This window comes from Bradyrhizobium sp. CCGB01, from assembly GCF_024199795.1.
In the GTDB taxonomy this organism is placed as follows: domain Bacteria; phylum Pseudomonadota; class Alphaproteobacteria; order Rhizobiales; family Xanthobacteraceae; genus Bradyrhizobium.
This window is the reverse complement of sequence record NZ_JANADK010000001.1, coordinates 9,235,388-9,292,434: the sequence shown is the minus strand read 5'-3', so window position 1 is coordinate 9,292,434 and position 57,047 is coordinate 9,235,388. Positions and strand designations below refer to the sequence as shown.

Here is a 57,047-nt window from a genome sequence, read left to right as displayed (position 1 = left end):
ATCAAGAACCCCGACGCCATGGCGGCTTACGCAAAACTGTCACGCCCGGCGATCGAGGCGGCCGGCGGCCGCGTGCTCGCGCGCGGAATGCCGGCTGCGGCGTTCGAGCTTGGCCAGATGGAACGCGTCGTCCTCATCGAGTTCGACAGCGTCGCGAGCGCCAGGGCGGCGTATGAAAGCCCGGCCTACAAGGTTGCGCACGACGCGCTGGGTGACGGCGCGGACCGCGATATCAGGATCGTCGAAGCCGCCGAGTAACGCCGCCGGATCGTGGACATCGTGTGGCAATCCCGTGCCGCGAGCGCGGCGGATGCAGCCTGCGATCACGAAATACATTTTTCCGGAACATTTGTGCGCAGCACCCGTTCGGGAGTTTGAGCCAGGCGAAACAGCGGCGCAGGGAACGCCCGTTCTGGCTCAACTCAATGCAACCCGACACGACAGAAACGGAGCAGCCCATGAAGCTCACATCCGAACAGGTGAAGCAGACCGTCAACCAACTCGGCGCTCAGGTGCTGCCCGACGAGCATCCCGCCATGCCGCAACTCAACAGCATGTTCGGCGAGCACACCTTCTTCGTCGATGAGACGGGCCTGAAGGTGCTCGAGCCGACCCCGTCGCTCAATGCAGAGCGTGAGACTGGCGAGGTCGTCAGCCTCGCCGACTGGAGCGACGCGGATCTGACACGCCTGATGGCCCACGAACCCGAGCCGACCGGCGTGATCGTCGTGTTCGAGCACGTGAGGCATTGATTGGTCCGGGCGGATCGATTTTCATCGGTGGCGGGCGTGAAAATCCCGCCACCGTCTACGACGGGTCTGGAGCTGCGCCGCGGAGCGAGAGGCCGCGTTCGAAGGCCTCCGGTCCGGTTCAAATGCCGAACGTCAACTGCGGCTCCGCATCGTCGCCGATCTGGAGGGCGGCCAACGATACCCCGAGCAGTCTGACGCGCTTGGGCAGCGGCATCTCGACTTCGAGCAGCCCGCAGGCCAAACGCTCCAGTTCGTCCCGGCCTGCAACCGGCGCTGTGACGGACCTGCTGCGTGTGATGATCTCGAAGTCGGCAAACTTGATCTTGAGGGTGACGGTGCGCCCCCGGTTGCCGGTCGCCTCGCAATGGCGCCAGACCTTGTCGACGAGAGGTTTTAGCTCGGCGACCAGCACGTCGAATTCACTGAGATCGGTCGAGAACGTGGTCTCCGCGCCGATCGATTTGCGGATCCGGTTGGCCCGGACCGGCCGTTCGTCGACACCTCGCGAGATCCAGTAGTAATAGGCGCCCGACTTGCCGAAGTTCGCATTCATGAATTCAAGCGTCTGGTTACGGATGTCGAGCCCGGTAAACAGGCCGAGCGCGTTCATCTTCGCACTCGTTGCCGGGCCGATCCCGTGGAACTTGCCGACGGGCAGCGTCTCGACGAAGGCGGGTCCCATCTCCGGCGAGATCACGAACTGGCCGTTCGGCTTGCGATGATCGGAGGCGAGTTTGGCCAGAAACTTGTTGTAGGAAATGCCCGCCGAGGCGTTGAGACCCGTCTCGGCCTTGATCTTCTCGCGGATCCGAAGTGCGACGTCCCGCGCCAGCGGAATGCCTTGCAGGTTTTCGGTCACGTCGAGATAGGCCTCGTCGAGCGACAGCGGCTCGATGATGGGCGTGTGCTCGGCAAAGATGTCGCGGATCTGCCGGGAGATCGCCTTGTAGACCTCGAAGCGCGGCTTGACGAAGATGAGATCGGGACATTGCCGCTTCGCGGTCACCGATGGCATGGCGGAGCGAACGCCGAACTTGCGGGCCTCGTAACTGGCGGCCGCGACAACGCCGCGCTCCGCGGAGCCTCCGACGGCGACCGGCTTGCCGCGCAGGTCCGGATTGTCGCGCTGTTCCACGGACGCATAGAAGGCATCCATGTCGATATGGATGATCTTGCGGACGGGCGAGGCGTCGCCCGTCACCGTGTCGGATTCGCTCATGGAAGGATGATACAATCGGGCAGGGGGAAGCGCGAGGAGATGGATGCTTCAGTTGTCGTTCTTCGTCGTCGCCGTGGTCGGCATCGGCTGGCTGATCGGTGCGACCAATCTTCCCGGAGACTGGTATGCGGGCCTTGCCAAACCGGGTTTCGTGCCGCCGAACTGGGCGTTTCCGGTGGCCTGGACGATCCTTTATATCCTGATCGCTGTCGCCGGCTGGCGGACCTTTCGCCGTGAGCCATCGGGTAAAGCGATGCAGGTCTGGGTCGCGCAGCTGGCTCTCAATTTCATCTGGTCTCCGGTGATGTTCACGATGCATCAGATCGGAGCCGCGCTCGTCATCCTCATTGGCCTGTTCGTCGCGATCGTGACTTACATCAGTCTCGAGACATCACGGGACAGGTTGGCAGCCGCATTGTTCGTACCTTACGCAGCCTGGGTCGCGTTTGCCGGCGTACTCAATGCGGCCATCTGGCGATTGAATTGAGGCGTTCAGTCGAAGGTTCATCAAAGAGCAGTCTCAGGCTTGTGAGTGGCAGGCCTAGGCACGCGATCCTATATGGGCGTGGAGAGGACAGCCCATGCAATACAGCTCCGAGCTCATTCAGACCATGCGTCAGGCACTCGAGACCGTGATGGCGAGCGTGCCGGCCCATCAGTCGGTGTTCGGTCTGAAAGCCGCCGTTGCCGAATGCATTTTGAAGGCTGCCGCGCAGGGGCACACGTCGTATGACGGACTGGTGACGTCGGCGTCCGATCAGGTCCAGGCGATCATCTCGATGCTGACGTGAGCGGGTGCTCTGGGCAGAGCAGACGCTGCGCATTGGAGCCGTGAAGCATTGACCGCTAGCGGTCGGGCGACGAGAAGAAAGCCGATTGGGAAAACCGCGCCACGAAGTGGCGCACCCGACACGATTCGAACGTGTGACCTTTGCCTTCGGAGGGCAACGCTCTATCCAGCTGAGCTACGGGTGCAACGAGGCCTCATTTAGCCGATTGGCGGGGGGCGGGCAACCGCTTCTCGCCGGGAGATTTTAGGCCGATTTGCGGGCGGCGCGGCCAGGAACCGGCTCCCGGCCGTGACAGGCGAATTCGGCAAGCACGCGTTCGGCGCAGATGACGCGGTTGCGGCCGAGCCGTTTGGCCGCATAGAGCGCCTCGTCGGCCGCACCCAACAGCCGGTCGGGGCCGCCATCGGCTTCGCCGGGAATATGGCTGGCGACGCCGACGCTGAGGGTGAGGTGGTCGCCGGCTCCAATGGCGCCATGGGCGATCCGCAAGGCCATGACGGCACGGCGGATCTCCTCGGCGATGACGCAGGCGGGATCGCAATCCATGTCCGGCAGGATCAACGCGAACTCCTCCCCGCCATAACGGCTGGCGAGGTCGAGCGGACGGGTGGCATGCCGGCTGACGACATCCGCGACCGCGCGCAGACATTCGTCGCCGCTCTGGTGGCCGTGGCGGTCGTTGAACAGCTTGAAATGATCGACGTCGACGAACAGCAGCGCCATCGGCTTCTGCGTCCGCTGCGCGCGGGCCCATTCCGTCATCAGCATCTGGTCGAAGGCGCGGCGGTTCGACAGGCCGGTCAGCCCGTCCTTGGTCGCGAGCTCCTTGAGCGCGGTCTCGGCGCGCTTCTGGTCGGTGAGGTCGCGCAGCGTCTCCACCACGGCGATCAGATGGCCGGCCTCGTCGTGGATCGGGCCGGCGTCGATCGCGAGATAGAGCTGGCTGCCGAGCTTGGGCATCACGCACCAGTTCTCCGCGGAAAAGCCGAGCCCGTTGTGGCCGCGCGCGGCATATTCCGAATAAAATTCCGGCAGCTGCTCGGGACGGTCGAGCGCGACCAGGTCGGCGAGGCACGGGCGCCTGGTCTCGTAGAAGGCCTGCCAGTGTTTCGTCGTGCCGATCACCTCCGAGGCGGCGAGGCCGGTCAGCCGCTCGCAGGCCCTGTTCCAGATCACGACGCGGCGCTTCGGGTCGATCACGAAGGTCGGCACCACCAGATGCTGCATCAGCCGCACGGCATAGGAATCCGCGACGTCGACGGCTTTAGTGGACGCTTTCCTCGGCCTGGCCATTTCAGGCGACCGCCGCCACCGGCACGGCATTGTTCGGACCGAACAGCTTTCGCACTTCGGCGGCCGGCTTCGGCTTGCTGAAAAGATAACCCTGCATCTCCGTGCAGCCGAGCGCGCGCAGCATCTCGCGCTGCGCCTCGGTCTCGACGCCCTCGGCGACCGTGGTCATGTTGCTGGCAGCGGCAATGTTCACCACCGCCTGCACGATCACCGGCGCGCCGCTGGTCTCCGCGATGTCGGCGACGAAGCAGCGGTCGATCTTGATCTTGTCGAACGGGAAGCGCTTCAGATAGCTCAGCGAGGAATAGCCGGTGCCGAAATCGTCGAGCGCGATGCGCACGCCGATGGAACGGAGCTGGTGCAGGATCGAGAGCGCGGCCTCGTCGTCGCGGATCAGCACGGCCTCGGTGATTTCGAGCTCGAGCCGGCGCGGGTCGAGTCCGGAAGCGGCGAGCGCGCCCGCAATCCGCAGCGCCAGCGTGTCGCATTTGAGCTGCACCGGCGAGACGTTGACCGCGATCCGCACATGCGTCGGCCAGGTCGCGGCCTCGTTGCAGGCCATGCGCAGCACCCAGTCGCCGAGCTCGTTGATCAGGCCGGTATCCTCGGCGACCGGGATGAACTCCGCCGGCGACACCCAGCCGCGTTCGGGATGCCGCCAGCGCAGCAGCGCCTCGCAGCCCGACACGCCGTTGGTGCGCAGGTCGACCAGCGGCTGGTAGTGGATCTCGAAGCCGCCATTCACCAGCGCCTGGCGCAAATCCTGCTCCATGGTCAGGCGCGCCTTGGCGCTCGCGTCCATCTCCGGCTCGAAGAAGCGGTGGGTGCGGCGCCCCTCGGCCTTGGCGCCGTACATCGCAAGGTCGGCGTGCTTGATGAGCTGGTCGAGGTCGGTGCCGTCCTGCGGCGCCAGCGCGATGCCGATGCTGGCGTCGGTGGAGAGCTGGTGGCCGAGGCAATGATAGGGCTGGCGGATCGCTTCGTAGATCCGCGTCACGAATGACAGCACGTCCGCAGAAGACTGGATCCCGGTCTGGATCACCGCGAATTCGTCGCCGCCGAGCCGTGCGATCAGGTCACCGCGCTTGAGGCAGCCGCGGAGGCGGGTCGCGATCGCCTTCAGCAGCTCGTCGCCGACGTGATGGCCGAGCGAATCGTTGATGCCCTTGAATTCGTCGACATCGATATAGAGCAGCGCGAACTGGCAGCCATCGGCGACCTTCGCCAGCTCGCGTTCGATCTGTTCGCGGAACAGCGTACGGTTCGGCAGGTCGGTCAGCGCATCGTAATGCGCCATATGCGCGATCTTCTCATGGGCGCGCCGCCGCTCGGTGACATCCTCGACGACACTGATGAGGTAGCGCGGCTCGCCGGACTTGTCGCGAATGCCGATCCGGGTCGAAGTGATATGGCGCAGTCCCTTGGTCTGGCTTGGCCAGGGATGCTCGTCCTTGAACATCCCCGTTGGGGCCTGGAGCGCCGCGGTGTCGTCCTCGGTGACGAGCCTGGCTACGTCATGCGGGTAGATGTCGAAGGGGGCCTTGCCGACGATGTCTTCACCCGATTTGCCGAATTGCTCCTCGGCGCTCCGGTTGACCAGCAGATATTGCCGCGTCTGTGCGTCCTTCACCGTGATCTGCGAGGGGATGTGATCGATGATCTCGCGCAGGAACATGTAGTTGCGGTCGCGTTCCTGCTCCAGATCGCGCCGCTCGGTGATCTCCTCGATCGTGGCGACCCATCCGCCCTGCACGAGCGGGGTGTTGATGACCTGGAAGGCGCGGCCGTTGGGCAGCTCGTGGATCCTGGTGGAAACCGTGCCTTCGGCGACGACCCTCATCACATTGGCGCAAAACGCATCGACGTCGCCGCTGAACGAGCCACGCTCCTTGCGGTGGTTCATGGCATCGCGAATGTGACAGCCGGGCTTGATGACATCAGTGGAAAGGCCGAACATGTCGGCGTAGCGGCGGTTGCAGGTGACGATGTATCCGGCGGCGTCGTACAGGATCAGCCCTTGCGACATGTTGTTCAGAGCGGTGTCGAGCCGCCGCCGCTCCGCTTCCAGCCGCTCCTGCGACTCGCGGTTCTGACGATTGATCTGGCGAACGATCAGGAAGAGGATCAGCGCGATCACGGTGGCCGAAAGCGTCGCCGTGGTGACCATGAAGCCGGTCTGCTGCCGCCAGTCCGCCAACGCGGCGCTCGTGGTGTTGGTCGCGACGATGACCAGGGGGAAATGCGAAAGCGAGGCCGCCGACCCGAGGCGATCCTCGCCGTCGATCGGACCCTTGACCCGCAGCGTGTGCCGGCCACCTTCGGCCAGCATCTTGCGCATCAGCGGGGCGTCCTTGAAATTCCTGCCGATCAGCTCTTCGACATGCGGGTACCGGGCCAGCATCTTGCCTTCGCGATCGAACAGCGAGATGGCCGCGCCTTCGCCGAGCGCGACGGAAGCGAAATAGTGATGATAGTTGTCGGGATCGATCCGGCGCACCATGACGCCGAGGAACGTGCCGTCCGGCATGTTCAACCGCCGCGCGACGACCGTGGTCCATTTGTCGATGAGGTAGCTGCGCACGGATTCCAGCAGCACCGGCTCGGATCGCGGGTTCGACTTGAAGGTCTGGAAATAGGCGCGCGAGGCGACGTTGATCTTGGGTAGCGGCTGGGCGCGGGACCAATTGACGATTTCGCCCTCCGCGTCGTAGATCACGATGTCGCCGAGGTAGGATACCGCGCTGATCTTGCCGCGCAGCATCTGGTTTGCGGCAGGCCCGGACATCCGCTCGCGGAACATTGCGGGTGAGGTGATCTCCGGCAGATTCATCTGGCCGATCAGGTCGGCAGCGACGACGTCCGAATCTTCAAACTGCTGGTCAAAGTGCCGCGCGATCAGCTGCACCGTGTTTTCCAGCTCGCGCTCGCGGTTGGCCAGGGTCCGTTCGCGGAATTCGCCGACGGCCATGGCGGTCACGGCGAAGATGCCCGCGACCAGCAGCACACCGCACAGGGTCAGCCACAGCACCGGTCCGCGCCGCATCGTTGCCTCCCAGCCGTTCTTCACGGCTAAGGACATTCCGGCTGCGACCCCTGACAAGACTTGGCCCATTCCCCCTCCCTGGAGGAACAGGATTACACCGCACAAATGGCGCAAACCTTAGGAAAGCCAGTTACCTAAGCATTAATCCGGTTGCGCAGCTGCGCCAGCGTGCATCCAGGCGTGAATCACTTCGCGGTTGCATGACGGGCGCAGCAATCGCTGCGCTGCATCATTAACCGCAGCCTAATGCGAGGCGCCCGCACTCTTGCCGCTGCCGACATTGCGCAGCCGGCCGACCACGCCGGTCGGGAAGAAGTAGACGCTGGCGATGAACAGCAGCCCGAGCCACAGCAGCCAGCGATCGGGATGCAGCAGCCCCGGCAGCAGCGGCAGGCCGGCTTCGCTCGCCGCCTTGGAGGCGACGCCCATCAGCGATTGCAAATAGTTCTGGGCGAGGATGAAGATGGTGGCGCCGATGATCGCGCCGTAGATCGTGCCCATGCCGCCGATCACGACCATCAGGAGGATGTCGAGCATGATCGAGAAGCTGAGCGAGGTGTCGGGGCCGGCATAGCGCAGCCACAACGCGTTCAAGATGCCGGCGCTGGCGGCGACCAGCGCGGCGAGGCAGTTGGCGTAGGTCAGGTGGAAAACGGTGCGGAAGCCGAGCGCCTCGGCGCGAAACCGGTTCTCGCGGATCGCCTGGAGCACGCGCCCGAACGGCGAGTTCACGACACGCAACAGAGCGAGGATCATCAGGGCCGAGACGGCGAACACCAGGTAGAAGGTGAGGATGCGGCCGTTGATCTCGAAGCCGAACAGGTTCTTGGAAATCAGCACCGTGCCGGGGCGAAGCAGTTCGGGCAGCTGAAAGCTGCGCCCGTCCTCGCCGCCGGTCAGCCAGGAGAGCTGCGAGGCCAGCACCTGGAAGGCGGAGGCGACCGCGAGCGTGATCATGGCAAAGAAGATCGCGGCGACCCGCAGCGAGAACAGGCCGATCGCGAGCGCGAGCAGCGCCGCGAGCGGCAGGCCGACGACGATGCCGGTTGCGACCGCGGCCCAGTTCGGCCCCATCCCGTACAGCGCGATCGCGATCGCGTAGCTGCCGATGCCGTAGAACATGGTGTGGGCGAACGACACCGAGCCGGTATAGCCGAGCAGGAGGTCGTAGGACGCCACCAGCGCGGCGAAGACGCAGATCTTGGCCGCGACGTTCAGCGCCTTGGCGCCGGGGAACAGGAACGGCGTCGCCGCCAGCGCGAGGATGATGACGACGAGAACGAGCGTGAGCACGCGGCTGCGCGGCGGATCGCCTGACAGGATCATCATCGGCTGGTCACCGCATAGAGGCCGCGCGGTCGCCACATCAGAATGGCGACCATCAGCAGGATGTTGGAGACGAGGGCGAGCTTCGGTACCAGGAAGCCGCCGTAATTGGCGACCATCGCGACCAGGATGGCGCCGATGAAGCAGCCTCCGATCGAGCCGAGGCCGCCGATGATCACGACGATGAAAATCAGGACGGTGAGATCGTCGCTCATGGAGGCATGGACCTGCTCGCGATAGAGCGCCCACATCACGCCGCCGAGGCCGGCGAGCGCCGAGCCCGTCATGAACACGCCGAGGAAAAGCCGGCGGATGCGGTAGCCGAGCGCCTCGACCATCTCGCGGTTCTCGACGCCGGCGCGGATCAGCAGGCCAAGCTTGGTGCGGTTGAGCACGAGCTGGATCGCGATGAAGACCGCAAGGCCGATCAGCATCGCCAGCACGCGGTATTTGGCAATCGCGACGTCGCCGAGGATGAAGGAGCCGCGTAGCGATGTCGGCAGCGGCATCGGGATGATCTGCGGCCCCCACAGCGCATAGAGCGTTTGCTCGGCGACGATCAGGCCGCCGGTCGTCATCAGGATCTGCTTCAGATGCTGGCCGTAGACGGGCAGGATCAGCACGCGCTCGACGACCAGGCCGAGCGCGCCTGATACCGCCATCGACAGCAGCGCCGCCGGCGCCAGCACCGCAAGGTTGATCCAGAGCGAATCCGCCTGCATGGAAGCCGCGAACGGCGCCAGCACCAGCGTTGCGACATAGGCGCCGACCGCGATGAAGGCGCCGTGGCCGAAATTGAGCACATCCATCAAGCCGAACACCAGCGTCAGGCCGGAGGCCATGATGAAGATCATCATGCCCATCGCGAGGCTCGCAGCGGTCAGCGTCAGCCAGGAGCTGGTCGATCCGATCAGCGGGATCATGAGAAGCGCGACTGCGATCGGCAGCAGGATCGGCGCGATGTCGCGCTTCGGCTTCGGCAGCGGATCGGTTGCGGCGATTTCAGTCACTGATGCGCCTCCAGGCTCAGGCCGAGCAGCCGCTCCTGCAGCGGCACGTCGGCGGCAAGCGCCGCCATCTCGCCGCGATGGACGATGGTGCCGTTGTCCATGACCAGCACGTTGTCGCCGAGCTCACGGGCGGCAAAGAAATTCTGTTCGACCAGCAGGATCGTCGCGCCCTTGCGCTTGATCTCCTTCAGGCACTCGATCAGCGCCATCACGATCGCGGGCGCCAGCCCCTTGGTCGGCTCGTCGATCAGCAACAGCTTGCGCGGTTCGACGATGGCGCGCGCGATCGACAACATCTGCTTCTGCCCGCCCGAGAGGCTTCCCGCGCGCGACAGCCAGAACCGGCGCAGCGCCGGGAAGAAGCCGAAGATCCAGTCGAGCTGGGTGTCGTCGAGCGGCCCGTCGCGCGCCGCCAGCACCAGGTTCTCCTTCACCGTGAGATCGGAGAACACCGCCATGCTTTCCGGCACATAGCCGACGCCGAGCCGGGCGATGTCGGGCGTGGCGCGGCTCTCGATGCGCTCGCCGGCGAGGCTGATCTCGCCACTCGAGGCCTGCCACAGGCCCATGATGGTGCGCAGCGTCGTGGTCTTGCCGGCGCCGTTGCGGCCGAGCAGCATCGTGACCTGGCCCTGCGGGACCGCGAGGTCGATGCCCTGGAGGATGTGGTAGCGGCCGATATGGGTGTGTACGCCGGAGAGCTTGAGGAGGTCTGTCATGCGGCGCTCTTCGGTGCGACGCCGAGATAGGCTTCCTGCACGATCGGCGAGGCGATCACTTCGGCCGGCGGACCATCGGCAACAAGCTGTCCGTTATGCAGCACGATGATGCGGTCGGCGAGCGAGCGCACCACGTCCATCTTGTGCTCGACCAGGAGGATAATCTTGCTCTTGTCCTGCTTGAGCTGCGCGATCAGGTTCAGCACGACCGGCACCTCGTCGATGCTCATGCCCGCGGTCGGCTCGTCGAACATGAACACTTTGGGTTCGAGTGCGATCATCAGCGCGACCTCGAGCTTGCGCTGGTCGCCATGCGACAGCGCAGTCGCGGCGACGCCGCGGCGATTGCCGAGTGCGACCTGGTCGAGGATGGCATCGGCCCGGGCGATCAGATCGCGGCGAACCATCCAGGGCCGGAGCATGTCGTAATGGGTGCCGCTGGCGGCCTGCACCGCGAGGCGGACGTTCTCTTCCACGGTGAGGTTCGGAAAGAGGTTGGTGAGCTGGAAGGCGCGGCCGAGGCCGGCGCGGGTGCGCATCGGCGCGGAATGCTGGGTGATGTCGGCGCCGTCGAACAGGATGCTGCCGTGTGAGGCGCGCAGCTGGCCCGAGATCAGGTTGAAATAGGTGGTCTTGCCGGCGCCGTTCGGACCGACGATGGCGGTGAGCTCGCCCGGGCGAAAGCTGCAGGTGACGTTGTTGACCGCGACATGACCGCCGAAGCGGATGGTGAGGTCGCGGGTCTCTAACGTCAGGGCCATCAGGATAACTCTGGAAGATGGAGGGATCCTCTCCCCGCGCCTGCGGGGAGAGGAGATTTGATATCAGCGCTTGTTGCGGACCGGAACGTCCATGTCCTCGATCTTCAGCTCGCGCACCGGCTCGAGCACGGCCCAGGCGACGTTCGGATCGACCTTGACCTTGAAGTGATACATGCTCTGGAGCGCCTGATGGTCCTCCTTGCGGAACACCATCTTGCCCTTCGGCGTGTCGAACTCCAGGCCTTCCATCGCCGTGATCAGCTTCTCGGTGTCGGTCGACTTCGCCTTGGTGACGGCGGCGACGACGGACATCGCGGCGGCGAAACCGCCCGCGGTGAAGAAGTCCGGCGGCGCGTTGAAGCGCTTCTGGTGCTCGGCGACGAACCAGTCGTTCACCGGGTTCTTCGGGATCTCATAGAAATAATAGGTCGCGCCTTCCATGCCCGGCAGGCTCTTATAGGCGGCGAGCGCCGGCAGGATGTTGCCGCCGGTCGACAGCTCGATGCCGTAGCGCTTCGGATCCATATCCTGGAGCTTGGCCAGCGGATTGCCGGCGCCGGCCCAGATCACCCAGATCACCTTGCGGCCGGGCTTGTCCTTCAGCGCATCGAACAGGCGCTGGCCGACCGCGGTGAAGTCGGTGGTGTTGGTCGGAGCATATTCTTCCGCGGCGAGCGTCGCGCCGGTCTTGGCGAGCGCCTCCTTGAAGGCGGCGACGCCGTCGCGGCCGAAGGCGTAGTCCTGCGCCAGCGTCGCAACGGTGACGCCCTGCTTGCCGATCGCGACCGCGTTCGAGATCGCGTCCTGCGACGAATTGCGCCCGGTGCGGAAGATGTAGCGATTCCATTTCTCGCCGGTAATCTGGTCCGCGACCGCGGGCTCGACGATCAGGATCTTCTTGTTCTCCTCGGCGACGGGGAGAATGGCGAGGGCTGCTGCCGACGAGGTCGTGCCGATCGCGATGTCCGCCTTGTCGTCCTGATAGGCTTCGGCCAGCGCCGCCTTCGAAAGGTCCGGCTTGCCCTGGTCGTCCTTGGTGATGACGACGATCTTGCGACCGTCGAGCGTCATGGTGCCCTTGGTGGCGTATTCGAAACCCATTTGCAGGCCGGTCTCGGTCTGCTTGGCGTAAGCCTCAAGCGGGCCGGTCTTGCCGTAGATCAATGCGACCTTGAGGTCGTCGGCTTGCGCGGAGGTACTCGCCGCCAGGCCGAGGATGGCTGCTGTGAGAATGAGCGATCGACGCACGATGGTTCCTCCTTGATGAACTGTCTTGGCCACAGCGATTTGCACAGCTGTGCAAACATTGCAATTCCACCTTCAGGCGGAGCTTGCGTGAGGCGCATGTGACAGTCTCTTGACGCGCGTACCGCGACCGCGGCGTTCGCGTCGGCGAAGCCGCGTGATGCCACGTCTCGCACCAGCCCATGCGTTTCCTCAAGCCGGCCCAGAGCAAGCTCTGCGCCAGTTGCCGCATTGCGTCGGAATGGCTGAAAATGCGGCAGATAATCCGCGAATGGCACAGCCGGACGCCGGCATCGCGCTGTCAGGAATCCGAGACTCCGGACACGTGCCGTCTCGAAAGTCAGACAGGCGGCGATCCCGACGCGAGACCAAACTTGGCGAGCTTCTTGTAGAACGTCGCGCGCGAGATGCGCAGCATCCGCGCGGCTTCCGAGATCTGCCCGTTGCTGGCGGCGAGTGCATGCTCGAGCGTCTGCTTCTCGAACTCCGCCTCCGCTTCGGCATAGGGGACGACCGGGCCGGTCGTGCGCTGTGCGGGTGCCGGGCCGGCATCCGCACCGACCGGCAGGATGTGGACGAAATCGTCGCCGGTCAGGCGCCCGGAATCGCTCAGGATCAGCGCGCGCTCCAGGACGTTGCGGAGCTCGCGGACGTTGCCGGGCCAGTCGTAGCGCGCGAGCGCCGACAATCCGCTCGGTGTGATCCTGGCATGGAGGAAATCGCCGGAAGCACTGATGTCCTCGATCAGCCGCGCGCAGATGTCGGGGAGATCGCCCTGGGATTTGCGCAGAGGCGGCAGCTCGATCGAGAGCACGTTGAGGCGGTAGTAGAGATCGGCGCGGAAGGCGCCGTCGCTGACGCGCTTGCGCAAATCCACATTGGTCGCGGCAATCACGCGCACATCGACCTTGGTGATCTTGTCCGAGCCGAGCGGCTCGATCTCGCGCTCTTGCAACACGCGCAGGAGCTTGGCCTGCAATTGCAGCGGCATCTCGCCGATCTCGTCGAGGAACAGCGTGCCGCCGTCGGCGACCCGGAATTTTCCCTCGCGCCCCCTGCGGTCGGCGCCGGTATAGGCGCCCGGCGCGGTGCCGAAGAACTCGGACTCGATCAGCGTCTCCGGGATCGCCGCGACATTGACGCTGACGAACGGCTTGTCCGCGCGCGAGGACGCATTGTGGATCGCCTGGGCCAGCAGCTCCTTGCCGGTGCCGGTCTCGCCGGTGAGCAGCACGGTCACGCTCTGCCGCGCCGCGCGTTTGGCGAATTCCTTGGCCTGCGCGATTCCCGGTGTGGTGCCGACGAAATCGGCGAACGTGAAACGCGCCGCGCGGGCGTTGGACAATTGCCGCCGCGCCAGCCGCAGATCGCTCTCGAGCTGGGCGACGCGGGCGAGCAGCGGCTTGAGGCTCTCGAGGTGGTCATAGAGCACGAAGCCGATCGCGCCGATGACGTTGCGGTCCTCGTCCTCGATCGGCATGCGCGTCACCACGAGCTGCTCGCCGCCAAGCTCCATGATGTCGAGCAGGATCGGCTCGCCACTCTCGGCCACGTTCCGCATCAGGCTGTTCGGGATGATCTCCTCGATCGGCCGGCCGATCGCTTCCGCCGTCTGCTTGAGACCGAGCGAGGCCAGATATTTCTCGTTGACGTAGATGACCCGCCCGCCGCGATCGATCGCGATCGCGCCCTCGCACAGATGCTCCAGCCGCTCGAACAGCGTCACCATCGCCCGCGCGCGGACATAGGCGGGATCGCTGACGTCTGGGTGAGAGGCGGACATGACATACCCCGGGGGAGGTCCGCCTGTTTCTTACCAAAAGCGCAGTAATTTCAAAGGGGAATCGACGCGGCGAGGTTAACGCGCTTGTCCGCGCTCCACTCTCGGTCGTCGTCCCGGACAAGCGAACGCAGTGAGCGCAGATCCGGGACCCATACCCCCAGGGAGGGGTTTGGCGAAGACTCGGAGTGGGAGCTGCGTGCAGCAACTTCTCCCTGTGGTTATGGGTCCCGGGTTCGCTTCGCGCCCCGGGACGACAGCGATATGTGCGGCGCCGCTGTTGACCTACCGCCGATACCCGCTCGCGCGCGAATAGCCCTGGCGGTTCTGCTGCATCGGGCGGTTGGACACGCCGGGGCGGGATTCGCTGGAGACGGGGGTTGCGAGCTTGAGCTCCTCCAGGAAGATCGGCCGGGCGAAATAATAGCCCTGCGCGTAGCGGATCTTGGTCGCGGCCTGGAGATAGGCCAGCTCCTCGTAGGATTCGAGGCCTTCGGCGATCACGGTCATGCCGAGCGCTTCGCTCAAGGATTCGATCGCGCGCAGGATGCCCTGGCTGCGCGGGCGCTTATGGATGTCGGTGATGAAGGAGCGATCGATCTTGATCTCGTCGGCGGTGATGTCGGCGAGTGCCGAGAGTGAGGAATAGCCGGTGCCGAAATCGTCGATCGAGATGCCGACGCCGAGCTTGCGGAACATCGGCAGGATCTCGGCCTGGAAATCGTTTTTGGCGACGAAGGCGTCTTCCGTCACCTCGATCATGAAGCGCTGGGGAAAGCCGGTGTCGTCCAGCGCCTGCGCAAAGCTGCGCATGAATTCGGGATTGCCGGCCTGCTTGGCCGCGACGTTGATGCTGATGGTCGCTTCCGCGCCGAAGGTGTCGTTGATCAGGTCGATCGACTTGACGATCTCGGCCAGCACGAGATGGGTCAGCTCGTCGATCAGCCCGAGCTCGCTGGCGAGGTTGATGAACGAGCCGGGTGCCTGGATCACGCCCTCGTCGTCGCGCAGCCGCACCAGTGCCTCGATGCCCTTCACGGCCTGGGTGCGGATGTCGACCTTGGACTGGAACGCGCAACAGAAGCGCTTTTCGAGGATGGCGAGCCGCAGCGACTGCTCGATCTTCATCCGCGCCAGCGCCTCGCGCTCCATGCTGGAATCGAAGAAGGCCGCCGATCCCTTGCCGGCGTTCTTGATGCGGTACATCGCGATGTCGGCGTTCTGGCGCAGCATCTCGAAGCTGCGACCGTGGTCGGGATAGAGGCTGACGCCGACGGAGGTGGAAGCGAACAGCTCCGAATTGTCGATGAAGAACGGTGCGGTCAGCCGCTCCAGCGTCGATTGCATGAACTCGGCGACTTCCTCCTGGCTCTGGATCGGCGAGAGCAGCAGCAGGAATTCGTCGCCGGAGATGCGCGAGAGCATGTCGGAATCGCGCAAGTCCCGCCCGAGCCGTTTCGACAGCTCGACCAGCAGCGCATCGCCGACGGCGTGGCCGTAATAGTCGTTGATGTGCTTGAAATTGTCGACGTCGAGAAAGGCCAGCGCGAAGCGTTCGCCGGCGCCGCCCTGCGCGAGCAGGCTGTTGGCGCGGTGCTCGATCACGCGCCGCGAGGGCAGGCCGGTCAGCTCGTCGAAATAGGCCGAGCGGAACAGCTGGTCCTCGAAGTTCTTCTGCTCGGTGATGTCGGAGGAAGCCGAGATCAGCAGCTCGCGTCCGGCGAGGCTGACAGGGCGATGGGTGGTCAGCAGCACCTGGCGTGCGGCCCCGTCGTGGAGCGCTTCCTCGGTGGTGACAGGCTGTCCGGCTCTCAGCGCTCGCTCGCAAGCTTCGCGGCGCTGCGCGAGATCGGGTGACGGACGGCTGCCGTCCATGCCGAGCTGGGCGGCCGCGACATCGTTAACCAGGAGAAGCTTGCCTTGCGCGTCCTGCACGGTCAGGCCGGCAGGCAGCATTCTAACGATTTCCTTGAGAAATCCGAGTTCGGCATCGCTCGCGCCGTTATATGTGTTGTCGTTCATAGAAGTCATGAATCTTGTTGTTCAGCGCGCCTTTGCAATGGGCGCGATCTTGCGTGGTTCCCTCTTAGGTTTGGTTAAGGGGTCCGCAGAAATACGGGGGTGTTTTGCGGCGATGCGACGCGTGCGACCCATCGTCATTAACAGAGCGTCAACGGCACCTGCGAAACTCCAAGCGAAGCTCACGTTCGCTTTCGCTTGTTTCGAGTCTAGCCGTTCTCCGGGATGCGGCATTGCATGATGCAATGCAGGCCGGTCTTGAGATACGAGACCTCGGACTTGCCGTCGAAAGCCGACAGCGCCGACTTCAGCAGCTTTGTGCCGAAGCCCGGCTCCGAGACCTTATCGATGCTCGGGCCCTCGGTTTCATCCCAGGTCACGGTCAGGCGGTCGCCGCTGACGGTCCATGACACCTGCAACAAGCCGCGCGGCGCGGAGAAGGCACCATATTTGCCCGCGTTGGTGGCGAGCTCGTGAAACATCAGCGATAGCGTGACCGCGAGCTTCGGCGGCAGGAACAGCTGGTCGCCGTTGAGCGTGAAGCGGACATGGCCGTAAGGTCCGAGCTCAGCGATCAGGAGATCGCGGATGTCGCAGCCCCCCTTGTCGATCCGCGAGATCAGATCGTCGGTCGCGGCCAGCGACCGTAGCCGCGGATCGATCCGGGCCCAGACCTGCGGCTGGTCGTGCAGCACCTGGTGCAGGACCGCGTGCGCCGTCGACAGCTTGTTCTTCAGCCGGTGCTGGAGCTCGTCGACCAGCAGCTTGCGATACTCTTCTTCCTCGATCAGGCGCCTGGAGATCCGGCGCTGCTCCACCAGCATCGTGCGATAATGCTCGACGCCCCAGATGGTGAGTGCGGAGACGCCCCAATAAAGGGTCAGCAAGGTGAACCTGGCGCGATCGGCAAAAGCGTCGCCGAAATTGACGACGACGCCGAGCACGCCGCCGACCAGCGCCGTGATGATGCCGATGCGCAAGCCGCCGAATGCGGCGGCAAAGAACACGGCCGGGAAATACGGGGTGAAGTAGACGTCGGGCCGCACATGCGCGAGGCCCCAGCGCGCCAGCGTCGCAACCAGCAGGCAGGCGACCGCGAAGGCGAGGCTGAGAACGAGCGATGGTGGTGCCTCGCCCTGCCAGCCCTTGCGGAATTCGTCGATCAGCTTCTCCATGCCCGGCCCGGTTGCGCTATGCGTTCGAAAATCGAGAGAGGAACGAGAATGTTACGCATGTCGCATGCACAAGCAAAGCTTGCCTTGTCACGGGCCGGCGGGAATAGTGAGCGTCGCGGCGCCGTCATCGACCGGTGTCCGCCATTTGGCATCAAATCATTCGAAAACAGGGACATTCCATGGGCAGGCTGGACAGCAAGGTTGCGGTGATTACAGGCACGACGAGCGGGATCGGCCTGCGTACCGCGGAAGTCTTCGTTGCCGAAGGTGCCAAAATTGTGATCGCGGGGCGGCGCGTACCTGAGGGCGAGGCGCTGGCCAAGCAGCTCGGGGCCAATTGCATCTTCCTGCAGACCGATGTGACGGTCGAAGCGCAGATGCAGGCGCTGATCGCGCTCGCGGTGGAAAAATTCGGCCGGATCGACTGCCTGTTCAACAATGCCGGCGGCCCGGCGCAGACCGGCGGCATCGAAGGCCTCGAGGTCGAGCGGTTCGACGCGGCCATGGCGACGCTGGTCCGAAGCGTCATGCTCGGCATGAAGCACGCCGCGCCCGCCATGAAGAAGCAGGGGTCTGGCAGCATCATCAACAATGGCAGCATCGCTGGCCGCCTCGCCGGTTTCTCCTCCTCGATCGTCTATGGCGCGGCCAAGGCGGCGGTGATCCATCTCACCAAATGCGTGGCGATGGAGCTCGGCGAGTCCAATGTCCGGGTCAACTCGATCTCACCCGGCGCGATCGCGACCGGCATCTTCGGCAAGGCGCTCGGGCTTTCGACCGATGCGGCGGAGAAGACGCCGGCGATGATGCGCGAGGTCTACAAGACCGCGCAGCCGATCCCGCGCGCGGGCCTCCCTGATGATATCGCCCAGGCCGCGGTGTTCCTGGCCAGCGACGAATCCAGCTTCATCAACGGCCACGACCTCGTCATCGACGGCGCCATGACCGGCGGCCGCAACTGGAGTCAGCAGCAGCAAGGCCTGGCGGCCTTGCGCAATGCGTTCGATCAGGGGGCGTAGGACCACAACGACGGAGCCGTAGGGTGGGTTAGCCGAAGGCGTAACCCACCTTTTCGGTTTCCGCAGTGACATAAGAGGTGGGTTACGCTTCGCTAACCCACCCTACGGGACCACGGGAGCGGCGGCTAAACCGCCTTCACCCGCACCTTCAACCCATCCCGCGGCTTCGGGATCGGCCACATCTGCCAGTCCGGCTTGTAGCCCGGCTCCAGCGACACCTCGATGTTCTGCAGGAAGTGCCGCGCGAAGCATTTTGCCTGCATGTAGGCGAAGTGCAGGCCGAGGCACATATGCGCGCCGCCGCCGAACGGCACCCAGGCGAAGCGATGCCGGTTGCGCTGGGCTTCCTCGGTGAAGCGCAAGGGATCGAAGCGATCCGGCTCCGGCCAGATGTCCTTCATGTGATGCGTGTAGAGCGGATTGACGCCGACCGCGGTGCCGGCGGGAATCGTGAAGCCCTTGAAGGTGAAGTCGCGCATCGCGCGGCGCGGCATCGAGGGCACCGGCGGCTTGATCCGCAACGCTTCCTTGAACGCCATTTCCGACAGCGGCATCTTTTCGAGATCGTCGAAGCTGCTGGGCGCGCCCGGGGCGAGGCCGAGCGCGAGAACCTCCGCGCGCAGCCTGTCCTGCCAGTCCGGATTCGCGGCGAGCTCGCCGACGAAGGACGTCAGTGACGAGGTCAGGGTGTCGTGCGCCGCCATCATCAAGAAGCTCATATGGTCGATGATGTCCTGCTCGGAGAGCAGCGCGCCGTCCTCATGGGTGGCGCGGCAGAGCTGCGAGAACAGATCGTCACCGCCGTGATTGCCGCGCCGCAGCGGGATCTGCTCGCGGAAATAGGCGACGATGCGCTTGCGCCCCTTCACGCCGGCCGCCATCCGGGTGCCCGGCAGGGGTCGGCGGATCGGGGCGACGGCGGCCGCGACCATGTCGACGAAGGCGCGGTTGATCTCGTCCACCTCCGGCCCGATATCGGCACCGAGGAAGGACGCCGCGGCAAGGTCGAGCGTGAGCTGCTTCATCGCCGGATAAAGCTGCATCTCGCCGGGCTTTGCCTTCCACTGCGCGACGCGCGCGGCGATGCCGCGGTCGAGATCGCTGAGATAGGACTTCATCGGCCCGGACTTGAACGCGACCGACAGCGCCTTGCGATGCAGCCGGTGCTCGTCGAAATCGAGCAGCATCAATCCGCGCGGAAACAGCAGGCCGAGCACCTTGTTCCAGCCGTGCGTCGACGAGAACAGCTTTTGCTGGTCGAACATCACGAGTTCGTTGGCCTCGGGGCCGAGCAGCACGACGTTGGTCTCGCCGAAAACATGGGTGCGGTAGACCGGGCCGTATTTGGCGCCGTTCGCCTCGATATGTCCCTTGGGGTCGGCCAGCACCTGAAAGGTCTTGCCGATGATCGGCCAGCCCTCGTCACCGGGGATGTGCGTCAGCTCGTTGCGCCTGGGCGCGGTGAACTGAAGCGCAGGGGCGGCCACATTCTGCATCGACATGACGATTGCTCCGGTTGGCTGACCGAACAGCGCGCGATCGAGGCATTAATACCGCCTGCGCCACGCTGACGGGATCAACATAGCACAGGCTGGTATCACTTGCTGATGATAGTGGTTACGGGCGTAGTCACGCAGAAGCCTACCGCTTCGCCGCTTCCTTCTGCAAATCCGGGGCGTTGACGGCGGGAATGGCAACGCGGCCGGCGCCGGTCACCTTCAGCGCCTCTGCAGCCTTCTCGTTCTCCATGATCTTCGCCATCACGGCCTGCCCGGCGCGTTCGAAGATCGCGCGGTTCTCGATCACGAACTTTTGCGACTTGCGCAGTCCGTCGATATAGCCGTTGATCTCCGGCACGACATAGCGGGCCACCAGGTCCCAGCTCCGGCGCGTATTCTCGGGGTTGGCCCAATCGTGCACGAAGCCGATGACGGCGCCGACGCCGCCCGACACCTGCATCACGTTCTTGATCATCTTGACGAGGTCGTCGGGCGTGCCGATGACGGAGGCCGCCCCCTCGACGAAAGCGGTCTTGTCCACGGCCTCATCGGGCGAGGAGAACGCGGTCAGGCCCGGCCGCTGCAGCGTGCCGACATTATATTCGTTGTGCCAGCGCATCAGGCCGGCGCCGGCTTCGCGGCGGGCCTGCTCGCGGGTCTCGGCGAGGTGCCAGGTCAGCAGCACGCGCCAGTTCGCGCGATCCACCTTGGTGCCGTGCTTCTTGGCGGCATCCTCGGCGAACTGCCATTGCTGTTGCAGCGACATCAGCCCCTGCGTCGTCATCGAGCCCAGCGAGATGATGCCGATGCCGTATTTGCCGGCGAGCGTCATGCCCGAGGGCGAAATCTGCGAAGCCACCACGAACGGCATCTCCTCCTGCAGCGGCAGGAGCTGGAGCGCGGCGTCGTTCATCGTGAACCAGTCACTCTTCGCGGTGACGCGCTCGCCGTTGAAGAGGCGGCGGATCACGCCGATGGCCTCGTCCTGGCGGTCGCGCTGCGTCATCGGATCGATGCCGAGCGTGTGCGCGTCGGAGGCAAGCGCGCCGGGGCCGGAGCCGAAGATGGCGCGGCCGCCGGTCATGTGGTCGAGCTGCACCATGCGCTGGGCGACGTTGAAGGGATGGTGGTAGGGCAGCGACACCACGCCGGTGCCGAGCTTGATCCGCTTGGTGCGCTCGCCGGCCGCGGCCAGAAACATCTCGGGCGAGGCGATCATCTCCCAGCCGGAAGAATGATGCTCGCCACACCAGAACTCGTCATAGCCGAGCGCGTCGAGCTGCTCGACCAGGTCGAGATCGCGCCGGAACTGGAGCATCGGATGCTCCCCGATCGGGTGATGCGGGGCAAGGAAGGCTCCGAACTTCAGGCGCGCCATGGCGTTCTCTCCGGCTTCGATTTTCTGTTTGTTGAGACCGGGAGGCTACGTGCTGGGACCAGCGAACGCAATCGCGCGATGTCCCGCACGGCGGAATGCAGGCATGCGTGGAGGCGCTGCCGCGACGTGCCGGGCCTGCAGGGTTCGAGACGCCCGCTTTGCGGGCTCCTCACCATGAGGGTCTAAGAGCTCTCCGCGAAACAGGACCTCATCCTGAGGAGACCGCGCAGCGGTCGTCTCGAAGGATGGCCGCAAAGAGACTGCTCGCCAAATTCGCCGCGAAGCGCGTTGCTACCGCGTCATCCTGTTCCACGCATCCAGCCCGGCGATCTTGTACGCTTCCGCCAGCGTCGGATAGTTGAACGTGTTCTGGATGAAATAGTCGATGGTACCTTTGAGGTTCAGAACGGCCTGGCCGATATGGATCAGCTCGGTGGCGCCTTCGCCGAGGATGTGCACGCCGAGCAGGCGGCGCGTCTTGGTCGAGAAGATCATCTTCATCATGCCGCTGTTCAGCCCCATGATGTGGCCGCGCGAGGTCTCGCGGAAGCGCGCGATGCCGACCTCGTAGGGAATGCCGCGCGTACGCACCTCTTCTTCCGTCAGGCCTGCCGTCGAGATCTCCGGCACCGAATAGATGCCGTAGGGAAAGAATTCCGGCGGCGCCAGCGGCTCCATGCCGAGGGCGTGGCACGCCGCGACGCGGCCCTGCTCCATCGATGTGGAGGCGAGACTCGGAAAGCCGATCACGTCACCGGCCGCGTAGATGTGCGGCACGCTGGTTTGCAACGTCACGGGATCGACCGAGATACGGCCGCGATGGTCGACAACGATGCCGGCGGCTTCGAGATTGAGCTTGTCGGTGGCGCCGACACGGCCGGCCGCGAACAGCAGCATGTCCGTGGTGACGTGCCGCCCGTCGGACAGGTTCGTGACGATGCTGCCTTGCGCATTCTTCTCGATCGACGTGACCTTCGAGCCGAGCCGCAGCGCGACGTTGCGGTCGCGCAGCTCGTGCATGAACTCGTCGATCAATTCCTTGTCGATGAAGTCGAGGAAGGTCGGCCGGGGCTCGATCAGGGTCACGGGCACGTCGAGCGCGCTGAAGATGGTGGCATATTCCACGCCGATCACGCCGGCGCCAATCACGGCCAGGCTGCGCGGCAGCTTCTGCAACTCGATGATCTCGTCGCTGTCGAGCACGGTGGCGCCGTCGAACGGCACATAGTCGGGCCGGAACGGGCGGGTGCCGCAGGCGATCAGGATGAAAGCAGCGGACACCGTCCTGGTCTCGCCGATCGCGCTGGTGATCTCGACCTCGTGCGGCGAGACCAGCCGCGCCTCGCCATTGGCAGTGCGGACGAGGTTACGGCTGAACTGATGCTCGAACACCTCGACCTCGTGGTCGAGCGTCTTCTGAAGGCGAATCATCAGGTCGCTCGCCGCGATGTCCTGCTTCACCTTGTAGGAGCGGCCGTAGAAGCCGCGCTCGCGCCAGCCGGAGAGATTGAGCACGGTCTCGCGCAGCGTCTTCGAGGGGATCGTGCCAGTATGGACGGAGACGCCGCCGACCCGTCGGCCCTTCTCCACCACCAGCACGGCCTTGCCGAGCTTGGCACATTGCACCGCGGCCCGGCGCCCCGACGGGCCCGAGCCGATCACCACCATGTCGTAGTCGTACATCGAGACTTCCGAGCCCGCAAAACCAGCGGCAACCGACATGCAGCAATCGGGCCAATGCGGCAAGTCCTACCTCGGAGGTAATCGCGCGGATGACGCTAATCTGCGAGCTTTGCGCGCAAATAAATCCCTGAAGGTTCGCGCGCCGATGCATCAAACCGTCACAAAACAAGTCGATTCGACCCGCCGCTGGTGGGTGCTGGCGATCGTCGTGGCCGCACAGTTCATGTTCGGTGTCGATGCCTTCATCGTGAACGTCGCCATCCCCACCATCGCGGTCGATCTGCATGCGACGCCCGCGCAGATCGAATCCGTGATCGCGATCTATCTGATCGCCTACGCCACGCTGGTCGTCACCGGCGGGCGGCTCGGCGACATCCACGGCACGAAGAGCGTGTTTCTCGCCGGCGTGCTCGGCTTCACCGTGACCTCGCTGTGGTGCGGCCTCGCGCAATCAGGTGCGGAGCTGATCGTCGCGCGGCTCGCGCAGGGCGCCACGGCCGCGCTGATGGTGCCGCAGGTGCTGGCGACGCTGCATCTGCTCTTCACGGATGAAACGCGCAGCCGCGCCTTCGCCATTTACGGCATCGTGCTCGGGCTTGCGGGTGCTGCGGGCTTCCTGCTCGGCGGCCTGCTGGTCACGATCGACCTTGCCCACACCGGCTGGCGCTCGGTGTTCTTCGTCAACGTGCCCTGCGGTCTCCTCATCGCGGCTGCCGCCTGGCGCATCATGCCGTCGGTGCCGCGTCGGGCCGGCACGCGGCTCGACATTCAGGGCAGCGCCGTCCTGTTCGCGGGGCTGCTGTGTCTGATCGGACCGCTGCTGTTCGGCCACGATGTCGGCTGGGCGCCGTGGCTGTGGGCGGTGATGGCGCTCGGCGGCGCGATCCTTGCGGCGTTCCTGAAGCTGGAGCACAGGGTCGCGCGCGCCGGCGGCATGCCGCTGATCGATCTGACGCTGCTGGCGGACGCGACCTTTCTGCGCGGGCTCGGTGCTGCCTTCTTTTTCTTCGTCGCCAATCTCTCATTCTATCTCGTCATGACGTTGTTCATGCAGCGTGGCCTGAAGATCCCGCCGCTCGCAGCCGGCATGGCCTGCATTCCACTTGCAATCGCCTTCGTCACGGCTTCGCGCCACAGCGGCGCGCGCGCACGGCATCGCGGCACAAAAGTGTTGATCGAAGGCTGCGCGCTTCAGATCGCCGGCCTCGCGGCGCTCGCGCTTCTTGCATTCCATGTCGATGCGCCGACGCCGATCGCGCTCGCACTCACCATGGCCATCTTCGGCTACGGCCAGGGGCTGGTGATGGCGCCGCTGTCAGGCGCGGTGCTCTCGACGGTGAAACCCGTCGCGGCAGGCTCGGCCTCCGGCATGTACGGCACCATGGCGCAGATCGGAAATGCGGCCGGAGTGGCCGCAATCGGCGCGGTGTTCTTCGCGATCGAAGCGCTGCAATCAGCGCGCGCAGCGTTCCTCGTTTCGCTCTCGCTGTTTGCGGCGTTAATCATGATCTGCGCCGCATTCCTGACGTGGATGCGCCGCGCATCTGCACGAAGTTGAGGCAGTGCGGTTAATGCGTGCGGATTCTTGCGGATTCCTGCGGATTTTCGAGTGATTTCGCGTGATTGACAGCACACGGCCTTTTTATTTTGCACCGCAGCAACTATTTGGTTTGGGTGAACGTTGAACGTCGCCTGCCAGGAGTTGCCGTGTTGCTTGCAAAAAATGTCGCTCTCTTGAAACATCTGCCGAAGGTGGATGGTCTGCGCCTTGCCGAGCTCGGCCGGAGCGCGGATGTGTCCAGCCCTCTGGAAGAGGTCACGGGCTTCGGCGACAATCCCGGAAATTTGCGCATGTTCGCGTTCGTGCCGGCGCAACTCCAGAAGCCGCGCGCGCTCGTCGTCGTGCTGCATGGCTGCGGCCAGACTGCAGCTGCTTACGATCTCGGCGCGGGCTGGTCGACGCTGGCGCAGCATTATGGCTTCGCGCTAGTGATGCCCGAGCAGCAGCGCATCAACAACGGCAACACCTGCTTCAACTGGTTCAATCCGGAAGACACTGCGCGCGACAGCGGCGAGGCGCGTTCGATCCGCGAGATGGTCGCGCATGTGGTGCAGGCGCATCGCATCGATCCCAGGCGCGTCTTCATCACCGGTCTTTCCGCCGGCGGCGGCATGACATCGGTGATGCTCGCGACCTATCCCGAAGTCTTCGCGGCCGGCGCGGTGATCGCCGGATTGCCCTATGGCATCGCCTCGAATTTGCGCGAGGCGCTGGACGGCATGTTTCATTCACCGGCGCGGCCCGAGCGCGAGCTCGGCGATTTCGTGCGGCGCGCCTCGAACCATCGCGGGCCGTGGCCGAAGGTTTCGGTGTGGCACGGCAGCGCCGACCGCACCGTCAATCCGGGCAATGCCAATGAGATCGTCAAGCAGTGGCTCGATTTGCACGATCTGCCGGCCGCGCCGATGGCGGAGACCATTGTCGATGGCTATCCGCGCCAGGCCTGGTGGAACAAGGACGGCGAAACGCTGGTCGAGTCCTACGCCATCACCGACATGGCGCATGGCACCCCGCTCGGCCTCGCCGACAATGATCAGCGCTACGGCGTCGAAGGCGCTTTCCTGATCGAGGCCGGCATTTCCTCGTCCTACCACATCGCAAAATTCTTCGGCCTGACCGGCTGGATTGCGGATGCGGCCGGAAAGAAGGTCGAGGCCAGGCCTGCGACGTCGAAGCCGGCGCTCCCGCCCGCGCCGCATCTCGCCCGCTCGATCCGCGCCGCAGTCGCCGAAGAGCCGGCCGAGCCGAAGCGCGCGGAGGCTCGCGGCTTCGATCTCGGCCAGATCATCACCCGCGCGCTGACGGCGGCGGGTTTGATGAAGTAACGCTTACGCTTGTCCGGGACGACGGCGGAGCTTGCGGCTACGCCGTCGCTGCGATCATCTCGATCGGCGTCACCGTCACCTCGCCGCCGGCGACCTTCCGCGTCATCTCCTGATAGGCCTTGAAGAAGTCGCGCGATTGCAGCGTCTTTTGCGCGGCATCGTCCGTGACGCTGGCGAGGTGGAAGTAGCTGCCGTCGTCGCGGTTCTTCAGCACACGGTAGCCGATCCGCCCCTTCAGCTCCGGATCGCCGTCGATCGCCTTGACGAAGCGGCCGATCTCCTGGTGCCAGGCTTCCGACGTGCCGTTCCTGAATTCGTATCTGATCATGAAGTGCTTCATGTGACGCTCCCTGTTCGTCGTGTGCGTCATCATCTGCGGCTTGCAGGCGATCCTGCAAGTATGGACAAAATTGATAGTATGGACTTTTTCGACGTCGCTCCTATTGTTATCTCGCGCATGGAGGAGACGACATGGCAAAGGCGATCCCGGCGCGCAGCTGTCCGGTTGCGGCCTTTCAGAAGATGATCAGCGGCAAGTACAAGCTCCGCATCGTCTGGGACCTCAAGGACGGCCCGCGCCGCTACGGCGAGATCCGCAGCGGGCTGCTGCGCGGCACAGAGGGCAGCGCCGAAATCACCCCGCGCGTGCTCAGCCGCGAATTGAAGGCGCTGACGCAGAGCGGCCTGATCGATCGCAAGGATTTCGGCGAGGTGCCGCCCAAGGTCGAGTATCGCCTGACCCGCAAGGGCAAGAGCTTCGTGCCGGTCGTCGCCGCGATCCGCGAGTGGGGCGAGCGCAATCTCGGCGACGTGGCGGCGCTGGCGGACGCCGCCGAATAGGGCCTCACACCTCGCCGGTGATGAACGGATTGGTCATCCGCTCCTGGCCGATGCTCGAGCCGGCGCCGTGGCCGCAGATGAAGCCGACATCGTCGCCGAGCGGCAGCAGCTTCGTCTTGATCGAATTGATCAGCGTGGCGTGACTGCCGCCGGGCAAATCGGTGCGGCCGACCGAGCCGGCGAACAAGACGTCGCCGACATGGGCAAAGCGCAGTTCCTTGTTGAAGAACACCACGCTGCCGGGCGAGTGGCCCGGGCAGTGGAAAATGTCGAACTGCAAGCCGCCGATCGACACGCTGTCGCCTTCGTCGAGCCAGCGGTCCGGCTCGAAATTGCGCCCGCCGGTCATGCCGAAGCGCGCGCCGCTCTCGACCACGTTGTCGAGCAGGAATTTGTCGGCGACATGCGGGCCCTCGATCGGCACCTTCAGCGCATCGCGCAGATCGGCCGCGCCGCCGACATGGTCGATATGGCCGTGGGTCAGCCAGATCTTCTCCACGGTGACGCCGGTCTGCTTGATCGCGTCCAGGATCTTCGGCACGTCGCCGCCGGGATCGATCACCACGGCCTTCTTGCTGGGCTCGTCCCAGATGATGGTGCAGTTCTGCTCGAACAGCGTCACGGGGACGATGATCGCGCCGGCCTTGGCTTGCGAGGAGTCCTGCGCGGATTGCTGGGTGTCATTTTGCTCGGTCATGGGCCTCACAATGCCGATTTTTGCCATGCCGCCAAGCAAAAGATTCGTGCCGCGCCCCGGAACAGCCGCACCGGCCGTCACACGGCCGTCCCATTTCGCCTGCTGGTTTGAACCGCAGCGTTCCTTCCGCGTTCTCTCGCGCGAGACGCAGATTTTGGGTGGGTTTCCGGCATGGCTCAGGGCGGCGATAATTGGTGGCGCGACGGCATCTTCTATCAGATCTACCCGCGCTCCTTTCAGGACACGGACGGTGATGGCGTCGGCGATCTCGCCGGCATCTTGCGGCGGCTGCCTTACGTGAAATCGCTTGGCGTCGACGCGATCTGGCTGTCGCCGATCTTCCCCTCGCCGATGGCCGATTTCGGCTACGACATCTCCGACTATACCGGCATCGAGCCGCTGTTCGGCACGATGGAGGACTTCGATGCGCTGCTCGCCGCCGTGCACGAGAACGGCCTGAAGCTGATCCTCGATCTCGTGCCCAACCACACCTCGGACCAGCATCCCTGGTTCGTCGAGAGCCGCGCCTCGCGCGACAATCCCAAACGCGACTGGTACGTCTGGCGCGATCCGGCACCGGACGGCGGCGTGCCGAACAACTGGCTGTCGGAGTTCGGCGGCAGCGCGTGGCAATTCGACGAGACAACCGGCCAATATTACTATCACGCCTTCCTCGCCCAGCAGCCGGACCTCAACTGGCGCAATCCGGATGTCCGTGCCGCGATCTACGACGTGATGCGGTTCTGGCTGGAGAAGGGCGTCGACGGTTTTCGTGTCGACGTGATCTGGCACCTGATCAAGGACGCCGAATTCCGCGACAATCCGCCTAACCCGCATTACGTCGAGGGCCGGCCGCCGAACGAGAAGATCCTGACGCAATACTCTACCGACCAGCCGGAGGTGCACGACGTCATCGCCGAGATGCGGCGCGTCACCGATGCGTATGCGGCGCGCGTGCTGATCGGCGAGATCTATCTGCCGCTGCACCGGCTGATGGCCTATTACGGCAACGATCTCACCGGCGCGCAGATGCCGTTCAATTTCGCGCTGCTCTCGACGTTCTGGAGCGCGCGCTCGATCGAGAAGATCGTGGAGGATTACGAGAAAGCGCTGCCCAGGGGCGCCTGGCCGAACTGGGTGCTCGGCAATCACGATCGTCCGCGCGTCGCCAGCCGTGTCGGACCCGAGCAGGCCCGCGTCGCCGCCATGCTGCTGCTGACGTTGCGCGGCACGCCGACGCTCTATTACGGCGACGAGATCGGCATGCATCAGCTCGCGATCGCGCCCGAGGACGTGCGCGATCCCTTCGAGAAGAACGTGCCCGGCATCGGTGTCGGCCGCGACGGCTGCCGCACGCCGATGCAGTGGGATTCTTCGCAGACCAGCGGCTTCTCCGGCGTAAGGCCATGGCTGCCGCTGCCGGAGGACCATATCCACGACAACGTCGCCAATCTCGAAGCCGACGCGCGCTCGATCCTCAACCTGTACAAGCGGCTGATTGCCTTGCGGAAGGCCTCTCCGCCGCTGGTCGCAGGCGACTATCATCCGATCGCCGCGCAGGGCGATCTCCTGATCTATCGCCGCGAGGCCGAGGGTAAGGCGGTGATCGTCGTGCTCAATCTCGGCCCAGAGCCGATCGCCGTCACCACCAGCGCGATCCGTTTCAACAGCGAGATCCTGCTATCGACGTTTCTGGATCGCGAGGGCGAGCGGCTGGATGGCGTGCTCGATTTGCGCGGTAATGAGGGGGTCTTGGTGGCGCCGCCTCATATCTAGCCGTCGTTCCGGACAAGCGCAGCGCGCGCTCGCGGGAATGACGGTGATGCGAGGGCATATACCTACCCGGGATGCTTCTTGCCCCGCACCGTATTCTCGTCGATGTCGCTGCGCTTCAGCAGATAATCCAGCCCGCCGACGCGGTACCAGCGATAGCCGTAGGGCTCCAGCACGACGCGATGCTGGCCGCGCTTGTCGGCGTGGCTGTGATCCTCCGCGAGCAGGTTGATCAGGTGCGCGCCGGCATCGCCAGGCAGCCCCGCCGAGAACGCGATCTCGCGCGGCATCTCATCCAGATTGTGCAAGAACAGCACGGAATTGTTGCGCCAGTCGTAACGCATGATGAACACGGCGGGGTCGCGTGTCGGAATGATCGCGAAATCGCCCCAGCCGATCTCCGGCACCTCCTTGCGCATGCGGACGATGCGTTCGGTCCAGTTCAGCATCGAGTTGGGATCGCGTCGCTGTTTGGCGACGTTGACATGCGGGTAGCCGTAAGGGCCCTTGTCGATGACCGGGCAGGCCGGCTTGTCGCTCTTGGTGAAGCCGCCATGCGGCTCGGTCGACCATTGCATCGGCGTGCGCGCGCAATTGCGCTCGGGCAGCGCGAGATCGTCGCCCATCGCGATCTCGTCGCCGTAGCGGATCACGGGCGTGCCCGGCAGCGTGCACATCAAGCTGTAGGCGAGTTCGAGCCGACGGCGGTCGCCGCCCAGCATCGGCGCGAAGCGGCGGCGGATGCCGCGGTCGTAGAGCTGCATGTCCTTGTCGGGGCCAAATTTCTTGAACACGATTTCGCGCTGCGCCTTGGTCAGGCGGCCGAGATCGAGCTCGTCGTGATTGCGCAGGAACAGGCCCCATTGCGCCGTGGCCGGCCGCGGCCTCGTCGCCTTCAGCGCCTTCGCCAGCGGACGCGAGTCGCCGGATGCCAGCGCATAGAACAGATGCTGGTTGACGTGGAAGTTGAACATCATGTGCATGCGGTCGGCATCGCGGCCGAAATATTCCATGTCGGTTTCCGGCAGCACGTTGGCTTCCGCAAGGATGATGGCATCGCCCTGTCGCCATTGCAGGAATTCGCGGAACGCGCGCAGCATGTCGTATTGCTCGACCGGCTTCTTCACCTTGGCGCCCTTGGTGGCTATCACGAACGGCACGGCGTCCATGCGGAAGCCGGAGACGCCGAGCTGGATCCAGAAGCCCATGATCTTCAGGATCTCGGCCTGCACGTGCGGGTTCGACGTGTTGAGGTCGGGCTGGAAATCGTAGAAGCGATGGAAGTAATACGCGCCGGCTTCCTTGTCGCGCGACCATGTCGATTTCTGCACGCCGGGAAACACCATGCCCTTGTTGGCGCCGGCTGGCTTCTTGTCCGACCACACATACCAGTCGCGATAGGGCGAGTTCTTGTCGCGCCGCGCTTCCTTGAACCAGTGATGCTGGTCGGAGGTGTGGTTGACGACGAGGTCGATGATGATGCGGATGCCGCGCTGCTTGCAGCCATGGGCGAACTCGACGAAATCGCCGAGCGTGCCGTAGCGGGAATCGACGCTGTAATAGTCGGCAATGTCGTAGCCGTCGTCGCGGCCCGGCGAAGTCTGGAACGGCATCAGCCAGATTGTGGTGATGCCGAGGCCGTGGAGGTAGTCGAGCCGCCGCAGAAGGCCCTTGAAGTCGCCGACGCCGTCGCCGTTGGAATCCATATAGGAGCCGACGGACAGGCAGTAGATCACGCCGTTCTTGTACCAGAGATCGTCGATCATGCGTGAGCGGCCTCGATGCTTCGCCGAGGTGCGGCGGCTGCGTGATAAGTGCCGGGGGGAGGGGAGGTTCCCGCGTCACACTCCTCCGTCGTCCCCGCGAACGCGGGGACCCATACCGCGTGATCTATCGATTGCTGTCGATAGAGGTACCGAACGACGAGTCTTCGCCAAATCTCCCCCTATGGTTATGGGTCCCCGCTCCCCGTGCGCAATTGCGCACTAGGCGGGGACGACGCCGGAGTAGGGAGCCGCAGCCTGCCTCTATCGAACTGTGTCCGCCCCGACCGGAATCGGCTATCCTCCCGCCATGGACAGCACCGCCCGCAACATCGCCCTCGTTCCACCGCCCGACCGCCGCCAATCCGAGACGGCGCTGGCGATCGCGCGCGGCACGGCGCGGCTGCTGCGTTCGCTCGGCTTTACCTGCATCAGCGAATTGCCGCTGCCGTCGGGCCGGCGCGCCGATCTGGTGGCGCTGAACGAGCGCGGCGAGATCTGGATCGTCGAGATCAAATCGTCGGTCGAGGATCTGCGCGCCGACCAGAAATGGCACGAATACCGTGCCCATTGCGACCGGCTGTTCTTCGCCTTCACGCAGGACCTGCCGTGCGAGATCTTTCCTGAAGGCACCGGCCTGATCATCGCGGATGCCTATGGCGCGCATCTGCACTGCGAGGCGCCCGAGCACAAAATCGCCGCCGCCACGCGCAAGCAGATGACGGTGCGTTTCGCGATGGCGGCAGCCTTGCGGATCAACCGTCTGATCGACCCGCAGGGCCACGCGGATTTCTGGGAATGAAGTCGTAGGGTGGATTAGCGTAGCGTCATCCACCAACTGCTGTCGCAGCGAGAAAAGGTGGATTACGCCTTCGGCTAATCCACCCTACAAGATTCGGGTTACCTCGGCGCGCGCTTCGCCAGAATGCGCTGCAAGGTGCGGCGGTGCATGTTGAGCCTGCGCGCGGTCTCCGAGACGTTGCGGTTGCACATCTCGTAGATGCGCTGGATGTGCTCCCAGCGGACGCGGTCGGCGGACATCGGGTTGGTCGGCAGCTCGGATTTCTCCGCGCTGGTCGACAGCAGCGCGGCGACGACGTCATCGGCATCCGCGGGCTTCGAGAGATAATCGATCGCACCCATCTTCACGGCGGTGACGGCGGTGGCGATGTTGCCATAGCCGGTCAGCACGATCGCGCGGGCTTCGGGGCGCTTCTTCTTCAGTGCGGAGACGACGTCGAGGCCATTGCCGTCGCCGAGGCGAAGGTCGACCACGGCGAAGGCGGGCGCGGCCTTGCCGATCTGGGCGAGGCCGTCCGAGACGGTGTCACATGACGTCACCGCAAATCCGCGGGTCTCCATCGCGCGTGACAGCCGCTCCAGAAACGGCTTGTCGTCCTCCACGATGAGAAGCGAGCGGTCGGTCTGTTCGTTCAGTTCGGCGATGGCGTTCAAGGTTTTTTCCTCTCTCCTGCACATCCACATATGGCGTCGCAACCGGGCGGTGCCAAGGCCGCAAATAGTCGATCGGCCCCGCTGTGCGACGCAAGGTCGCGCCTATCCTATTGTTTCTTCGAGCGTCTCGATAGCCTCAAAACGCTCTCTCGGCCAATTGATGTGGACCACCGCGCCGTGTTCAGGAAAGGTCCGATTGGTAAACGAGACCTTGGCGCCGGTGCGTTCCAGCAAGGTGCGCGCGATGAACACGCCGAGTCCGAGCCCGCGCCGCTCGCCGCCGCTGTCATCCAGATTGCGCCGCCGCGACAGATAGGGCTCGCCGATCCGGTTAAGGATATCGGGCGGAATGCCCGGGCCGTCGTCGGAAATCACGATCTCGATCGTGTCCTTGTTCCACCAAGCATTCACCTCGACCGTGGTGTGGGCGAAATCCACCGCGTTCTCGACGATGTTGCCGACGCCGTAGAGGATCGCCGGGTTGCGCGAGCCGACGGGCTCGGCCACGACGGCGACCGCGATCCGCACCTTGATGTCGACGCCGAAATCGCGGTGCGGCGCCACCACCTCCTCGATCAGCTCCGACAGCTTCATGCGGTCGAACGGCGCGCCTTCGGAGGAAAGCTGGGTGATCTTGCTCAATATGTCGCGGCAGCGCTGGGTCTGCTCGCGCAGGGTCTTCAGGTCGGCGGCGAAGATCGGCTCCTTCACCGTCTTTTCCAGCTCGCGCGAGATCAGGAAGATGGTCGCGAGCGGCGTGCCGAGCTCGTGCGCGGCGGCGGCAGCCAGGCCGTCCAGCTGGGTCAGATGCTGCTCGCGCGTCAGCACCAGCTCGGTCGCAGCCAGCGCGTCGGCGAGCTTGCGCGCCTCCTCCGTCACCTGGAAAGAGTAGAGGCTGGTGACGCCGATCGCGAGCACGATCGAGAGCCAGACGCCGACGAGATAGATCGGCGGCAGCACCAGCGGATCGTCGGAATCCCAGGGCAGTGGCAGATGGAAGAAGAACAGGACCGAAGCGCAGGCCACCGCGAGCAGGCCGAGACCGAAGGTGAAGCGGGCCGGCAGCGCAGTGGCCGAGATCAGCACGGGCGCGAGGAACAGGTACGAGAACGGGTTTTGCAGTCCGCCGGTGAAGAACAACAGCCCCGCCAGCTCCACGATGTTCAGCGCGAGCAGTCCGGCCGCCTGCATCGGCTCCAGCCGCTGCATCGGATTGGACGCGGTCTGGAGCGCCAGATTGAGCGCGGCCGACAGGGCGATGATGCTGACGCAGGGGACGATCTCGACATTGAACTCCAGCCCCTGCGCCACGATGAAGATCGCGGCAAGCTGCCCGAGCACCGCGAGCCAGCGCAGCCGCAGGATCGTGTCCAGGCGGATATGCCGCTGCGCGTGGCGAAAGTCGGAAGCGGCGATTTCGGTCATGTCGGTCAATGTGGCGGTGCCTTCTCGATCACAAACGCTGGGCTCGTGGAACCGCCCGAGATACAAGCCTTGCGCTCCCCGCTGCAATAGCAGAAGAACGGCCCAGCATGACCGAGAATGACAAGGCTTCAAGTCGGCCGACTGTCGCGGATCGCGCCTCCTCCGCGGCGATTGCGGTCGATCACCTCGTCAAGGTCTACAAGCAGATCCGCGCGGTCGACGATATCTCCTTTTCGCTGCCGCGCGGTAGCATCACCGGGCTTCTGGGCGGCAACGGCGCCGGCAAGACCACGACCATCGCGATGATCATGGGCCTGGTGCTGCCGACCTCCGGCCGCGTTCGGGTGCTCGGGCATCGGATGCCCGAGGAGAGCGCGGCCGTGCTGGGGCGGATGAATTTCGAGAGCCCCTATGTCGACATGCCGATGCGGCTCACGGTGCGGCAGAACCTCACCGTGTTCGGCAAGCTCTATGCGGTGAAGGACCTCTCCGATCGCATCGCCAGATTGGCCGACGAGCTTGATCTCACGGATTTCATCGACCGCGCCAACGGCAAGCTCTCCGCCGGGCAGAAGACCCGGGTCGCGCTCGCGAAAGCGCTGATCAACCAGCCCGAACTGCTCCTGCTGGACGAGCCCACCGCCTCGCTCGACCCTGACACCGCCGACTGGGTGCGGGCGCATATGGAGCGCTATCGCAAGGAGAACAATGCCACCATCCTCCTGGCCTCGCACAACATGCTCGAGGTCGAGCGTCTGTGCGACCGCGTCATCATCATGAAGCGCGGCCGCATCGAGGACGACGACACGCCGGAGGCAATCATGGCCCGCTACAACCGCACGACACTGGAGGAGGTGTTCCTGGACGTCGCCCGCGGCCGGGTAAACGGTGCGAAGGAGGCGGTGAGATGAGCGGCCCCCTCAGTCTCTGCCGTAGCCCGGGTGAGCGCAGCGATACCCGGGGACGCTGCAAGCAAAGTCCCGGATGTCGCTGCGCTCATCCGGGCTACGCGGTGCCCCGATGACCGACATCTCCCTCCATCGCGGCATCTCCGCCCACCGCATCGGCGCGATGATCCTGCGCTACTGGTACCTGTTGATGTCGTCCTGGCCGCGGCTGCTCGAGCTGCTTTACTGGCCCGCGCTCCAGGTCGTCACCTGGGGCTTTCTCCAGCTCTACATCGCCGAGAACGCCAACTTCTTCGCGCGCGCCGGCGGCACGCTGATCGGCGCCGTCATCCTCTGGGACATCCTGTTCCGCGGCCAGCTCGGCTTCTCCATCTCGTTTCTGGAGGAGATGTGGGCGCGCAACATCGGCAATCTCATGATGAGCCCCTTGAAGCCGATCGAGTTTCTGCTGTCGCTGATGATCATGAGCATGATCCGGCTCGCGATCGGCGTCATCCCGATGACGCTGCTCGCGCTGTTCCTGTTTCACTTCAACGTCTATGCCCTCGGCCTGCCGCTGATCGCGTTCTTCTGCAATCTGATCTTCACGAGCTGGGCGGTCGGCATCTTCGTCTCGGGGCTGGTGCTGCGAAACGGCCTTGGCGCCGAAAGCATCGTCTGGACCTTGATGTTCGCGGTCATGCCGCTTGCCTGCGTCTACTATCCCGTCAGCGTGCTGCCGGGATGGCTGCAGTACGTCGCCTGGTCGCTGCCGCCGACCTACGTGTTCGAGGGAATGCGGGCGCTTTTGATCGAGCACACCGTCAGGACCGATCTGATGCTGAGCGCGTTGGCCATCAATGCGGTGCTGCTGGTTGCATCTTTCGGGGCATTCCTTGCCCTTTTGCGGAGCGCCAAGAAGCACGGCTCGCTGCTCTCGAGCGGCGAATAATCACATTTTCTCGTGGATTCAGGCGGGTTTGGCCGTTCAGAGCACGTAGATGTACGGAACCATGCATTGACGCAATATTACGCATTCGGCAGTATGCTGCGATGCGAAGAGGAATATGACGATGCCTATTGGTGAGTTCGGCGGCGCGCCGCCCCTGGCGGCAGAAGGCAGCCCGGTCCTGACGACGCCGATGTACTGGATGTACGAGATGGCGCAGGCCTCTCTCAATCCGGCGCGTGCGGTCACCGACGCGACCAAGCTTCTGTTTCAGAATCCCCTCAATCCCTGGGCGCGCACCGAGGTCGGCAAGTCGGTCGCCGCGGCCTGCGAATTGTTCGAACGCACCACGCGCCGCTACGGCAAGCCGGAATGGGGCCTCGACGACACCGAGGTCAACGGCATCCGCGTCCCCGTCGAGGTCCGTTCGGTCTGGGAAAAGCCGTTCTGCAAGCTGCTCTACTTCGATCGCAAGTTCGCTCGTCCGCTGCGCAGCCCGCAGCCGCGCGTGCTGATCGTCGCGCCGATGTCCGGCCACTATGCGACGCTGCTCCGCGGCACGGTCGAGGCGTTCCTGCCGGCGCATGAGGTCTACATCACCGACTGGGCCGACGCCCGCATGGTGCCGCTCAGCGAAGGCCGCTTCGATCTCGACGACTACATCGACTACGTCATCGAGATGCTGCACGTCCTTGGCGGCAACACCCATGTCATGGCGGTGTGCCAGCCCTCCGTTCCCGTCGTCGCCGCCGTCTCGATCATGGAAGCGCGGCGAGACCCGTTCGTGCCGACCTCGATGACGCTGATGGGCGGCCCGATCGACACCCGCCGCAATCCGACCGGCGTGAACAACCTGGCGCAGGAACGCGGCATCGACTGGTTCCGCAACCACGTCATCACCAAGGTGCCGTTCCCGCATCCGGGCATGATGCGCGACGTCTATCCGGGCTTCCTGCAGCTCAACGGGTTCATCAGCATGAACCTCGACCGGCACATGGACGCCCACAAGCAGCTGTTCGCCAATCTGGTGAAGGGCGACGGCGACCTCGTCGACAAGCATCGCGACTTCTACGACGAATATCTCGCGGTGATGGATCTCTCGGCAGAGTATTACCTGCAGACGGTCGACACCGTGTTCGTGAAGCACTCGCTGCCGAAGGGCGAGATGACCCATCGCGGAACCCGCGTCGATCCCTCGAAGGTCACGCGCGTGGCGCTGATGACGGTCGAAGGCGAGAACGACGACATCTCCGGGCTCGGTCAGACCGAAGCAACGCACACATTGTGCAGTTCGATCCCCGATCATCGCCGTGTTCATTACGTCCAGAAGGGCGTCGGGCATTACGGCGTGTTCAACGGCTCGCGCTTCAAGTCGGAAATCGTGCCGCGCATCCATGACTTCATGGTCTCGGCTGCGAATCCGAGCTCGTTGCAGGCTCTTGCGGCTGAATAGAGCGTTTTCGAGCGAAGTGGCGACCGGTTCGCGTAAAGAAAACGCGTCAAAACAGGAATCTAGAGCCGTTCCGATTCCATCGGAACGGCTCTGGTCGCGTATTTCGGCTTTCCCGCTGAAAATCGATGCCCTGTCGGGAGTTCCGGCAGGGCTTGGTTCCCTCCGGATTCGCGGTATTTAGGTAGCTTTATAGGAGTGAGTCTCCCCTCAGCCCTTGGGGGTACCGCATGCATCCAGCGGGGGCGAAAAAAGCCGGTTCCAACCCCAGTCTGTAGGGTCTCCCGGACGCCTAACCCCTGTATATTGGGCAAATGATTTGTTTTTGCGCCGAGCGCTTTCCCTGGCGGCGGTTATGGCAGAATCCGGGCGCCCTCCTGCCCCCCGGACTGACAGACATGGCCACTCGCGCGCTCCTCTATCGACGGCCCCACGAACCGAAGACCCTCTTGATCACCCACGGATCGCAATTCTTTGCGATCCGACTGCGCCGGCATCGCCGCGCGCGCCGCTACACGCTCAGAATTCATCCGAGCGATCGCGAAGCCATCCTCACCATCCCGCCGCGCGGCACGTTGGCCGAAGCCAAGGACTTCGCGCAGCGTCATGGTGCGTGGATCGCGGCACGTCTCGGCCGATTGCCGAAGGCGGCGCCGTTCCAACCCGGCACAGTGATACCGCTTCGCGGCGTTTCCCACCGCATCGTGCATCGTGCCGGCACGCGCGGCACGGTGTGGACCGAAGTGCGCGACAGCGGTGAACGCATTCTCTGCGTCGCCGGCGGGCACGAGCATGTCGACCGCCGCATCAGCGACTTCCTCAAGCGCGAGGCGCGCCGCGATCTCCAGCGCTCGGCGGAGGCTTACGCCGCCGAGCTCGGCGTCAAGGTCAAACGCCTCTCGATTCGCGATCAATCCAGCCGCTGGGGCTCCTGCACCTCGGCCGGCTCGCTGTCGTTCTCCTGGCGCCTCATCCTCGCGCCACCCTTCGTGCTCGACTACCTCGCCGCGCACGAGGTCGCCCACCTCGTCGAGATGAACCATTCGGCGCGGTTCTGGCGCGTCTGCGGAAAGGTCTGCCCGTCGATGGAGCGCGCCAAGAAGTGGCTCGACACCCACGGGAATGATCTGCACCGGTACGGGGTCGAGGATTAGCCTCGTCGCAGATTAGGCCCCGCTGGCGAGCCCAGCAAACACTGTCATCGTCCGCCTTGTGCGCGCTTGCGCACTGGGGCGGACGATCCAGTATTCCAGAGGCGGTTCTTGTCAAACCGAGACGCCGCGGCGTACTGGATTCCCCGCTTTCGCGGGGAATGACAGCGAGAGCGGGGCGGCATCAAACGACGCTCACGCACTGAAATCCGCGCTCGTCCCCGACCGCGCGCGTGTCGCCAGATACGGCGCTTGCTGCTGCGCCATGACCCTTTGGCCCTCGGCCAGCATCGCCTGGAACGCCGCATCGAGTTGATCGCGGCTGTAGGTCGCAGAACTGCTCTGACGCGGTGTCCATTGCGATTGCGTGATCGCGGTGGGAGCTTTTTCGACGGTGCCGCCAAGCAGTTCGGCGTAGGTGTCGGCGCGCCATTGCGCCAGATCCGGTCCGCTCAGACCGGGAGGATCCTGCAGATTGCCGATCTTCGCGGCCGCCGCGTTGGTCATCGTCGAGGAGCCGCCATTGTACAGAGTGGCCACCACCTTGCCGTCGACTTTCACCCGAGCATAGGTGTTCTGCGGCGCATCGTCCGAGACGGCCGCTTGAGTCGCGCTCGTATCATGGGTCATCAGCCAGTTCGTTGCCATCAGGTCGCGCAGGACAGGATTATCCGCCACCGATATCGGCTTGGCACCTTGCAGCGGCTTGACCTGCGAGACGTCAATCCGGAAGCCGCTGGTCGCAGCGTCAGTCGCGTCCGGTACCGCAGGCTGGAGACCCGATGTCGCATTTGAAGCGGATGTTGAGGCGGGCCGCAGATGGGGCAATGCCGCGCTGGATACACCGGACATCATGGAACGCTCCTCGCCTACTTGCTCAACCTATGAGAGCAAATCCCGGACCAATAGCGGGAGCCTGAAGAGACTGGTGTTTTTGCTTTCAGGGGGGCGCTGGCCCCGGTCGATCTTGCCGCCATGGGCAGGATTTGCCGAAGCGTTCGCGGGGAATGACGGGCAGATGTCAGCGCGTTTCGCGCGATTCCAGTCCTCCGCAGCGACGATCGCGCTGCGCGCTCGATTTTCCGCTCCACATCAAACGCTTCGCACGATCCACCGCGCACTGCGCCAGACATCACCGGCTACTGTGCATGGGGTTGTTTTCGCGATTTTATGTTTTGAGGGTCTCAAGGACCTCGGGAACACCTATCGGTTTCCGCCAAACAGCCGGTCCATCAGCCAGCCGTCGAGCCCCGCCGCCGCTTCCGGCCGCACATTGGCGCGGGTGGGAGGAGGCGGGCGATAGCCGCCATTGTTGGCAGGAGCTGACGCCGGCGCGGTCGGCGGCGACACCTGCGATGCCGCCTGGGCGAGGTTCGACAGGCCCCAGGTCGCTTGCGAGTTCGGCAGGGCTGCCACCGGCACGCCCTCGTGCGCCGTGCGCATGAAGCGCGACCAGACTTCGACGGGCAGGCCGCCGCCGGTTGCCTTCCTGGTCGGCGAATTGTCGTCATTGCCGAGCCAGACGCCGGTGACGAGGTTGGCGGTGTAGCCGATGAACCAGGCGTCGCGGTAATCCTGGCTGGTGCCGGTCTTGCCGGCCGCCGGCCAGCCGGGGATCTCCGCCTTCTTGGCGGTGCCGCTGATCAAGGTTTCCCGCATCATCGTGTTCATCATGCCGACATAGCGCGGGTCGATGACCTGATTGCGCTCGTCAGGCTGGCGCATGTAGAGCAGCTTGCCGCTGAGCGTCCTGATCCGCGTCACGACATGCGGCGCCACCGCGAGGCCACCATTGGCGAAGGGGGCATAGGCGCCGACCAGCTCGACCACCGAGACCTCGGAGGTGCCGAGCGCGATCGAGGCATTGGCCTCGAGCTTCGAGGAGATGCCGAGCCGGTGCGCGGTGCGCACCACGTTCTTCGGCCCGACCTCGAGGCCGAGGCGGATGGCGACGGTGTTGAGCGACATCGCCAGCGCCTGCGTCAGCGTCACCGCGCCGAAATATTCATGGGTGTAGTTCTCGGGCTTCCAGCCCTTGACCTCGATCGGCGCGTCCTGGCGCATCGTGTCCGGCGTCAGCCCCTGCTCGAGCGCGGTCAGGTACACGAACGGCTTGAACGAGGAGCCTGGCTGGCGTTTTGCCGTGACCGCGCGGTTGTACTGGCTCTCGGAATAGTTCCGTCCGCCGACCATGGCGCGTACGGCGCCGTCGGGCGTCATCGCGACCAGCGCGCCCTGGCTGACATTGAACTTGACGCTCTTGGCCGCGAGCTCGTCGATGATGGCGGCTTCCGCCACGCTCTGCAGCTTCGGATCGATCGTGGTCTCGACCTTGATGCTCTCGTCGATCTGGCCGACCAGATCGTCCAGGACCTCGCCGATCCAGTCGGCGACGTAATTGACCGTACCGGCGCCGGCCGGCTTCACGTTGTAGGAGGGATGGCCAATCGAGGCCTGTGCCTGCGCGTCGGTGATGAACTTTGCATCCGCCATCGCCGCGAGCACGATCTGCGCGCGCGCTTCCGCGCCTTCGGGGTTGCGGTTCGGCGCCAGCCGCGAGGGCGATTTGACGAGGCCGGCCAGCATCGCGGCTTCCGCGACGGTGACGTTCCTGGCGGACTTGCCGAAATATTTTTGCGCCGCTGCCTCGACGCCATAGGCGCCCGAGCCGAAATAGACGCGGTTGAGGTAGAGTTCCAGAATCTCGTTCTTGGAATGCTTGCGCTCCAGCCAGATCGCGAGCTCCGCCTCCTGCAGCTTGCGCTGCATGGTGCGCTCCTGGGTCAGGAACAGGTTCTTGGCAAGCTGCTGCGTCAGCGTCGAGCCGCCCTGCGACACGCCGCGATGCATGACGTTGGTGACGAGCGCGCGCAGGATGCCGACGGGATCGATGCCGAAATGCGAATAGAAGCGGCGGTCCTCGATGGCGATGAACGCCTTCGGCAGATACGGCGGCAGATCCTTCAGCGGGACGTTGGCCCCGGCCATTTCGCCGCGCTGCGCCAGCATGCTGCCGTCGATGCCGACGATCTGGATCGTCGGCGGGCGCTTGGGGATTTCCAGCGACTGGATCGGCGGCAGATGGGCGCCGACATAGATCACGACGCCGATCACCGCGATCACGCCCCACAGGCTCAGCACCGCGCCCCAATAGACCAGGCGGCCGAGGCCGGCGCCGATACGCGATCGGGATCGCCGCTTGGCGCCGCTGCGACTCGGCTGCGCCTTCTCGCGCGGCGGCTCGTCACCGGCATCGTCGCTCTTGCGCTTGGCGGGTGATTTCGCAGATTTCTTCGGCTTGTCCTCGCCGCCGGGGATGCGGTCCGCCGCCGTCAGGCGCAGATCGGCGAGCGCCGCAGGCAAGCCGAACAACGGCTCCTTCCGCCCACCCTTTTTCTTTCCCAACCCCATACGCAATACGCCCGGTCAGCCCGCCCCGTCGCACGCTAGCGGTCGCTGTTTAAGGCCCGGTTACCCCGACGTTAACGCGCGATTAGGAGGTGCGGCATTCGCCTGCCGCAGTTCCGCTTCCCAGGCGCCAGAGCTAGGATCGAGCGCATCAAGAAGAGGGAACCCGCATGGGCCACATCGATCCGACCAAGGAGATTTTTGCGCAGTTCCGGGACAACGACCGCCCCGGCCCGATCCACATGCTCAATCTGGTGCGTTTGCGCCAGGAGGCGGCCTATCCTGACGGCCGCAAGGCGAGCGGCGCGGAAGCCTATGCGGCCTATGGCCGCGAGAGCGGTCCGGTGTTCGAGCGCCTCGGCGGCCGCATCGTCTGGCAGGGCAAGTTCGAGCTGATGCTGATCGGGCCGCAGGCGGAGCGCTGGGACCATTGCTTCATCGCCGAATATCCCAGCGTCGCCGCCTTCGTCGAGATGATCCGCGATCCCGTCTATCGCGAGGCGGTGAAGCACCGGCAGGCCGCGGTGGAGGATTCGCGATTGATCCGGCACGCGGTGCTGCCGGTGGGAAAGGGCTTTGGAGAAATACCTGAGTAGGAGTTCGTAGGGTGGGTTAGCGCAGCGGTTGCGCGGAGCGCAGTCCGCTGGGCGTAACCCACCTCTTGTCTTTCCGTATGCTGAAAGAAGTGGTGGGTTACGCCTTCGGCTAACCCACCCTACGAGAGCAACACTAGCCCGCCGGACCCGCATCCTCCAGGATCGGGCCGAACAGCTCCCAGCGCTCGCCGTTGAACTTCATCATCTGAAGCTGCTTGTTGACGCGGTAGTCGGTGGCCGAGGTGTTGGCCTTGATGCCGGGCAGTGCGATGTCGCTGGTGACGTCCTTCAGCGAAGCCGCCTGCTTCATGACGTTCTCGCGCGTCAGATCGTCACCGCACTGCTTCAGCACATGGACCAGCAGCTGGGCGGTGCCGTAGCCGTAAGTGTTGAAGTTCGAGTCCTTGTCGCCATCCGGATAGTACTTGGCCATGAAGTCGAAATACCTCTTCAGGCCGGCGTCATCCTTCCAGGTCGGATCGAGCGGTTCCTTGCCGTAGTTGACACTGATCAGGCCCTTGGCGGCATCGAGGCCGGCCGGCTTCAGCACCGCGCCGACCGAGGTGGCGTTGATGTCGACGATCTGCACCGGATGCCAGCCCATCTCAGCGATCTTCTTGATCGCCTGTGCCGCCTGCTTCGGCGTGCTGGCGCTGAAGAAGAGGTCGGCGCCGGCGTCCTTGATCTTGAGAATCTGCGAATCGACCGTGGGATCGGAAACTTCGTAGGACGCTTCGGTCACGATCATCTTGGCGGCCTTGTCGCCGAGACCGGCCTTGATGCCGTTGAGATAGTCCTTGCCGAGGTCGTCGTTCTGATAGAGCACGCCGATCTTGGCGTTCGGATGCTCCTTCAGGATGTACTGTCCGTAGATGCGGCCTTCGACGAAGTAGTTCGGATTATAGCCCATGGTCCACGGAAAGTTCTTCGGATCGGTGAACCTCGAGGCGCCGGTCGCCGCGAACAGCTGCGGCACCTTCTTGGCATTGAGATATTTCTGGACGGCCGCGTTCACGGGCGTGCCGATGATCTGGAAGGTCAGCAGCACCTCGTCGCTCTCGACGAGCTTGCGAATCTGCTCCACGGCTTTCGGCGGCGAATAGGCGTCGTCATACTGGATCAGATTGATCTTGCGGCCGTTGATGCCGCCCTGGTCGTTGATCATCTTGAAATAGGCGGCCTGGGTCTTGCCGATCGACGAATAGGCCGACGCCGGTCCCGAAAACGGCATGGTTTGTCCGACCTTGATCTCGGTGTCGGTCGCGCCCGGATCATATTTTTTCTGGGCATTGGCCGCGGAGACCGACAGCGCCAGGGTCAGCGCCGTTGCGGTGGCCAGATGCAGCATTCCATTCCTCATTCGCAATTTCCTCAGCTTGTTATTGCCGATGATCGATCGGGCGCGCTGTTGCGCGCCCGATGCCATCGCTGAGGGCGAGTGTGGAGGAACGATTGTTGCAACGCAAGGTGGACGGAGACACTCAGTTCGTAGGGTGGGTTGGCCGAAGGCGCAACCCACCACTGTCTGTCTCCGCAGAAGCGAAAGGAGGTGGGTTACGCCAGCGGACTGCGCTCCGCGCAGCCGCGAGCTAACCCACCCTGCGACCGCGACAGAACTAACCCGCCGGGCCGTTGTCCTCGATGATCGGTCCGAACAGCTCCCAGCGCTCGCCGTTGAACCTCATCATCTGCATCTGCTTGTTGACGCGGTAGTCGTTCGGGCCGGTGTTGATCTTGATGCCCGGCAGCGCGAAGCTCGGGGTGAAGTCCTTGATGTTGGCGACCTGCTTCATCACGTTCTCGCGCGACAGGTCGTCGCCGCACTGTTTCAGCACCTGCGTCAGCAGCTCGGCGACCGAGTAAGCATAGGTGTTGACCGTGTTGAGCTTGTCGCCTTCGGGGAAATACTTGTCCATGAATGCGAAGAACGCCTTCACGCCCGGATCGTCCTTCCACTGCGGATCGCTCGGCTCCTTGCCGTATTGGGTCGAGATGATGCCCTTGGAGATGTCGAGGCCGGCCGGCTTCAGCGTCGCCGAGATCGGACTCGCATTGATGTCGAGGATGTGCACCGGATTCCAGCCGAGCTCGGCCACCTTCTTGATGGCCTGCGCCGCGAATTTCGGTGTCGAGGCATCGTAGAAGAGATCGGCGCCCAGCGACTTCAGCTTGACCACCTGCGAATCCACCGTCGGATCGGTGACTTCGTAGGAGACCTCGCCGACGATCATGCTGGCCGCCTTGTCGCCGAGGCCGCTCTTGAGGCCGGCGAGATAGTCGCGGCCCATGTCGTCGTTCTGGTAGAGCACGCCGATCTTGGCGTTGGGATGCTCCTTGAGAATGTATTTTGCGTAGATCCGTCCCTCGGACACGTAGTTGGGATTATAGGCGATGGTCCAGGGATAGTTCTGCGGATCGTTGAAGCGCGCGGCGCCGGTGGACGCCAGGAGCTGCGGGATCTTCTTGCCGTTGAGATATTTTTGCACGGCGGCGTTGGCGGCGGTGCCGATGATCTGGAAGGTGAAGAGGACTTCGTCGCCTTCGACGAGCTTGCGCACCTGCTCGACGGTCTTCGGCGGCGAATAGGCGTCGTCATACTGGATCAGGTTGATCTTGCGGCCGTTGATGCCGCCCTGATCGTTGATCATCTTGAAGTAGGCGGCCTGCGTCTTGCCGATATTGGCGTAGACGGAGTAGGCGCCGGAGAACGGCACGGTCTGGCCGATCTTGATCTCGGTGTCGCTCGCCCCGGTGTCGTATTTCTTCTGGGCGAGGGCTTGGCTGGCTGAGAACGCGAAGGCGAGCGCAGCCGTGGCAGCTATAAAGGCTCTGCGATTGTTCATATGGGTTGTTCCTCCTGACGGAATTTCTGGCCGACGGTCTTTTCCCGTTGATAACGGTCGCCATCGCTGCCGAAGATTGTGGAGGAAGGTCCGGCGCCGCGCAAGGATCGCGGCGCTGCGCCGAAGCGTCTCAGGTCAGGAGCAGCGCAACCAGCGCGATCGCTGCCGGCAGCGCCTGTACGAGCAGGATGCGGGTGCTGACGGTCGCCGCGCCGTAGGCGCCGGCCACGATCACGCAGAGCAGGAAGAATGCCTTGATCTGGAACGCGAAGGCCGGGTTGCCGTGGATGATGCCCCAGATCAGCCCCGCGGCGAGGAAGCCGTTATAGAGCCCCTGGTTGGCGGCCAGCACTTTCGTGATCTCGGCCTTTTCCGGCGTATTGCGGAATGTCTTCAAGCCCAGCGGCTTGTCCCAGAGAAACATCTCCAGGATCAGGAAGTAGGCGTGCAGTGCGGCGACCAGCGCCACCAGGATATTGGCGATCCAAATCAAGTTGAGCCCCCCAGCTTTCGGGTGGACCTTAGCACGGCCGGCATGGCAAGTGCGATGGCGTGTTTCGATGCAATGGTGGCGCAAATGGCCGTTCGATCAATCAAGACGCTCGAACGTTTCGGCCTCGATCGGCTGCCGACACCGATCGGGATCGCGTTGCTCGTCACCGATGCGCAAGGTGCCTTGCGCGCGCTCGACTGGCACGATTACGAGCACCGCATGCGCGAGCTCTTGCGCCTGCATTACGGCGCGGTGGATCTGAACGATCAGCCGGCGCCGACACAGATGCGGACTGCGCTGTCACGTTACTTCCAAGGCGATCTCGGCCAGCTCTCGGGCATTGCCTGGCGCATCGCCGGCACGCCGTTCCAGCAGAAGGTCTGGACCGCGCTGGCGCAAATCCCTGCCGGCACCACGATGAGCTACGGTGCAATGGCTGCGAGGATCGACATGCCGAAGGCCATCCGAGCCGTCGGCCATGCCAACGGCTCCAACCCGATCAGCGTGGTGCTGCCCTGCCACCGCCTGATCGGTGCCGATGGCTCGCTGGTGAAGTACGGCGGCGGCCTCGAGCGCAAGCGCTGGCTGCTGCGGCATGAGGGCGTGGAGGTTTGAGGGCCCGTTTGAGAATGTGTGAGCGATTGGCGGCGGTGTAACCGAAACCGTCAGACTTTCGACGTCATCACCTTCTGCACGATCTTCCAGGTCCCGTTCACCTTTAGGCATGACAACAGGTCCGTGAAGGAACGCGGCGGAATCTGCAATTTCACCTTCAAGAGCGCGAGCTCTCTTTCAATATCCACCGACAGGATCTGATCGTCGCGCTCGAAGCCCTGTTGCTTCGGAGCTTTCATGTTGCGGACCGCTGCCAGCCAGGTCGCAATCGGCGTCACGTCCACGTTGCCGTCCTCGGCGACCTTCGTCACGGAACTCAAGGGGTGGAATATGGATGCAAATTTCTCGGCATCCATTTCATAGGCGGCATCGAAATAGGTCTGCGCAAGGGAGCGCAAGGCGGGAGCGTCCGTATCCATCGTCATCCTCAAAGCTGTTACACCGAACTCATTCATGCGGCTCGGCCAGCTGTGCCGAGCGTCACCTGCTTGCGCATGACTAGGGCAACGTGGCTTATGAGACTAGTCGCCTTGCATGGCATGGGCTCATGAGCGATATTCATGAACGATGACAAACGAAATGAACGAGCTCGCTACGTTTGCAGTCGTGGCCAGTGAACGAAGCTTTACACGCGCTGCGACAAAGCTGGGTGTGTCTCAGTCTGCCCTCAGCCACACCATCCGGAGGCTTGAGCAACGGCTTGAGCTGCAGCTGCTCGCGCGAACAACCAAGAGCGTTGCACCAACCGCTGCGGGGGCCGCTCTCCTGGAAGACTTGTCGCCCGCACTCGAGCAAATTCGGCATGCCCTCGACAAAGCCCGAAACGTTCGGCACCGACCCGAGGGTCGCCTTCGAATTGTCATGTCACGATCAGCTGCCGTGATGGTATTGCTGCCGCGGCTAAGGGCTTTCGCCGAGGCCTACCCTGACATCGTCCTGGACGTTGTCACCGTCACTGGCCCCGTGGATCTTGTTGCAGGCGAGTTCGATGCCGGTATTCAGCTTGGCGAGTACATTCAAAAGGACATGATCGCGGTTCGTGTCACGCGCGAATTGCGATTGGCGGTCGTAGGGTCGCCGCGCTATTTCGCTTCACGACGCATCCCCGAAAAGCCAAAGGATCTCAACGATCATCGATGCATTACCCTGCGTCTTGCGGGTGGCCCATATCGGTGGGAGTTTGAGCAGGGACGAAAGTCGGTCACGATCAACGTGAACGGGCCGCTCGTCATTGACGATACTCACCTGGTGATTCAGGCGGCGCTCGCCGGAGTTGGTGTCGGAATCGCCTATGAAGAGCAGGTCGTCGGATATATTGCGCAGCGCCGCCTTGTCAGGGTGCTGGAGGATTGGACGCCGCCAATTCCCGGCTTCTTCATGTATTATCCCAGTCGTCGGCATCAGCCAGCCGCGCTGTCTGCCCTCGTGAATGCGCTGCGGCTCTCTGAACAAAAGCCGGCGCGATGATTAGCAAGGGGTTGAAGGCATAGCGTGCCGACCTCTCATCATTTCCAGAGCGCCGCGTAGCGGCGAGCCCGGAATGACGAGAGAAAGTCACGCCGCCGGCTGAACCGCCTTGTCGCCGGCCATCACATGGGTCAGCGCGCTCTTGATCGCGGACTGGCGGGTCGGCGCGTTGATCTGCGCGCCGAGGAGGTCGGTGACGTAGAACACGTCGCGGGCGCGCTCGCCGAAGGTCGCGACATGGGCCGAGGCGATGTTGAGGTTGAGCTTCGAGATCGCAGTGGTCAGCTCGTAGAGCAGGCCGGGGCGGTCGAGGCCGGAGACCTCGATCACCGTGTAGCGGTCGGACCATTGATTGTTGATGGTCACTTCCGGCTCGATCACGAACGGCCGCGCCTTGCTGCGCACGGTGCGCCGCGCCACCACTTCGGGCAGGCGCAGCTTGCCTTCCAGCACGTCCTCGATCATCTCGCCGATGCGCGTGGCGCGCCGGCCCTCGTCCTCGTCGCGGTCGTATTCCCTGGAGATCGAGATCGTGTCGAGCGCGCGGCCGTCGGTCGTCGTGTAGATCTGCGCGTCGACGATGTTGGCGCCGGCCGAGGCGCAGGCGCCCGCGATGATCGAGAGCAGCCAGGGATGGTCGGCGGCGAAGATCGTGAGCTCGGTGACGCCGCGCACCTCGTCGAAGCCGACATTGATCGCGAGCTTGTGGCCGGCCTGTTCGCTGGAGCGGACGAAGCGGGCGTGGCGAATCTTTCGCGGCAGCTCGACCTTCAGCCAATAGGCCGGATAGTGCCGGCCGATATAGGCATCGAGCTCGTCCGCCGGCCACTCCGCGAAGGCCATGCGGAATTCGGCATAGGCGGCGGTCAGGCGCTTGCCGCGGTCGACTTCCGAGAAGCCGCCGGTCAGCACCGGTTCGGTTTCATAATAAAGAGAGCGCAATAGCTGCGCCTTCCAGCCGTTCCACACGCCGGGACCGACGCCGCGGATGTCGGCGGTGGTCAGGATCGTCAGCAGCTTCATCTGCTCGACCGACTGCACCACGGCGGCGAAATTCTCGATCGTCTTGCGGTCGGAGAGATCGCGCGATTGCGCGACCGTGGACATCGTCAGATGCTCCTCGATCAGCCAGGCCACGAGCTCGGTGTCGGCCGCGCTGAAGCCGAGCCGCGGGCAGAGCCGCCGCGCCACCTTGGCGCCGGCGATCGAATGATCCTCGGGCCGGCCCTTGGCGATGTCGTGCAGCAGCGTCGTGATGTAGATCACGGCGCGATGCTCGGGCCGGATCTTGCGCATCAAATCGCTCGCCAGTGCGAACTCCTCGATGCCGCCGCGCTCGATGTCCTGCAGGAAGCCGACGCAGCGGATCAGGTGCTCGTCGACGGTGTAGTGATGATACATGTTGAACTGCATCATCGAGACGATCTTGCCGAAAGCGCGGATGAACTGGCCGAGCACGCCGGTCTCGTTCATCCGCCGCAGCACGATCTCGGCGTTGTCGGAGGTCAGGATCTCCATGAACAACCGGTTGGCTTCCGGATTTTCGCGAAGCTGCGCGTTGATAAGGCCGAGTGAGCGCGTCACGTCGCGCATCGCGTCCGGGTGGAAGGCGAGGTTGTTCTTCTGCGCCAGGCGGAAGATCCGGATCAGATTGACCGGGTCGTGCTTGAACACGTCGGGCGCGGCGACGTTGATGCGGTTGTTGTCGACGATGAAATCGTCGCTCTCAGGCACGCGCCGCTTCACGGGGGTGGGGCGCAGCCGCGCCATCATCCGGCTCAGCACCGGCGCGGGCTTGGCCTGCTGGTCCTCGAGCTTGGCGCAGAGGATGGCGGTGAGGTTGCCGACTTCCTTGGCGACCAGGAAGTAGTGCTTCATGAAGCGCTCGACGTCCTGCATGCCGGGATGCGAGGTGTAGCCGAGCCGGACCGCGATCTCGCGCTGGAGATCGAAGGAGAGGCGCTCCTCCGCGCGGCCGGAGTAGAAGTGCAGGTTGCAGCGCACCGACCAGAGGAAGTCGGCGCAGCGGCGGAAGGTGCGGTATTCCTGCGCGTCGAACACGCCGCGCTCGACCAGCTCGTCGGTGTCGCGGACGCGGTAGACGTATTTGGCGATCCAGAACAGCGTGTGCAGGTCGCGCAGCGCGCCCTTGCCGTCCTTGACGTTGGGCTCGACCAGATAGCGCGACTGGCCGCCGCGGCGGTGGCGCTCCTCGCGCTCGGCGAGCTTTGCGGTGACGAATTCGGACGCCGTGCCCTGCACCACGTCCTTGTCGAAGCGCGCGACCAGTTCGTCATAGAGCGGCTGGTCGCCGGTCAGGAAGCGCGTTTCCAGGATCGCGGTGCGGATGGTCATGTCGCCGCGCGCCTGCCGGATCGATTCATCGACCGAGCGCGTGGCGTGCCCGACCTTCAGCCCCATGTCCCAGAGGCAATAGAGAATGGCTTCGGCGACCTGCTCGCCCCAGGCGGTCTGCTTGTAGGGCAGGATGAACAAGAGATCGATGTCGGATTCGGGGGCCATCAGGCCGCGGCCATAGCCGCCGGTCGCGACCACCGCCATGCGCTCGGCTCCGCTCGGGATCGGCGAGCGGTAGAGATGCCGGGTCGCCGCCGAATACAGGATGCGGATGATCTCGTCCTGCACGTGGCAGAGCCGCTCGGCGCAGCGGCGGCCGTGACGGTCCTTCAGCAGGATCGCCTGCGCCGCGGCGCGGGCTGCGATCAGCTCGGCCTTGAGCAATTGCGCCATGGCCGTACGGAACGTGTCCTCGCGGCCCTCATGCTTTTCGGCAAGCGCATCGACCGCGGCGGTAATCCGCGCGGTGTCGAAACGATCGTCCACCTCGGCCTTGTGCTCAGTCGTGACGCTATCCATGCTTCACCGGATATAAGAGGTGACAGGCGCTGTCACCCGCCATTCTCGGGCAATAGTCGTTCCATGCTGGAAAGCTGCGGCTTTGGGCAAATCTGTTCTCAGGCGGCGCACTTTCGGGAGAGTGATTTTCTCGTTGACCTCTAGATATAACTCATTGAAAAACAATGAAGTTTTCAAGGAGGTTGGGCGTGACTGGGATTACTCGACGCATTCTGCTGGCGGGAGCGGTGGCGCTTGCAATGATACCTGCGGCACGGGCGGCGGATCCGCTCAAGGAAATCCGCATCGACTGGGCGACCTACAACCCGGTGTCGATGGTCCTGAAGCAGAAGGGGCTTCTGGAGAAGGAGTTCGCCAAGGACGGAATCAGCATCGTCTGGGTTCAGTCGGCCGGCTCCAACAAGGCGCTTGAATTCCTCAACGCCGGCTCGATCGATTTCGGCTCGACCGCGGGCTCGGCGGCGCTGGTGGCGAAGATCAACGGCAACCCCATCAAGTCGATCTACGTCTATTCGCGCCCCGAATGGACGGCGCTGGTCACGGGCAAGGATTCCAAGATCGCGAACGTTGCCGATCTCAAGGGCAAGCGCGTCGCGGTGACGCGGGGCACCGATCCGCACATCTTCCTGGTGCGGGCACTGTTGGGTGCCGGCCTCACCGAAAAGGACATCACGCCGGTCCTGCTCCAGCATGCCGACGGCAAGACCGCGCTGATCCGCGGCGACGTCGATGCCTGGGCCGGCCTCGATCCGATGATGGCGCAGGCCGAGGTCGAGGAAGGCGCGAAGCTGTTCTATCGCAAGGCCGATGCCAACACCTGGGGCATCCTCAATGTGCGCGAGCAGTTCTTGAGGGACTATCCGGACGCCGCCCGCCGCGTGCTCGCCACTTACGAAGAGGCGCGTAAATATTCGCTGGCGAATTACGACGAGCTGAAGAAGACCTTCATTGCCGTCACGAAGCTGCCTGAGCCGGTGGTCGACAAGCAGCTCAAGGAGCGTACCGAGCTCACCCACAGCCGCATCGGCGCGCCCCAGCGCGAATCGATCCTCGCCGCGGGCCTCGCGTTGCAGCAGGCCGGCGTCGTCGATGCCAAGGTCGACGTGAAGGCGACGCTGGATGCCCTGATCGACGACCAGGTCCCGCTGCCGACGAATTAGTTCGACAGGAAAGAGGCAATCGCGCGCGGCAAACTCCGCCGTCGTCCCGGGGCGCGAAGCGAACCCGGGACCCATAACCACAGGGAGTGGTTTGGCGCGAAGACGGTCACTCCGAGTCCCGTAACCACATCTCCCTGTGGTTATGGGTCCCGGATCGGCGCTTCGCTTGTCCGGGACGACAGCGGAGATTGCCGCACGCCCTTGCAATCCCACGCCAGACGCGCTTCCTACCGGCCATGATCTCCGACGCGCCAGTCCTGCAACAAACCTCGGAACCGGCCGAAGGTGCTGCCGCGCCGTCGCGGCTGTCGCGCTATGCGGAGCCGTTGCTTGGGATTTTACTGCCGCTGACGCTGGCGCTCGGCTGGGAGCTCGTTGTCTGGCTGGGCTGGTCCAACGGACGGCTGGTGCCGCCGCCCTCGCGCGTCCTTGCCACCATCACCGAGCTGGCGCGCTCCGGCGAGCTGGTCCGCCACATCGCCGCGACGCTGTGGCGGGTCGGTCTCGGTTTTGCGTTCGGCGTGATCGCGGGCACGCTGCTGGGGGCCATCTCCGGCTACTGGTCGCTGGCGCGGCGGCTGCTCGATCCGACCGTGCAGGCGCTGCGTGCGATTCCCTCGCTTGCCTGGGTGCCGCTGTTCATCCTCTGGCTCGGCATTTTCGAGACCTCGAAGATCGCGCTGATCGCGGTCGGCGTGTTCTTCCCGGTCTATCTCGGCGTGATGGGCGCGATCCTCTCGGTCGATCGCAAGATCGTCGAGGTCGGCCGTACCTTCCGCCTCTCCGGCTTCGCGATGATCCGCCGCATCCTGCTGCCCGCCGTGCTGCCGGCTTACGTGGTGTCCCTGCGCGTCGGCCTTGGTCTGGGCTGGATGTTCGTGGTCGCGGCCGAGCTGATCGGTGCTTCCGAAGGGCTCGGCTATCTCCTGCTCGACGGCCAGCAGCTCGGCAAGCCCGCGCAGATCCTCGCCGCCATCGTGATCTTTGCCATCCTCGGCAAGCTCACCGACTGGCTGATCGAGGTTGCGGCCGCGCCGTTCCTGCGCTGGCAGGACGCCTTCGGGCGCACGAAGGGAACGTAACGCGATGCTGGCGCTCGACCGGGTCAGCAAGACCTATCCCAACGGCGTGCAGGCGCTGGTGCGCTTCTCCGCCGAGATCAGGCAGGGCGAGATCCTCGCCATCATCGGCGGCTCTGGCTGCGGCAAGTCCACGCTGCTCCGCGCCATTGCCGGCCTCGACCGCGCCAGCTCCGGCGCGGTGACGCTCGACCGCGAGGCGATCAGCTCGCCGCACGCCAAGATCGGCATCATCTTCCAGGAGCCGCGGCTGCTGCCCTGGCTCAGCGTCGCCGACAATATCGGCTTCGGCCTCGCCGACCTGCCGGCGACTGAGCGCCGCGAGAAGGTGGCTCGCGCGCTCGAACGCGTCGGGCTCGCCGACAAGGCGCAGGCCTGGCCGCGCGAGCTCTCCGGCGGGCAGGCGCAGCGCGTCGCGATCGCCCGCGCGCTCGTGCCGCAGCCCGAAGTGCTGCTGCTCGACGAACCGTTTTCCGCGCTCGATGCCTTCACCCGCAGGGATCTGCAGGATCATCTGCTCGACCTCTGGGCCGACACGCGCCCGACATTGATCCTCGTCACACATGACGTCGACGAGGCCGTGGTGCTGGCCGACCGCGTGCTGGTGATGCGGCCGCGGCCGGGCCGGCTGTTCGACCAGATCGAGATCAATCTCGGCCGCCCACGCGACCGCAGCTCGCCGCTATTCGAGAATTTCAAGCGAAGTGTGCTGACGTCACTCGACCGTTCGCTCGACCGCAGCGTGCCCGACCGTGACGCAACCCAGGGTCCCGGTCAGGCCATGTGGTGGTGACAATTTCTCTCTGAGCCGGTACATCGGGGAGCAATTTTCCCGGGAGAGAACAAGATGGACGCCGCAGCACTGCGCCAGATGCAGGCCCCGATCAAGGAACGCTACAAGACCGATCCCAAGACCGCGATGATCACGCTGAAGGCCAAGGGCTCGACCGACAGCGAAGGCATCGCCTGCAAGGTCGAGACCGGCCGCGCCATCGCGATGGCTGGCCTGCATCCGGCCACCGGCGGCTCCGGCCTTGAGCTCTGCTCCGGCGACATGCTGCTGGAAGCGCTGGTCGCCTGCGCCGGCGTCACGCTGAAATCGGTCGCGACCGCGATCGAGGTGCCGCTCAAGACCGGCAACGTCTATGCCGAGGGCGACCTCGATTTCCGCGGCACGCTCGGCGTCGACAAGGAGACCCCGGTCGGCTTCGCCGAGATCCGCTTGCGCTTCGAGGTCGACACCGACGCGCCGCAGGACAAGCTCGATCTCTTGCTCAAGCTCACCGAACGTTATTGCGTGGTCTATCAGACCATCAAGAACGGCCCGAAGGTTTCGGTGTCGATGCAGCGGATGTGAGGCGAGGATCGCAAGCCCAGCACCCGGTGTCGTCCCGGCGAACGCCGGGATCCATAATCCCGGACGCCGATTGTATCGCCGGACTGATCACTACAACCGTCTAACACAGCGAAGCCTGTGGTTATGGGTCCCGGATCTGCGCTTCGCTTGTCCGGGACGACAAAACAAATATGCCTCTCGACCTCCACCTCATCCTTTTTCTTCTCCTGCGCATGGCGATCGCGGCGGCGTTCGTGGTGTCGGCTTCGATCATCACCGAGCGCTCGGGTCCGGTGATCGGCGCGCTGGTCGCGACCCTGCCGATCTCGGCCGGTCCCTCCTACGTCTTCCTCGCGCTCGACCATGACGCCGCCTTCATCGCGCAAGGCGCCTTGTCGAGCCTTCCGGTCAACGCCGCGACGATCGTCCTTGGGCTCACCTATGTCGTGCTGGCGCAGCGGAACAATCTGCTGGTGAGTGCCGGCAGCGCGGTCGCGGTGTGGATCGTGCTGGCCTCCATCATCCGCCTGTTCGACTGGACCCTGACCGCCGGGCTTGCCGTCAACCTGGTCGCCTTCGGCATCTGCATTCCGCTGCTCGCAAAGTACCGGCATGTGAAGATGCCGCTGGTGACGCGTCGCTGGTACGACATTCCATTCCGCGCCTCGCTGGTCGCAACCCTTGTCGCGATCGTGGTCTCGACGTCGGGCTGGGTCGGCCCAAGGGTCAGCGGCGTCATCGCGCTTTACCCGATCGTCTTCACCAGCATCATGGTGATCCTGCATCCGCGCATCGGCGGCCCGCCGACCGCGGCCGTGCTCGCCAACTCCGCCTGGGGTCTGCTCGGCTTCGGCATGGCGATCGCGGTGCTGCATCTCGGTGCCGCCAATTTCGGCTCCGCGATCGGCCTCAGCATGGGCCTCGCCACCTGCATCGTCTGGAATCTGACGCTGTGGTGGAACGGGCGGAGGAAGCGGCTGGCGGCGGCGTGAATCTCGTAGGGTGGATTAGCGAAGCGTAATCCACCGCTTTGCTTTCCACGCGGATAGACCGCGGTGGGTTACGCCTACGGCTAACCCACCCTACGGCACCGTCACTGCTTCGGTAGCTTCGCCTTCAGCGCATACAGCGCATCGAGCGCCTCGCGCGGGGACATCTCGTCGGGGTGCAGCGCCTTCACGGCATCCATCAGCAGTTCGGCCTCGGTCGGCGGCGCGGCTTCCGCGGCGGCGCGTGAGGGGACGGCGAACAGCGGCAGGTCGTCGGCGAGGGCGCGGGCGGTCTGGCCGCGATCCTGGGCTTCCAATTTCGCCAGCACGGACTTGGCGCGCGTGATCACCGCCGGCGGCAGGCCGGCGAGCTTCGCCACCTGGATGCCGTAGGAGCGGTCGGCGGAGCCCGGCAGCACCTCGTGCAGGAACACGACATTGCCCTGCCATTCCTTCACCCGCACCGTCGCGTTGAACATGCGCGGCAGCTTGGCCGAAAGCGCGGTCAGCTCGTGATAATGCGTGGCGAACAGCGTGCGGCAGCGGTTGCTCTCATGCAGATGCTCGATCGCGGCCCAGGCGATGGAGAGGCCGTCGAAGGTCGCGGTGCCGCGGCCGATCTCATCTAAGATCACCAGCGCGCGCTCGCCGGCCTGGTTCAGGATCGCGGCGGTCTCGACCATCTCCACCATGAAGGTGGAGCGGCCGCGCGCGAGATCGTCGGCGGCACCGACGCGCGAGAACAGGCGGTCGATGATGCCGATCCGCGCGCGCGTGGCCGGCACGAAACTTCCGATTTGAGCAAGAAGTGCGATCAGCGCGTTCTGGCGCAGGAAGGTCGATTTACCGGCCATGTTGGGACCGGTCAGCAGCCAGAGCTGGCCGGATTTCTGCGCCGGGCTCGGCGAGAGGTCGCAGGCGTTGGCGATGAACGGCTCGCCATTGCGCTTCAAGGCCTGCTCGACCACGGGATGGCGGCCGGCCTCGATGGCGAAGCCGAGGGAGCCGTCGACCTCGGGCCGCACGTAGTTCTCGTCGATCGCCAGCTTTGCCAGCGACGTCGCGACGTCGAGCAGCGCGAAGGCGTGGGCGGCGGACCGCAAATCCTCGCTGATATCGAGCGCCTTGGCGCAGAGCCGTTCGAAGATTTCGAGCTCGAGTCCGAGCGCGCGATCGCCGGCATTGGCGATCTTGGCCTCGATCTCGCCCAGCTCGGAAGTGGTGAAGCGCACCTGTCCTGCCAGCGTCTGGCGATGGATGAAGGTCGCGTTCAACGGCGCCGACATCAGCTTGTCGCCGTGTTGCGCGGTGACCTCGACGAAATAGCCGAGCACGTTGTTGTGCCGGATCTTGAGGCCCTTGACGGAGGTCGTGTCGGCGTAGCGCGCCTGCATCGAGGCCACCACGAGGCGCGACGCATCGCGCAGGTTCCGGGCCTCGTCCAGCGCGGGCTCATAGCCCTGGCGGACGAAGCCGCCATCGCGCTTGATCAGCGGCAGTTGCTCGTCGAGCGCGCTCGCGAACTCGGACGCGAGCTCGCGCGACGGCCTTTGTAGCGCCGCCATCACCGCGGCGATCTCCTGCGGCGGCTGGTCGAGCTCGCCGAGCCGCGCCAGCACCTGGTCGGCGGCGATGATGCCGTCGCGCAGTCCGGCGAGGTCGCGCGGGCCGCCACGGCCGACCGAAAGACGGGCCAGCGCCCGCGACATGTCGGGCGCGCCGCGCAGGATACTGCGGATGTCCTCGCGGGTAGCCGAGTCCGCCACAAACGTGCTGACGGCATCGAGCCGCCGCGCGATGGCCGGTGCATCGGTCAGCGGCGCTGCGAGGCGCTGTGCCAGCAGGCGCGAGCCGGCCGAGGTCGCCGTGCAGTCGATGGCGTCGAGCAGCGAGCCGCGGCGTTCGCCCGCGAGTGTGCGCGTCAATTCGAGATTGGCGCGGGTGGCCGGGTCGATCGCCATGGTCGCACCGGAAGCCTCGCGTGCGGGCGGCGACAGCGGCGGATGCTTGCCGACCTGGGTGCGGTCGACATAGGTGACGGCGGCGGCGGCTGCCGTGGCCTCCAGCCGCGTCAGCTGCGCCAGCCCGTCCATGGTCGCGACGGCGAAATAATCGCACAGGCGTTTCTCGGCGGTGGCGCCATCGAAGACGTCGCGGGTCAGCGGCGTCACCGCCGGCAGCTCGCGCAAGGTCTGT

The 57,047-nt window shown here is 64.5% G+C and carries 49 protein-coding genes and 1 tRNA gene (2 of these 50 running past the window's edge); 22 read left to right on the top strand and 28 right to left on the bottom strand.

The features are described 5' to 3' along the window. Window positions 1-258: the 3' portion of a DUF1330 domain-containing protein gene (locus NLM25_RS43695; protein WP_254124086.1), read on the top strand. The gene continues 36 nt to the left of window position 1, outside the view; only the last 258 of its 294 coding nucleotides appear in the window; its start codon lies beyond the left edge, outside the window; the stop codon is at window positions 256-258. A gap of 200 nt (window positions 259-458) precedes the next feature. Then, complete coding sequence (locus tag NLM25_RS43690; RefSeq protein ID WP_254124085.1) at window positions 459-752, top strand: hypothetical protein; 294 nt, start codon at window positions 459-461, stop codon at window positions 750-752. 118 nt (window positions 753-870) lie between these two features. Here the strand turns inward: NLM25_RS43690 and dinB are convergent, their stop codons facing one another. Further along, window positions 871-1,971 carry a DNA polymerase IV gene (dinB, locus tag NLM25_RS43685; RefSeq protein ID WP_254141063.1) on the bottom strand — a complete coding sequence of 367 codons (1,101 nt, stop codon included), beginning with the start codon at window positions 1,969-1,971 and terminating at the stop codon, window positions 871-873. Between the two features lie 43 nt (window positions 1,972-2,014). Between dinB and NLM25_RS43680 the strand changes: the two genes are divergently transcribed. Together NLM25_RS43680 and NLM25_RS43675 are read left to right on the top strand one after the other, a co-directional pair. Further along, window positions 2,015-2,458, top strand: coding sequence for a TspO/MBR family protein (locus NLM25_RS43680; protein ID WP_254141062.1), 444 nt, complete (start codon window positions 2,015-2,017; stop codon window positions 2,456-2,458). 94 nt (window positions 2,459-2,552) lie between these two features. Next, a complete protein-coding gene (locus NLM25_RS43675) occupies window positions 2,553-2,762 on the top strand; it encodes a hypothetical protein (protein ID WP_254141061.1) in 210 nt (69 codons plus the stop codon). 107 nt (window positions 2,763-2,869) lie between these two features. Here the strand turns inward: NLM25_RS43675 and NLM25_RS43670 are convergent. The 11 genes from NLM25_RS43670 to NLM25_RS43620 all read right to left on the bottom strand — a co-directional run bounded on the left by NLM25_RS43670 (window position 2,870) and on the right by NLM25_RS43620 (window position 17,133). Continuing rightward, a tRNA-Arg gene (locus tag NLM25_RS43670) sits at window positions 2,870-2,946 on the bottom strand. A gap of 59 nt (window positions 2,947-3,005) precedes the next feature. Beyond that, a complete protein-coding gene (locus NLM25_RS43665) occupies window positions 3,006-4,055 on the bottom strand; it encodes a diguanylate cyclase (protein ID WP_254141060.1) in 1,050 nt (349 codons plus the stop codon). A 1-nt stretch (window position 4,056) separates the two neighbouring features. Beyond that, window positions 4,057-7,167, bottom strand: coding sequence for an EAL domain-containing protein (locus tag NLM25_RS43660; protein WP_375167873.1), 3,111 nt, complete (start codon window positions 7,165-7,167; stop codon window positions 4,057-4,059). A gap of 174 nt (window positions 7,168-7,341) precedes the next feature. Next, window positions 7,342-8,427, bottom strand: coding sequence for a branched-chain amino acid ABC transporter permease (locus tag NLM25_RS43655; protein WP_254141058.1), 1,086 nt, complete (start codon window positions 8,425-8,427; stop codon window positions 7,342-7,344). After that, on the bottom strand, window positions 8,424-9,434 hold the full coding sequence (locus tag NLM25_RS43650) for a branched-chain amino acid ABC transporter permease (RefSeq protein WP_254141057.1): 1,011 nt from the start codon (window positions 9,432-9,434) through the stop codon (window positions 8,424-8,426). Before NLM25_RS43650 ends, NLM25_RS43655 begins: the two co-directional genes overlap by 4 nt. Continuing rightward, window positions 9,431-10,153: an ABC transporter ATP-binding protein gene (locus NLM25_RS43645; RefSeq protein WP_254141056.1), complete on the bottom strand. Its 723-nt coding sequence runs from the start codon at window positions 10,151-10,153 to the stop codon at window positions 9,431-9,433. Before NLM25_RS43645 ends, NLM25_RS43650 begins: the two co-directional genes overlap by 4 nt. Next, window positions 10,150-10,914, bottom strand: a complete 765-nt coding sequence (locus NLM25_RS43640; RefSeq protein ID WP_254141055.1) for an ABC transporter ATP-binding protein — start codon at window positions 10,912-10,914, stop codon at window positions 10,150-10,152. The genes NLM25_RS43645 and NLM25_RS43640 overlap by 4 nt, the downstream gene beginning before the upstream one ends. Window positions 10,915-10,977: 63 nt before the next feature. Continuing rightward, a complete protein-coding gene (locus tag NLM25_RS43635; protein WP_254141054.1) occupies window positions 10,978-12,162 on the bottom strand; it encodes a substrate-binding domain-containing protein in 1,185 nt (394 codons plus the stop codon). A gap of 337 nt (window positions 12,163-12,499) precedes the next feature. Then, window positions 12,500-13,942 (bottom strand): sigma-54-dependent Fis family transcriptional regulator, encoded by a 1,443-nt coding sequence (locus NLM25_RS43630; RefSeq protein WP_254141053.1) that lies wholly within the window; start codon window positions 13,940-13,942, stop codon window positions 12,500-12,502. 282 nt (window positions 13,943-14,224) lie between these two features. Continuing rightward, window positions 14,225-15,961, bottom strand: a complete 1,737-nt coding sequence (locus NLM25_RS43625) for a bifunctional diguanylate cyclase/phosphodiesterase (protein WP_254141052.1) — start codon at window positions 15,959-15,961, stop codon at window positions 14,225-14,227. A 206-nt stretch (window positions 15,962-16,167) separates the two neighbouring features. Further along, window positions 16,168-17,133 (bottom strand): sensor histidine kinase, encoded by a 966-nt coding sequence (locus tag NLM25_RS43620; protein ID WP_254141051.1) that lies wholly within the window; start codon window positions 17,131-17,133, stop codon window positions 16,168-16,170. A gap of 179 nt (window positions 17,134-17,312) precedes the next feature. Between NLM25_RS43620 and NLM25_RS43615 the strand changes: the two genes are divergently transcribed. Further along, on the top strand, window positions 17,313-18,152 hold the full coding sequence (locus tag NLM25_RS43615) for an SDR family NAD(P)-dependent oxidoreductase (RefSeq protein WP_254141050.1): 840 nt from the start codon (window positions 17,313-17,315) through the stop codon (window positions 18,150-18,152). 125 nt (window positions 18,153-18,277) lie between these two features. Here the strand turns inward: NLM25_RS43615 and NLM25_RS43610 are convergent, their stop codons facing one another. The 3 genes from NLM25_RS43610 to sthA form a co-directional block, all read right to left on the bottom strand. After that, window positions 18,278-19,654 (bottom strand): cytochrome P450, encoded by a 1,377-nt coding sequence (locus NLM25_RS43610; RefSeq protein ID WP_254141049.1) that lies wholly within the window; start codon window positions 19,652-19,654, stop codon window positions 18,278-18,280. 139 nt (window positions 19,655-19,793) lie between these two features. Next, window positions 19,794-21,029: an LLM class flavin-dependent oxidoreductase gene (locus tag NLM25_RS43605; protein ID WP_254124069.1), complete on the bottom strand. Its 1,236-nt coding sequence runs from the start codon at window positions 21,027-21,029 to the stop codon at window positions 19,794-19,796. A gap of 291 nt (window positions 21,030-21,320) precedes the next feature. Next, window positions 21,321-22,712 carry a Si-specific NAD(P)(+) transhydrogenase gene (sthA, locus tag NLM25_RS43600; protein ID WP_254141367.1) on the bottom strand — a complete coding sequence of 464 codons (1,392 nt, stop codon included), beginning with the start codon at window positions 22,710-22,712 and terminating at the stop codon, window positions 21,321-21,323. Between the two features lie 145 nt (window positions 22,713-22,857). Here sthA and NLM25_RS43595 point away from each other — a divergent pair, with 145 nt between their 5' ends. Both NLM25_RS43595 and NLM25_RS43590 read left to right on the top strand, forming a co-directional pair. After that, window positions 22,858-24,270: an MFS transporter gene (locus tag NLM25_RS43595; protein ID WP_254141048.1), complete on the top strand. Its 1,413-nt coding sequence runs from the start codon at window positions 22,858-22,860 to the stop codon at window positions 24,268-24,270. A gap of 149 nt (window positions 24,271-24,419) precedes the next feature. Further along, entirely contained in the window at window positions 24,420-25,598 is a 1,179-nt protein-coding gene (locus NLM25_RS43590; protein ID WP_254141047.1) for a PHB depolymerase family esterase, read from the top strand. A 37-nt stretch (window positions 25,599-25,635) separates the two neighbouring features. Here the strand turns inward: NLM25_RS43590 and NLM25_RS43585 are convergent, their stop codons facing one another. Continuing rightward, window positions 25,636-25,938 carry a hypothetical protein gene (locus tag NLM25_RS43585; RefSeq protein WP_254124066.1) on the bottom strand — a complete coding sequence of 101 codons (303 nt, stop codon included), beginning with the start codon at window positions 25,936-25,938 and terminating at the stop codon, window positions 25,636-25,638. 131 nt (window positions 25,939-26,069) lie between these two features. Here NLM25_RS43585 and NLM25_RS43580 point away from each other — a divergent pair, with 131 nt between their 5' ends. After that, window positions 26,070-26,438 carry a helix-turn-helix domain-containing protein gene (locus NLM25_RS43580; RefSeq protein ID WP_254141046.1) on the top strand — a complete coding sequence of 123 codons (369 nt, stop codon included), beginning with the start codon at window positions 26,070-26,072 and terminating at the stop codon, window positions 26,436-26,438. A gap of 4 nt (window positions 26,439-26,442) precedes the next feature. Here the strand turns inward: NLM25_RS43580 and NLM25_RS43575 are convergent, their stop codons facing one another. Then, window positions 26,443-27,135 carry an MBL fold metallo-hydrolase gene (locus tag NLM25_RS43575; protein ID WP_254124064.1) on the bottom strand — a complete coding sequence of 231 codons (693 nt, stop codon included), beginning with the start codon at window positions 27,133-27,135 and terminating at the stop codon, window positions 26,443-26,445. A gap of 171 nt (window positions 27,136-27,306) precedes the next feature. On the opposite strand from NLM25_RS43575, the gene NLM25_RS43570 reads away from it, so the two are divergent. Next, the gene (locus tag NLM25_RS43570; protein WP_254141045.1) at window positions 27,307-28,911 is read left to right on the top strand and encodes an alpha-amylase family glycosyl hydrolase; all 1,605 of its coding nucleotides are present in this window, start codon (window positions 27,307-27,309) and stop codon (window positions 28,909-28,911) included. A gap of 62 nt (window positions 28,912-28,973) precedes the next feature. On the opposite strand, the gene NLM25_RS43565 is transcribed toward NLM25_RS43570, so the two are convergent. After that, window positions 28,974-30,674, bottom strand: coding sequence for an alpha-amylase family protein (locus NLM25_RS43565; RefSeq protein WP_254141044.1), 1,701 nt, complete (start codon window positions 30,672-30,674; stop codon window positions 28,974-28,976). Window positions 30,675-30,981: 307 nt separating this feature from the next. On the opposite strand from NLM25_RS43565, the gene NLM25_RS43560 reads away from it, so the two are divergent. Further along, a complete protein-coding gene (locus NLM25_RS43560; protein WP_254141043.1) occupies window positions 30,982-31,473 on the top strand; it encodes an MmcB family DNA repair protein in 492 nt (163 codons plus the stop codon). 98 nt (window positions 31,474-31,571) lie between these two features. On the opposite strand, the gene NLM25_RS43555 is transcribed toward NLM25_RS43560, so the two are convergent. Continuing rightward, window positions 31,572-32,126 carry an ActR/PrrA/RegA family redox response regulator transcription factor gene (locus NLM25_RS43555; RefSeq protein ID WP_074122131.1) on the bottom strand — a complete coding sequence of 185 codons (555 nt, stop codon included), beginning with the start codon at window positions 32,124-32,126 and terminating at the stop codon, window positions 31,572-31,574. A 102-nt stretch (window positions 32,127-32,228) separates the two neighbouring features. Next, window positions 32,229-33,551 (bottom strand): ActS/PrrB/RegB family redox-sensitive histidine kinase, encoded by a 1,323-nt coding sequence (locus NLM25_RS43550; RefSeq protein WP_254124736.1) that lies wholly within the window; start codon window positions 33,549-33,551, stop codon window positions 32,229-32,231. A gap of 107 nt (window positions 33,552-33,658) precedes the next feature. Here NLM25_RS43550 and NLM25_RS43545 point away from each other — a divergent pair, with 107 nt between their 5' ends. From NLM25_RS43545 to NLM25_RS43530, 4 genes are all read left to right on the top strand, one after another. Then, entirely contained in the window at window positions 33,659-34,462 is an 804-nt protein-coding gene (locus NLM25_RS43545; RefSeq protein WP_254141041.1) for an ABC transporter ATP-binding protein, read from the top strand. 109 nt (window positions 34,463-34,571) lie between these two features. After that, entirely contained in the window at window positions 34,572-35,390 is an 819-nt protein-coding gene (locus NLM25_RS43540; protein WP_254124059.1) for an ABC transporter permease, read from the top strand. A gap of 121 nt (window positions 35,391-35,511) precedes the next feature. After that, window positions 35,512-36,840 carry a polyhydroxyalkanoate depolymerase gene (locus NLM25_RS43535; protein WP_254124734.1) on the top strand — a complete coding sequence of 443 codons (1,329 nt, stop codon included), beginning with the start codon at window positions 35,512-35,514 and terminating at the stop codon, window positions 36,838-36,840. Window positions 36,841-37,151: 311 nt separating this feature from the next. Beyond that, the gene (locus NLM25_RS43530; RefSeq protein ID WP_254141040.1) at window positions 37,152-37,991 is read left to right on the top strand and encodes a M48 family metallopeptidase; all 840 of its coding nucleotides are present in this window, start codon (window positions 37,152-37,154) and stop codon (window positions 37,989-37,991) included. 192 nt (window positions 37,992-38,183) lie between these two features. On the opposite strand, the gene NLM25_RS43525 is transcribed toward NLM25_RS43530, so the two are convergent. Together NLM25_RS43525 and NLM25_RS43520 are read right to left on the bottom strand one after the other, a co-directional pair. Continuing rightward, window positions 38,184-38,843, bottom strand: a complete 660-nt coding sequence (locus NLM25_RS43525; protein ID WP_254141039.1) for a hypothetical protein — start codon at window positions 38,841-38,843, stop codon at window positions 38,184-38,186. A 348-nt stretch (window positions 38,844-39,191) separates the two neighbouring features. Next, window positions 39,192-41,399, bottom strand: coding sequence for a transglycosylase domain-containing protein (locus tag NLM25_RS43520; RefSeq protein ID WP_254141038.1), 2,208 nt, complete (start codon window positions 41,397-41,399; stop codon window positions 39,192-39,194). 167 nt (window positions 41,400-41,566) lie between these two features. Between NLM25_RS43520 and NLM25_RS43515 the strand changes: the two genes are divergently transcribed. Beyond that, complete coding sequence (locus NLM25_RS43515) at window positions 41,567-41,992, top strand: DUF1330 domain-containing protein (RefSeq protein WP_254141037.1); 426 nt, start codon at window positions 41,567-41,569, stop codon at window positions 41,990-41,992. A 133-nt stretch (window positions 41,993-42,125) separates the two neighbouring features. Here NLM25_RS43515 and NLM25_RS43510 read toward each other — a convergent pair whose 3' ends face one another. The 3 genes from NLM25_RS43510 to NLM25_RS43500 form a co-directional block, all read right to left on the bottom strand. After that, window positions 42,126-43,352, bottom strand: coding sequence for an ABC transporter substrate-binding protein (locus NLM25_RS43510; protein WP_254141036.1), 1,227 nt, complete (start codon window positions 43,350-43,352; stop codon window positions 42,126-42,128). 256 nt (window positions 43,353-43,608) lie between these two features. Beyond that, entirely contained in the window at window positions 43,609-44,835 is a 1,227-nt protein-coding gene (locus NLM25_RS43505) for an ABC transporter substrate-binding protein (protein ID WP_254141035.1), read from the bottom strand. Window positions 44,836-44,965: 130 nt separating this feature from the next. Further along, window positions 44,966-45,328, bottom strand: coding sequence for a DUF1304 domain-containing protein (locus NLM25_RS43500; RefSeq protein WP_254141034.1), 363 nt, complete (start codon window positions 45,326-45,328; stop codon window positions 44,966-44,968). 84 nt (window positions 45,329-45,412) lie between these two features. Between NLM25_RS43500 and NLM25_RS43495 the strand changes: the two genes are divergently transcribed. Then, window positions 45,413-45,943 (top strand): methylated-DNA--[protein]-cysteine S-methyltransferase, encoded by a 531-nt coding sequence (locus NLM25_RS43495; protein ID WP_254141033.1) that lies wholly within the window; start codon window positions 45,413-45,415, stop codon window positions 45,941-45,943. Between the two features lie 50 nt (window positions 45,944-45,993). Here the strand turns inward: NLM25_RS43495 and NLM25_RS43490 are convergent, their stop codons facing one another. Further along, window positions 45,994-46,398, bottom strand: a complete 405-nt coding sequence (locus NLM25_RS43490) for a nuclear transport factor 2 family protein (RefSeq protein WP_254124050.1) — start codon at window positions 46,396-46,398, stop codon at window positions 45,994-45,996. Between the two features lie 112 nt (window positions 46,399-46,510). Between NLM25_RS43490 and NLM25_RS43485 the strand changes: the two genes are divergently transcribed. After that, a complete protein-coding gene (locus NLM25_RS43485; protein ID WP_254124049.1) occupies window positions 46,511-47,410 on the top strand; it encodes a LysR family transcriptional regulator in 900 nt (299 codons plus the stop codon). Window positions 47,411-47,497: 87 nt separating this feature from the next. On the opposite strand, the gene NLM25_RS43480 is transcribed toward NLM25_RS43485, so the two are convergent. After that, window positions 47,498-50,287, bottom strand: coding sequence for a [protein-PII] uridylyltransferase (locus tag NLM25_RS43480; RefSeq protein ID WP_254141032.1), 2,790 nt, complete (start codon window positions 50,285-50,287; stop codon window positions 47,498-47,500). A 188-nt stretch (window positions 50,288-50,475) separates the two neighbouring features. On the opposite strand from NLM25_RS43480, the gene NLM25_RS43475 reads away from it, so the two are divergent. The 5 genes from NLM25_RS43475 to NLM25_RS43455 all read left to right on the top strand — a co-directional run bounded on the left by NLM25_RS43475 (window position 50,476) and on the right by NLM25_RS43455 (window position 54,854). After that, complete coding sequence (locus NLM25_RS43475) at window positions 50,476-51,447, top strand: aliphatic sulfonate ABC transporter substrate-binding protein (protein WP_254141031.1); 972 nt, start codon at window positions 50,476-50,478, stop codon at window positions 51,445-51,447. Between the two features lie 236 nt (window positions 51,448-51,683). Continuing rightward, on the top strand, window positions 51,684-52,529 hold the full coding sequence (locus NLM25_RS43470) for an ABC transporter permease (protein ID WP_254141366.1): 846 nt from the start codon (window positions 51,684-51,686) through the stop codon (window positions 52,527-52,529). Between the two features lie 4 nt (window positions 52,530-52,533). After that, window positions 52,534-53,319 (top strand): ABC transporter ATP-binding protein, encoded by a 786-nt coding sequence (locus tag NLM25_RS43465; RefSeq protein WP_254141030.1) that lies wholly within the window; start codon window positions 52,534-52,536, stop codon window positions 53,317-53,319. A 54-nt stretch (window positions 53,320-53,373) separates the two neighbouring features. Then, entirely contained in the window at window positions 53,374-53,883 is a 510-nt protein-coding gene (locus NLM25_RS43460) for an OsmC family protein (protein ID WP_027514578.1), read from the top strand. A 170-nt stretch (window positions 53,884-54,053) separates the two neighbouring features. Next, window positions 54,054-54,854, top strand: a complete 801-nt coding sequence (locus NLM25_RS43455) for a hypothetical protein (protein WP_254141029.1) — start codon at window positions 54,054-54,056, stop codon at window positions 54,852-54,854. Between the two features lie 101 nt (window positions 54,855-54,955). Here the strand turns inward: NLM25_RS43455 and mutS are convergent, their stop codons facing one another. Continuing rightward, window positions 54,956-57,047 carry the 3' portion of a DNA mismatch repair protein MutS gene (gene mutS, locus NLM25_RS43450; RefSeq protein ID WP_254141028.1) on the bottom strand. 647 nt of this gene lie beyond the right edge of the window, so 2,092 of the gene's 2,739 nt are visible here — the last part of the coding sequence; its start codon lies off the right edge, out of view; the stop codon is at window positions 54,956-54,958.

Excerpts from the sequence above, each read along its gene's own strand:
- NLM25_RS43510 (WP_254141036.1), bottom strand. The coding sequence starts at position 43,352 with ATGAGGAATGGAATGCTGCATCTGGCCACCGCAACGGCGCTGACCCTG.
- NLM25_RS43675 (WP_254141061.1), top strand. The coding sequence starts at position 2,553 with ATGCAATACAGCTCCGAGCTCATTCAGACCATGCGTCAGGCACTCGAG.
- NLM25_RS43690 (WP_254124085.1), top strand. The coding sequence starts at position 459 with ATGAAGCTCACATCCGAACAGGTGAAGCAGACCGTCAACCAACTCGGC.
- NLM25_RS43610 (WP_254141049.1), bottom strand. The coding sequence starts at position 19,654 with ATGTCGATGCAGAATGTGGCCGCCCCTGCGCTTCAGTTCACCGCGCCC.
- NLM25_RS43540 (WP_254124059.1), top strand. The coding sequence starts at position 34,572 with ATGACCGACATCTCCCTCCATCGCGGCATCTCCGCCCACCGCATCGGC.
- NLM25_RS43485 (WP_254124049.1), top strand. The coding sequence starts at position 46,511 with ATGACAAACGAAATGAACGAGCTCGCTACGTTTGCAGTCGTGGCCAGT.
- NLM25_RS43620 (WP_254141051.1), bottom strand. The coding sequence starts at position 17,133 with ATGGAGAAGCTGATCGACGAATTCCGCAAGGGCTGGCAGGGCGAGGCA.
- NLM25_RS43680 (WP_254141062.1), top strand. The coding sequence starts at position 2,015 with ATGCTTCAGTTGTCGTTCTTCGTCGTCGCCGTGGTCGGCATCGGCTGG.
- NLM25_RS43490 (WP_254124050.1), bottom strand. The coding sequence starts at position 46,398 with ATGAATGAGTTCGGTGTAACAGCTTTGAGGATGACGATGGATACGGAC.
- NLM25_RS43595 (WP_254141048.1), top strand. The coding sequence starts at position 22,858 with ATGCATCAAACCGTCACAAAACAAGTCGATTCGACCCGCCGCTGGTGG.
- NLM25_RS43655 (WP_254141058.1), bottom strand. The coding sequence starts at position 8,427 with ATGATGATCCTGTCAGGCGATCCGCCGCGCAGCCGCGTGCTCACGCTC.
- NLM25_RS43560 (WP_254141043.1), top strand. The coding sequence starts at position 30,982 with ATGGACAGCACCGCCCGCAACATCGCCCTCGTTCCACCGCCCGACCGC.
- NLM25_RS43480 (WP_254141032.1), bottom strand. The coding sequence starts at position 50,287 with ATGGATAGCGTCACGACTGAGCACAAGGCCGAGGTGGACGATCGTTTC.
- sthA (WP_254141367.1), bottom strand. The coding sequence starts at position 22,712 with ATGTACGACTACGACATGGTGGTGATCGGCTCGGGCCCGTCGGGGCGC.
- NLM25_RS43575 (WP_254124064.1), bottom strand. The coding sequence starts at position 27,135 with ATGACCGAGCAAAATGACACCCAGCAATCCGCGCAGGACTCCTCGCAA.
- NLM25_RS43545 (WP_254141041.1), top strand. The coding sequence starts at position 33,659 with ATGACCGAGAATGACAAGGCTTCAAGTCGGCCGACTGTCGCGGATCGC.
- NLM25_RS43535 (WP_254124734.1), top strand. The coding sequence starts at position 35,512 with ATGCCTATTGGTGAGTTCGGCGGCGCGCCGCCCCTGGCGGCAGAAGGC.
- NLM25_RS43660 (WP_375167873.1), bottom strand. The coding sequence starts at position 7,167 with ATGGGCCAAGTCTTGTCAGGGGTCGCAGCCGGAATGTCCTTAGCCGTG.
- NLM25_RS43525 (WP_254141039.1), bottom strand. The coding sequence starts at position 38,843 with ATGATGTCCGGTGTATCCAGCGCGGCATTGCCCCATCTGCGGCCCGCC.
- NLM25_RS43605 (WP_254124069.1), bottom strand. The coding sequence starts at position 21,029 with ATGGCGCGCCTGAAGTTCGGAGCCTTCCTTGCCCCGCATCACCCGATC.
- NLM25_RS43515 (WP_254141037.1), top strand. The coding sequence starts at position 41,567 with ATGGGCCACATCGATCCGACCAAGGAGATTTTTGCGCAGTTCCGGGAC.
- NLM25_RS43495 (WP_254141033.1), top strand. The coding sequence starts at position 45,413 with ATGGCCGTTCGATCAATCAAGACGCTCGAACGTTTCGGCCTCGATCGG.
- NLM25_RS43455 (WP_254141029.1), top strand. The coding sequence starts at position 54,054 with ATGCCTCTCGACCTCCACCTCATCCTTTTTCTTCTCCTGCGCATGGCG.
- NLM25_RS43615 (WP_254141050.1), top strand. The coding sequence starts at position 17,313 with ATGGGCAGGCTGGACAGCAAGGTTGCGGTGATTACAGGCACGACGAGC.
- NLM25_RS43530 (WP_254141040.1), top strand. The coding sequence starts at position 37,152 with ATGATTTGTTTTTGCGCCGAGCGCTTTCCCTGGCGGCGGTTATGGCAG.
- NLM25_RS43520 (WP_254141038.1), bottom strand. The coding sequence starts at position 41,399 with ATGGGGTTGGGAAAGAAAAAGGGTGGGCGGAAGGAGCCGTTGTTCGGC.
- NLM25_RS43665 (WP_254141060.1), bottom strand. The coding sequence starts at position 4,055 with ATGGCCAGGCCGAGGAAAGCGTCCACTAAAGCCGTCGACGTCGCGGAT.
- NLM25_RS43645 (WP_254141056.1), bottom strand. The coding sequence starts at position 10,153 with ATGACAGACCTCCTCAAGCTCTCCGGCGTACACACCCATATCGGCCGC.
- dinB (WP_254141063.1), bottom strand. The coding sequence starts at position 1,971 with ATGAGCGAATCCGACACGGTGACGGGCGACGCCTCGCCCGTCCGCAAG.
- NLM25_RS43460 (WP_027514578.1), top strand. The coding sequence starts at position 53,374 with ATGGACGCCGCAGCACTGCGCCAGATGCAGGCCCCGATCAAGGAACGC.
- NLM25_RS43585 (WP_254124066.1), bottom strand. The coding sequence starts at position 25,938 with ATGAAGCACTTCATGATCAGATACGAATTCAGGAACGGCACGTCGGAA.
- NLM25_RS43625 (WP_254141052.1), bottom strand. The coding sequence starts at position 15,961 with ATGAACGACAACACATATAACGGCGCGAGCGATGCCGAACTCGGATTT.
- NLM25_RS43470 (WP_254141366.1), top strand. The coding sequence starts at position 51,684 with ATGATCTCCGACGCGCCAGTCCTGCAACAAACCTCGGAACCGGCCGAA.
- NLM25_RS43505 (WP_254141035.1), bottom strand. The coding sequence starts at position 44,835 with ATGAACAATCGCAGAGCCTTTATAGCTGCCACGGCTGCGCTCGCCTTC.
- NLM25_RS43580 (WP_254141046.1), top strand. The coding sequence starts at position 26,070 with ATGGCAAAGGCGATCCCGGCGCGCAGCTGTCCGGTTGCGGCCTTTCAG.
- NLM25_RS43570 (WP_254141045.1), top strand. The coding sequence starts at position 27,307 with ATGGCTCAGGGCGGCGATAATTGGTGGCGCGACGGCATCTTCTATCAG.
- NLM25_RS43565 (WP_254141044.1), bottom strand. The coding sequence starts at position 30,674 with ATGATCGACGATCTCTGGTACAAGAACGGCGTGATCTACTGCCTGTCC.
- NLM25_RS43465 (WP_254141030.1), top strand. The coding sequence starts at position 52,534 with ATGCTGGCGCTCGACCGGGTCAGCAAGACCTATCCCAACGGCGTGCAG.
- NLM25_RS43550 (WP_254124736.1), bottom strand. The coding sequence starts at position 33,551 with ATGACCGAAATCGCCGCTTCCGACTTTCGCCACGCGCAGCGGCATATC.
- NLM25_RS43640 (WP_254141055.1), bottom strand. The coding sequence starts at position 10,914 with ATGGCCCTGACGTTAGAGACCCGCGACCTCACCATCCGCTTCGGCGGT.
- NLM25_RS43630 (WP_254141053.1), bottom strand. The coding sequence starts at position 13,942 with ATGTCCGCCTCTCACCCAGACGTCAGCGATCCCGCCTATGTCCGCGCG.